Origin of the sequence: Streptomyces sp. NPDC048644, from assembly GCF_043199105.1 — a bacterium.
In the GTDB taxonomy this organism is placed as follows: domain Bacteria; phylum Actinomycetota; class Actinomycetes; order Streptomycetales; family Streptomycetaceae; genus Streptomyces.
In genome coordinates this window covers 473,944-530,438 of sequence record NZ_JBICVO010000006.1, presented here as the reverse complement: position 1 = coordinate 530,438, position 56,495 = coordinate 473,944, and the positions used below count along the sequence as shown (strand labels likewise).

Genomic DNA, 56,495 nt, shown 5'->3' with positions numbered 1-56,495 from the left:
ACTCGGCAGCCCTTCGACGAGCAACACGCCTTCACCTCCTCCTCAGCCGATCTCGCGGTCGCGGCTTGACTTCTTAGGGACGTGAGATGTCTCTCTGTGGGCCCGTCCCGTGCCGGCAGCCACCGTGCCGACTCCGAAGCCGGGATCAAAGGGACGCTGCCCCGCTCCCACCTGACCAAATGCGCAGGATCCGGCTTGCACCCGTACGAGATCAGCCCTGCCGCAAGTTGGCCCCCAGGGCCAGAAGCACGCCCGGACTGCCGATGCGGTTGCCGTCAATCACTGCCGTCAAGAGAAACACCAGAGGCCCCGTCGATTCCTCGACGGGGCCTCTGGCCTGCTGTGCGCTCGGCAGGATTCGAACCTGCAACCTTCTGATCCGTAGGCGGGTGCACCGCCGTGGCCAACGATCGGGGTCCGCAGATCATCGGAGAGTTCACGGCCTGCACGACCACCGAAGATTCCGCCGTGATGCGTCGTTGTACGCCTGTGTTGATGTCAGCGATCGATGTCAGGCCATCGGCGCGAGCAACGCCGAAGCACTGGCGGGCCACCCCTGCAGAACGGTAGGTTAAAGCTCAGAATAGGTCACACGTTCGGTTTACCTGGGGGCGCCACCATCAACGCCTGGTTCATTTTCGCGCAACACTTACTGAGATGAGGTAGAGTCATGTGGCATGAGCGAACAGCAGGATGCGCTTGAGGACCTTGAGTCCAGTGGTGTTCTCGCGGCCCTGGCATGGGCCAACGCGTCGGCCTACCGGCGCACCATGGAGGACTACGACCCCGACACGGGGCATGATCAGGGCTGGGTTGGATCTACCGCCCACAGGCTCTTCGTTGACCGACTACACCGGGCATTCTCCACGGGCAAGCACAGTGTGGATTCACCTGAATCCGCTTCTGCCGGCCTGGACCTCGTGGCTGCCGGACTGGCCCCAGGCGAGCACCGCAAGATGCCGCTCATCACCCCGGGCCTGGTGGTCCGGTCTGACCTCAACCAGTCTCCGGGCTGGCGGTGTGGAGATTGGCGCTTCCTGCTCACGTCGTTTGTCTACGGGGAGAGCAACCGCATCCCGTGGCCACAGAAGAGCCCCACCAAGCAGCGCGTCGCTTCGCAGGGGCAGCCGACCGGGTGGCTGGACCCTCACCCCACCCTGTTCGGCGAGGAGCTCGATTCTCTCGCCGCCGCTATCCAGGCACTGAGGGACGAGGATGCGGAGCTCAACGCGACAACACTCATCGCTGCCCACAGTATTGAACGAGAGCTGAGTATCCGAGAACTTTACTTGGGGCGCTCTCGTTTGAATCGTGGGGGCGGAGATGCCTGGTACTGGAAGCATGATCTACTTGCTGCCAGCCCGGGAACTCGCACTACCGAATCGATTCCCGCTTCGCCCGGCCCTCTTCCCGGATCGCCCGGCGTCCAGGACGCACCCGTTCGTCTTCGTCGCCAGCCGTCGGAAGGGAGCGGAGAGCGCTACCAGGCGTCGGGACAGAACGACAAGTAATGAAACGAGTGGATGGTCATGAATTCCTCACGCCGCACAGATGTGCAGGTTGGTGACGCCTCTCGCCTTTTCGACGGACGACGTTTGACGCTCGCGCGACAGCTGATCGGCTTGCGGAAGAACGCCCTCGCGGCAAAGATCGACAAAAGCCCCACCGCTGTCGCGGCGTACGAAAACAATACGAAACGCCCAGCTCCCGCGACGGTTGCTCAACTATGCCTGACACTTGGAGTGGATCCAGGTTTCTTCCTCCCTGGCCCTCACCAGTCGACAGCTAGTGACTCCGTACCTCACTTTCGGTCATTGCGTTCGACGACACAATTGGCGCGAGACCAAGCTTTTTCTTACGGAGTGATTTCTGGAGATGTAGGCGCAGCTCTCGAACGGCACGTCGAGTTCCCAGAACCCAATCTGCCGCGCCTAAGCGTCGACGTGGAAGATGAGTCGAGCACCCTTCCGGAGGAGGCGGCTCGCCTCCTCCGGAATCACTGGGACATCGGCTCAGGACCAGTTGGCCACCTGGTACGCCTGGCGGAGAACCACGGCGTCGTGGTGGTTTTCAGCCCCGCACAGACCGCCGCCGTGGACGCCTACTCCTTTGACGACGGCTATAGGCCAACGGTGGTGCTGAACCCAGCCAAGGAGGATTACTACCGCCAGCGTTTCGACGTCGCCCATGAAATTGGACACCTCGTAATGCATGTAGATGCCGAACCGGGAAGCAAGGTAATCGAAAACCAGGCTCACCGTTTCGCAGCCGAACTCCTCCTCCCAGAAGACGAGTTGCGCGTTCTCTTGCCCAGCAAGGCGGACTGGAGAATCCTTGCAAAGCTGAAGGAGACTTACGGCGTAAGCCTTCAGGCTCTGCTGTACCGATCCAGGGCCCTGGGCGTCATGAGCGACGTCACGTATCGCAATGCAGTCGCCTATTTGTCCTCGAAGGGATGGCGTCGCCGAGAGCCAGGCGAAATGCCCGCCGTGGAACAGCCGTCACTTTACCCAAAGGCGGTGGAGATTCTTTCGAGCGTAGGGATGGACGAACTCTCATTGGCAAACGAATCCCGGGTAACTCCAGGGATATTCCGAACAGTGACAGCCAGGTCCCCTGTACGCGAGGATCTATTTCTTGAGACCCAAGAAATAGAGAGCACAGACGGAGTGATCCCTCTGTTTCGAAGCAAGAATGATAAGCCCGGGACTTAAGTCCCGGGCTTGATCAGTTCCTGGATCTCTGCGTACAGACCCCAGGCCGGGATGGGCCCGATCTGGGGTCTGTGTCTGGGACCACCTTCGAGACCGGAAGACGCGTGGGCTGAGACCACAAGTGAGACTGAGCCGTCCACTCCGGAACCGCCTGGGGGCTACGGCCGTCCACGCGGCCGCGGAACGACGATGTGTAGCCGCTGGAGACCGTACATAGCAGCCTGGAACGCAGCACCGATCTCGCGGGCCCTCTCCTCGGTCTCGATCGGCCACATGGAGATGTAGTCAGCCCCAATGTTGGCCTGCGCCACGGTGCCATCCAATACCAACGCTTCAGCCGCGGACTGCAGGACGGTCACCGCCTGGTCCGGGACGTAGGGCTTGCGGCTGGCCATGGCATCAAGCTCCACCTTCCAGCGCTGCCCATGGCGAGCGATGCACACAAAGATCGCGTCGTTGGCCTTGGCATTTTTGTAGGCAGCACGGTGGGCTTCCAGTTCGGTGCAGTCGGGGATGAGTGCAGCTTGGAGAGGCATTCCGGGCATCGGCATGCTCACATCGTCGCAGGCACTCACGCCATTAATCAGGCGAACAGAGGGCAATGGCGCCGCCTCACGCCCCAACTGAGACGTGCCGCGAGCCCGTCGGAGTCTCTGACGACTCCGAGTTCAGACGCGTGCCGCAGGCTGTCAGGGGTTGATGTCAGCAGGAACCCGACCCACTGCCAAGAGGTGAGAGCTGGCAGCGAGCAATTCCGGATACGGCTCTGCCATTCGAGCCGCCTCCATTGCAGAGGCAATCAGCTCATCCGTGGGCCCCTAGCCCGGCTGTTGCTCGGCAGCCCTTCACGAGTGACCACGCGGGCCCCTCAATGCCGAAGACCTGAACATCCATGAGTCCGGCTGCGGCCAGCTCCGCAACAAGTTCTTCGGCGCGGTGGAAGTACGCCAGGGTGAAGCGCCTGAAAGGTCGCCCGGTTCGTCGCGTGCTCCCCCGGCACGTGGCGGAGCAAGCAATCCAGAGGGCGTCGACGGGACTCCCGCCGGCCGAGTGCCGCTCCACCATCCGCAACGCACTGGACTGGGTCATCGCCCACGCCACCCCACGGGAGGCAACATGACGGCCCCGTCGCCCCCCGCCCTGGATTGCCTCCCCCCTGCCACCGACCACCCGCAGGCCGCCGCACAGGCTGTGGATGCTGCGGCCGTGGGCGCCCCCAAGGGTGGCGCCGAAGGCGTCCTTTCAGCTCTTCGCCCTGACCTGCGCCCGAGCGATGACCGCTGCCCCATCCCGTGGCTGCACATCATCGCCCCGCGCGACGCCGTCCCCACCGCCACCTCGAAATGCGAGTGCGGCCGCGACCACAGCGCTGTCGGTGAAGCCCGCGTGCTTGCACTCATCGACGACCACACCACCCACCGCGACCTGTGTCCCCTGCGCACCCCCCAGGAGAAGGAGGGCTGCCGCATGAACACCTCCCCCGAAACGGAGGAACTGCCCCCGCCTTCCAACTCGCTCGCCGACTCATCCCGGACCGGCAGACGGAAGCCGGTCAGCTCGTGTGCCGCCGCTGGCACGGTTCGTGGATGCGCTGGACGGAAACCTGCTGGCGCGAGGTGGACGACGCGCCGATGCGGGCGGGTATGTACACCCGCCTGGAACACATCGTGTTCAGCTCTCCGGGCAAGGATGGTGCGCCCGAACAGCGTGACTGGGCACCCACGAAGCAGAAGATCGGCAACTTGCTCGACGCCTTGGGCGCCGTCACTCTCCTGCCCACCGACACCGACGCTCCCGCCTGGATCAACCAAGAGGAGACCGATGCAGCGGACGGTAGCCCCATCGTGGCCTGCTCCAACGGGTTGTTGCGCATCAGGGACCGTGCTCTTCTCCTGCACGGTCCGGGGTTCTTCAACCTGGTCTCTATGCCGTTCGCCTACGACCCGCAGGCCACCGCCCCCATTTGGGACGGGCTCCTGCGGGAGATCTAGTCCAACGACGCCGACGCCATCGCCGCTCTTCAGGAATGGTTCGGCTACGTCCTCTCCGGCCGCACTGGCCAACAAAAGATCACGCTCATGGTCGGCCTCTCTCCGGAAAGGGCACCATCGCGCGAGTGTTGAAAAAGCTGGTCCGCAAGGCGAACCTCGCCGGCCCCGCCCTGGCCGGTCTGGGTACGAACTTCGGCCTGTCCACGCTGGTCGGCAAGCCACTGGCGGTCATCTCCGACGCCCGTCTGTCCGGCAACGACAACAGCCAGGTCGTCGAACGCCTCCTGACCATCTCAGGTGAGGACACCATCGACATCGATGGACCGTGGGCCGCGATGGGTCACCCAGAGACACCGCAAGACCGCAGCTCACAGGCTTGGGCCGCGACAGGCCGAGACCCGCAGCAATGTGACAGCAACTTCCCCCTCCCCTCTCCTTCCCCTCCCGGAGGTCTGGGTGCTCAGCGTCGTACCCACAACTCCTGAGGCCCTGACCGTCCCCGAGGCCATGACGGCCCTGCGCCTCAGCCGCTTCAAGGTCTACGGCCTCATCCGCTCGAACGAACTCCCCAGCAGCAAGATCGGGCGGGCCCGCCGTGTCCCGGGCGACAGCGTCCGCGCGTACGCGACCGATTGGAGGAAGCTGCCTGATGACCAAGCGACGCCAACGGCGGAGGGACCATCACGAAGTGCAAGGACGGACGTTTCCAAGCCGCCGCCTACGTCTACCGGACCGACGGGACGCGGACGCGGAAGTTCGTCTACGGGAAGACGTGCGATGACGTGGCCGACAAGCTCACGGAGTTGCAGGAGAAGACACGCCAAGGCATCCCCACCGCGTCGTCGACGATGGCCTTTGGCAACTATCTGACCTACTGGCTCGCCACCATCGCCCCGGAGCACCTCAAGCCCTCGACCCTGAACTATGAGGGATTGACCCGTCTCTACATTCGGCCGGCACTCGGCAAGAAGCGGTTGAACCGGCTGTCCCTGACAGACATCCGCCGCTTTCTCACGGAGTTCAAGAGCGCCTGTCTGTGCTGCCTGCGCGGTGCCGACCGCAATGCTGCAAGCGTCTCCCCTCTGCTCGGACCGTGCAGTACATCCACGCGGTCCTGCGGTCCGCGCTTCAACAGGCAATGCACGAGGAGCTGATCGCTCAGGACGTCGCGTGCATCGTCGAAACGCCGACCGTCACGCTCAAAGAGATGCATCCCTTGGACACTGCGGAAGTACGGCTACTGCTCAAGACCGCTCGCGCCCACTGTCTGTATGCCATGTGACTCCTGCTTGTCTCCACCGGCCTGCGCTGAGGCGAGGCACTCGCGCTCGCCTGGTCGGACATCGACCTCAAGAACGGCCAGCTCCGGGTGCGGCGGAACGTGCAGCGCATCAGGCGGGAACTGCTCTTCGGTACGCCCAAGAACACGCGGTCCATCCGCACGGTGCCGCTCCCCCGGCACCTCGTGTGGGCGCTCACCCAGCGCCGGGAGCAACAGGAGCGGGAGCACAAGGTCACCGGCCTGAACCGCATGCTGACCATCCTGTGCAGGGACGCGAACGAGCGGCGCGTGCGCGTGCACGACCTGCGCCACACCTGTGCCCCGCTCCTGCTCGCGCAGAGGGCAGATGCCCGCACGATCGTGGGGACACTCGGGCACAGCACGATCCCAATGGTGCTCGACAACTACGCGCACGTGATGAACACGACGCTGCGGGCCACAGCGGAGCACACGGACAACGCGCTCAATCTCGATGACTCCGAAGAAGAACCGGAGGGGGAGGAGAAGGGCGACTCTCCGACCGCGTTGACGTCACCCGCTGACGCCAAAGGCTCCCTGGACGATGTCCAGGGAGCCTTTGCTTTATGTGCGCTCGGCAGGATTCGAACCTGCAACCTTCTGATCCGTAGTCAGATGCTCTATCCGTTAAGCTACGAGCGCTTGGCTTTCCCGGCGGTTTTTCTTGCCGGTCGGCGTTGCGGGAACAACATTACATGAACCGCGCCGTGAGGCGAAATCCATTGCCCACACCACCTCTGACCTGCACAAACGCTCTCTTGGCCGGGTTCTGGGGGTTACTCGCCCCAGGGGGAGTCCTCGATGGTCCGGACGAAATTCGGGCGGGTGTAGCCCTCTTCGAAGCGGTCCAGGACGTCGGCCTTCACATTGCCGAACGTGGTCTGGGGGCGGTGGGCGATGCCGGCGTGGAAGGCGTGCAGGATGCGGCGCTTGAAGTCGGGGCGGGGATGGGCGGCGACGATCGCCTCGCGGGTCTCCGGCGGGAGGGCGTCGTAACCGATGCCCAGGACGTCCAGCTCGACGCCTGCGGTGACGAGGGCGATCTCCGGGGCCATGTGGTGCGGGATCTCCGGCGTGGTGTGCAGGGCGATGCCCTCCCAGACCAGACGGGTGCGGTCCTCGGGGATGCCGCGGGCGGCCAGGAAGGCGCGGGCCTCGTCGGCGCCGTCGATCTCGAAGCGCTGCTGTGAGGTGCGGAACTTCTCCGTCAGGCCGAGGTCGTGGAAGAGCGCGCCCACGTAGACCAGCTCGGCGTCGAATTCCAGGCCGTGCCGGATGCCGTGCCGGGCGCCGAAGAGGTAGACGCGGCGGGAGTGGTGGTAGATCAGCTCGTCGGTGACGTCGCGGACCAGCTCGGTGGCCTCCTGGGCCAGCTTGCTGTCGGGGACGGGGATGCCGGCGATGTGGAGAGGGGCGGCGGGGCCCGGGGTGGCGTTGGTCATGGGTCCAGCGTGGCGCGCGGGGCGGCGGGTGCCCAGTCCGCGGCGGACGGATGGCTCAAAGGTCTCGGGTGGCCGCCGGGCGGGGCGGAAGGGCGGAAGGCGGCCCCTCCTGGGGGCGCAAGATCGCGGAGGAGCCCCGGAAGAGCCGGAAGTCCGGAGGGCCCCGGGCGTCCCGGAACGCGTTCGGGCCCCGCTCTCGGAAGAACGGGGCCCGAACGAAGGGAGCGGAGGCGGAGGGATTTGAACCCTCGATGGGGGGTAAGCCCCAAACCGCATTAGCAGTGCGGCGCCATAGACCGGACTAGGCGACGCCTCCACACACCTCACGCGCGTCTGCGCGCTGTGGCGTGTCCAGATGATGGCACAGCTCTGCGGGCTGTCACCAATCGCCCCCTACGGTACTCGGCTGGCAGGCCCCCCGGCAAAGACGTTCCTGCACCGCAACGTCGGGGTCGGCGCCGCGTTAGGAGTGTCGGGGTTTCCTCCGGCAAACCGCCGTGTGCCCCGGCGCGTACGTGTCGCGTACCCGCCTTCGGTCCGTCCTCTGGAGCCCGTGATGCCGCACCGCCTGATGTTCCTGCTGACCGCTGCCGCCACCGCCGCCGTCTCCGTCGTGTCCACCGTCTCCGCGCTCGCCGTGCTCGCGCCCGCCGCGTCGGCCGCGCCGATCCCGCTCCCGGTCTCCGAGCCGCGCAACGCCACCGGGCCGAACCCCACCGGCCCCACCGGCCCCGTAGACGTCACCGATGTCACCGACGTCACCGACGGCTCCGACTCCGCCGGTGTCATCGACCGCACCGGTCTCCGGCCGCCCACGGGGCACCGCCGCCTCTGGGACGCCCCGGGTCTCCAGGACGCCGCCGATCACCTCACCGTGACCGTCCGCGGCTCCGGTTCGGCACGGACGGACGGCACCTTCGAGCTGTACTGCCACCCTGACGGGGGAAATCATTTCCGCGCCGCGGAGGCGTGCGAGCGGCTCGACCGGATGACGCGGTGGGGCAAGGACGCCTTCGCGCCGGTCCCGCAGAGCGCGAAGTGCACGATGATCTACGGCGGCTCGGCGACCGCGCGGGTCACCGGAACCTGGGCGGGACGCCGGGTGAACGCCGAGTTCCGGCGTACCGACGGGTGTGAGATCGCCCGCTGGGACCGCTTCGAGCCGCTGCTCCCGAAGACCGGTTCGTAACAAGATGCCCGACCCGGTTCGTGCCGGAGTGGGAGGGCAGGTCAGGACGCGGGGCACATGTCGGGCCTGCGGCGAGTCGCACGGGGCCGTGGCACCACCTCCTCGTCATCCGCCTCCGCGTCCCGGGCAACTGCCCGTAGACTCCCTTCCAGCGATCCGCCCCGACGGGTCGGCAAGGTGCGTAACAGGGAGGTCGGCCCCGCGACTGCGGGGTGGTCCCAGGGAGGAAGCGTCGTCGTGAGCAGCAGGCCATCCCGAGGCGCTGCTCGCCTCGCAGCCATACTTGACGCCCTCCCTGACGCCCTGTTGCTCGTCAACTGCAACGGCACCGTCGTCAACGCCAACACCATCGCGCTGGAAACCTTCGAGGCGCCCGGTACCGGCCTGGTCGGACGCGGACTCCTCGATCTCCTCCCCTCGTTCGACTCCAAGCGCATCCCCGGTTCCATGCGGCGCCGGGACGAGGAGTCCGAGGGCGGGCGCACGAAGCCGACGCGGATGGTGGCGCGGCGTACGGACGGGACCGAGCTGCTGGTCGAGGTGACCAGCGCCAACCTTGAGGACGGCAGGACCCCGTACGAATCGGCCTTCGAGGCCGCGTACGCCGATCACCGCACCGGATACACAGGCGACGAGCTGCTGATGCTGGTGGTGCGGGATCTGACGGGGACGCTGGACACCGAGACCGAGCTGGCGCGTCAGCAGCGGCAGACGGAGATGATCCTGCGGGCCGCCGCCGAGGGTGTGGTGGGCGTCGACTCGGAGGGCAGGGTCGTCCTGGTCAACCCGTCGGCCGCGCAGATTCTCGGGTACCGGGCGAGCGAGCTGGGCGGCAAGGAGCTGCACCCGCTGATGCATCACTCGCGGGCGGACGGCTCGCCGTTGCCCTGGGAGGAGACGCCGCTCGCCGACACACTCAGGTCGGGGCGCAAGCACCGGGTGCGCGGGCAGGCGCTGTGGGCGAAGGACGGGCGTTCGGTGTCCGTCGATCTGACGACGGCTCCGGTGCGGGACGGCGATCAGCTCGTCGGCGCGGTGATGACGTTCACCGACCGCCGCCCGTACGACGCGCTGGCCGCCCGGCACGCGCAGTTGCTCGCCGTCCTGGAGCAGGCGCTGCGCGGGCCGTTGGAGGAACTGACCGGCGAGCTGGGCACGCTGGCTTCCGATCCGGCGGGCCAGCTGTGGCCCGAGGCCAACCAGATCCTGCACCATCTCGCGGCCGGGCACTCCCGGATGACGACGCTGGTGGACAACGTCCTGAGCTATCAGCGCCTGGACTCGGGCGCGGAGCGGCTCAAGCGGGCGAAGGTCTCGCTCGACAAGGTCGTGGCGGCCGGTGTGGAGGGCGCCATCGAGCTGATCGGACCTGGGCGCGCCCAGTTCGCCGTGCACGCGCCGCCGATCGAGGCCACCGTCGACGCCGAGCGGATCGCGCAGGCGCTGTCGCACCTGATCGCCGATGTGGCGGGGGTGGACTCGACGGGCCGGATGCCGTCCGCTGGGGACGGTGGCGACGCGGGCACCCCTGCGGGGCAGGTCGCGGGAGCCCGTAGGGGTCCGGCGGGGGATTCCACGATCGTGGTCGCCGCGGCGAAGCGCGGTGCGGTCGTACGGATCGAGGTGCGCGGCCCGTACGGCGGCGGCGACCCGGTCCACGAGCCCATCGTGCGCGGCATCGTGCGGCAGCACGGCGGGCTGATGCAGACGCACAAGGTGCCTGGCGGTCCCGGCGCGGGCGGCAGCGCGTACGTGCTGGAGCTGCCGGTGACGCCGGACGGCTCGGTGCCGTCGGAGGCGGAGCGGGCGCGCGAGGCGACCGGGAACGAGACGACGGTGATGCCGTCTCCCGCGGCGCGGGCGCGCGGCACCCAGCGGGCCGGGAGCCCGGAGAGTGCCCGTGGTGCCGGTCCCGAGGGTCCGGGCGAGCCGGGCGGTGCGGACGGTGCCGCCGGGCCCGGTGGCGGGCGTCCGGGAGGCCGTGGCCCGGCGGACGGTGGAACGAACGGCGGCGCGGCTGACGGTGCCGGTGGTGCGGAAGGGGCGGACGGCGCGTCCCCGACCGGCCGTCGGCGTGCCCGGCACTCGGGCCCCGGGCAGGGGCCCGGCACGGATGGCTCCGGGGCGTCCCAGGGCGGCGAAGGACAGGGCGGCGGAGCGGCCGGTTCCGGAACGGACGGGGCGGGGCTGCCGCCCGGCATGGCGGGCGCCGAGGCCGTACCGGCGAGCGGGCGGCGGCGTGCGCCCCAGGGGGCACCCGAGGGCGGCGGACAGCCCGGTGGCGACGGTTCAGGGCCCGCGCATCTGACCCCCGCCGGGTTCCCGCCGCAGGCACCCCGGCCGTCGCAGACGCCACAGCCGTCACCAGGGGCGCAGACGCCGCCTCAGGGGCGCCCCCAGGCGCCGGGGCAGGGTCACCCCCAGGCATCGGGCCAGGGCGGGCCTCAGGGTCCGTCGCAGCAGGCCGGTGGCCGGCGGGCCCGTCGCGCGCTGGCCGAGGCGCCCGAGCGCGCCGTGCCGGGCGAGCGCGAAGGCAACGGACCGTCGTCACCGCGGCAGCAGGACCAGCAGCGGCAGCAAGGGCAGCACGGGCCAGGCGAGTTGGCGCCCGCCGAGCCGCTGTCCGCCGGTGGCGTCCGCTCACCCTTCGCGCTGCCGCCCGCCGCGGCCGATCAGGCCCCCTCGTCGCTGCCGGCGCTGCCCGCGCTCCCCGGCCGGATGCCCGAGCAGTCCGAGGGCACCGGCCGCCGCCGCGCCCGCCGTCCGGTCGCCGAAGGACCGGCCGGTGCGGACGGAGCGCAGCCCGGCCTCGAACTGGAGCCCGCGGTCAACTCCGGTACGCCGCAGGCCGATTGGCACGACGAGCCGACCGGCAGGCGGCGCGCACGGCGGGCCGCGGCCGAGGAGCGGGCGGCGGCGGCGATGGCCGACGCGGAGGCGTCAGGCACCTTCGTCGCGGGCCCTGAAGGTCTCGTCGCGCAGCCCACCGACGACGCGGATCCGTCCGCTGCCGACCCCGCGGGCGGCCACGAACCCGACGGCGCCGCCCCTGCCCCGACCGGCCGCCGCCGCGGTCGTCCCAGCCCGGCCGACACGCCGCAGCCAGGGCATTCCGGCGGCCACGCGCAGCCGCAGGACCAGGCCGCGCAGCCGCTCCCCGAGGAGGACGGCGGCCCCGCGGCCGGGCAGTCCCACGGGCGGGCGTTCCGCGTCCGCACGCTCGGGCAGGGCGCGCCGTTCGCCCAGCAGATCGCCGACCAGCAGCAGCGTCCGGCGGGCGCCCCGGGATCCACCCCGCCCGGCGGTACGCCGCCCGGCGGCACGTCCGCGGGTTCGGGCCGCCGCCGCAAGCTCGCCGCACCCCCGCAGGACGACGAGCGGGCCGCGGCCGACACCGCTCCCGCCGACACCCGTCCGCACCCCGGGCGCCCTCAGCCGCACACGCCGCCTCCGGGCCAGTCCGCGCAGCCGCACCAGCAGCATCTGCTGGGCGCCGGTGAGGGCCGCGCCTTCGCGATCTCCGCGCCGGACGAGGGCAGCGAGGGCCCCGAGCCGCTGGACGGGCCGAACGGCGCGGTCGAGGTGCTTGACCACCAACCGCCGCCGATGGACGACGAGTTGCCGCCCGAGCCGCTCGACAATCCGCGCCGGCTGCTGGTCTGGCCCGCGCCCGACGTCTCCACCCAGCAGGCGCTGAGCGACCGCGGTTACCGCCCGGTGATCGTCAACTCCCGCGAAGAGGTGGACGCGCAGATCGCCGCGTACCCGGCGGCGCTCTTCGTCGATCCGCTGACCGGGCCGATCACCCGTACCGCGCTCCAGTCGCTGCGTCAGGCGGCGGGCGCGGCGGAGGTCCCGGTGCTGGTGACGGCGGGCCTGGGGCAGGCCACCCGCGAGGCGGCGTACGGCGCCGACCCGGCGGTGCTGCTCAAGGCGCTGGCGCCGCGGGACAGTGAACAGCACCCGCCCCGCGTGCTGTTGATCGAGCAGAACGACGCCATCGCGGGCGCGCTGACCACCTCGCTGGAGCGGCGCGGCATGCACGTCGCGCGGGCCGGGGCGGACGCCGACGCGGTCGCCCTGGCGACGCAGGCGCGGCCGAATCTGGTGGTGATGGACCTGATGCAGGTGCGCCGCAGGCGGGCCGGCATCATCGACTGGCTGCGCGCCAACGGCCTGCTCGACCACACCCCCCTGGTCGTCTACACCGCCCCCGACATGGACCCGGCCCAGCTCACGGGCCTCGCATCGGGCGAGACCGTGCTGTTCCTGTCGGAGCGCTCCACCAGCGCCGAGGTGCAGGCCCGCATCGTCGACCTGCTCGCCAAGATCGGCACGAACTGACGGTGTTACGCGGGGCGTTGAGCGTCCCGGGGAACCGGAGGGCGGCCGTCAGGGCCGGTGTTCCGTGGTGGTGGTCGTCGAGCGGAATGCCCGCCGGTAGGCGGATGGCGTGGTGTCCAGGGTGATCCGCATGTGCTGCCGCAGGTTCGTGCCGCTTCCCAGACCGGTCCTGGCGGCGATGTCGTCGACGGGCAGGTCTGTCGATTCCAGCAGGTGGCGGGCGTGCTTCAAGCGGGCGGAGGTGAACCATTCAGCCGGGGACAGGCCCGTCTCCTGCCGGAACCGCCTGGTGAACGTCCGCACGCTCATGTGGCAGTGCGCGGCGAGGTCTTTGAGGGACAGCCGGCTGTCCAGGCGCTCCGTCATCAGCGTGCGCGCCCCGGCGGTCGACATCCCCGCGTCCTCCGCGACCGGCTGATCGATGTACTGCGCCTGCCCTCCTTCCCTCATGGGCGCGACGACGTTGTACCTGGCCACTTGATTCGCGACCGAGCTGCCGTGGTCTTCCCTGATCACGTGCAGGCACAGATCGATGGCCGCCGCACCGCCGGCGGACGTCAGGACCCCGCGATCGGCGACGTACAGCGGGTTGGTGTCGAGGTCGACCGCCGGGAAGAGGCGTGTGAACCGGTCGGCGTAGCGCCAGTGCGTCGCGGCCCTGCGGCCCTCCAGAAGGCCGGCAGCCGCGAGAACGAATGATCCGGTGCACAGGGACACCATGCGGGCTCGGCGCCGGGCCGCCCGCAACGCCTCCGCGATGCGCGGGTCCAGTACTCCGTCGTCGAGCAGGTCAGGGGAGCGGGTGCCCGCGACGATCACGGTGTCGGCGTGCTCCAGCAGGGACAGGTCCCCTTGGGGCGTGACGCCGTACCCGTTCGCCGTCGGCACCGGAGAGCCGTCCGGCGTGACGGTCCGCACGTGATACGCCGCGCCTCCCGCGCGTGCGGTGACCGTGGCCAGCATCTGGGCCGGGATGCTGAGGTCGAACGCGACCACCGGTGCGATGGCGAGAACCACTACCTGGTGAGGAGCCGCGACAGTCATGGCCCGATAGTTGCACATACTGGCCCTTGGGCCACTTCTGTCGTGGCCGGAGGCCGGAGAAGCTGATGACGTTTCCTTTTCCGCCCTCCCCCCCGAAAGGTGGCGGCCAGTCATGCCCGTCCCCCCTGTCGACTCCGAGATCCAGTCGCTGCTCGAAACGTCCGACGCAGGGGTTTTCCCCTTCTACGACCTGGATTCCGTCCTCGCCGTGCCCGAGCTGTACCGGCCCCTGCGGGAGCGCCCCGATACGCCCGTCGACGACCGCGTGAAGGTTCGGGACCTGTTCATCCCGGGGCCCGGAGGACAACTGCGTCTGCGCGTCTACCGCCCCGCCACGGACGGCGTTCTGCCGGTCGTCCTCTACCTGCACGGCGGCGCCTTCACCTACGGCTCTCCGGAAGCCGAGGAAGAACACGCCCTGCGGTACGCCCTGGACGCCGAAGCCGTCGTCGTCTCCGTCGACTACCGCCTTGCGCCCGAGCACCTCTACCCCGCAGCGGCCGATGACGCCTACGCGGCCCTGACCTGGCTCGCCGGACACGCGGCGCGGGTCGGCGGCGACCCGGAGCGCATCGCCGTCGCGGGAGTGAGCGCCGGCGGGAACATCGCGGCCTCAACTGCCCTGCGCGCCCGCGACCTTGGAGGGCCGAAGGTGATCTTCCAGGTGCTGCTCTACCCCGCGCTGGACAGCGGCATGACGAGTGCCTCGATGCGGGAGAGCACCGCTACGCCGGTCCTCAACCGGGCAGCGACGGAGCTGGCCTGGCGCCACTACACCGGGGGCCACAGCCTCGTGCCCTATGCCTCCCCGGTGCAGGCTGCCGACCTCAGCGGGCTGCCCCCCGCCTTCGTCGTGCTGGCAGAGGCCGACCCGCTGCGCGACGAGGGCCGGCGCTACGCCGAGCGTCTCAGCGCCGCCGGAGTCACCACCGAGCTGATCCAGGTCCCTGGTGCCGTGCACGGATTCGACCTGCTGTTCCCGAAGGCCCGGATCAGCGAGCGCAACCTGGCCGACCAGGGGCGGGCCCTTCGCGAGGCCCTCCACCGGTGAACTCATCGCCGCGTCCGGCCACGCCCTACGCCCCGAAGCGGGTGACGTCCAACTCCCCGTCCGCGTACTGCCTGCGCAGCACCTTCTTGTCGAACTTGCCCACGCTGGTCTTCGGCACCGAAGGGATCAGCGCCCACCGCTCCGGCACCTGCCAGCGCGCGATGCGCTCGCCGAGGAACGCCTTCAGCTCCTCGTACCCGGCCGTCGCGCCATCGGCCAGGACCACGGTGGCCAGCGGGCGTTCGCCCCACTTGTCGTCCGGCACGGCGACCACCGCGGCCTCCGCGACACCCGGGTGGGCCATCAGGTGGTTCTCCAGCTCGACCGACGAGATCCACTCCCCGCCGGACTTGATGACGTCCTTGGCCCGGTCGGTCAGCGTCAGGTAGCCGTTCGGGGTGATGGTGCCGACGTCACCGGTGCGCAGCCAGCCGTCCGGGCTGAACTTGTCTTCGGGGCGCTGCACTTCGCCGTCCGCGCCGCCGAAGTACCCGCCCGCGATCCACGGGCCGCGGACCTCCAGCTCACCGGCGGCTTCGCCGTCCCAGGGCAGCGTCTCGCCGCCGGGCCCGATGAGCCGGGCTTCGACGGACGCGGGGAAGCGGCCCTGGGTGGTGCGGTAGGCCCACTCCTCGTCACCGGTGGCGCCGGCCGGCGGGTGCGCGACGGAGCCGAGCGGGGACGTCTCGGTCATGCCCCAGGCGTGCACGACGCGGATGCCGTGCCGGTCCTCGAAGCCGCGCATCAGGACGGGCGGACAGGCGGAGCCGCCGATGATGACGGTCTTGAGACACGCCACGTCGCGCCGGGTGGCGTCCAGTTCGCCGAGCAGGCCCTGCCAGATGGTGGGCACGGCGGCGCCGATGGTGGGACGTACCGTCTCGATCATCTCGGCGAGCGGGGCGGGCTGGAGGAAGCGGTCCGGCATCAGGAGGGACGCGCCGGCCATGAACGCGGCGTGCGGCAGGCCCCAGGCGTTGACGTGGAACATCGGCACGACCGGCAGCGCGACGTCATGGGAGGCGAGCGCGAACGCCTCGGCGGTGTTGACCTGGAGTGAGTGCAGATAGACCGAACGGTGGCTGTACACCACGCCCTTGGGGTCGCCGGTCGTCCCGGATGTGTAGCAGAGGGCCGCCGCCGCCCGCTCGTCCACCTCGGGCCAGTCGTAGTGCTCGGGGTGTCCGGCGAGCAGTTCCTCGTAGTCGTGCACCCGGGCCCGCGCGCCGTCCAGTACGGAACGGTCGCCAGGTCCCGCGACGACGATGTGCTCCACGGCGGGCAGCCGCGGCAGCAGCGGGGCGAGCAGTGGCAGCAGGGAGCCGTTGACCAGCAGGACGCGGTCCTCGGCGTGGTTGACGATCCACGTCAACTGCTCTGCGGGCAGCCGCAAGTTGAGGGTGTGCAGCACGGCACCCATGGACGGGATGGCGAGATACGCCTCCAGGTGCTCGGCGTTGTTCCACATCAGCGTTCCCGTGGCACTGCCCTCACCCACCCCGAGGCCGCCGAGCGCGTGCGCGAGCTGCGCGGCCCGGCGGCCGACCTCGGCGAACGTGCGCCGGTGCGGGTCCGCTCCGGTCCAGGTGATGACCTCCGACTCGCCATGCACGGTCGAGCCGTGCGTCAGGATTCGCGAGACCGTGAGCGGTACGTCCTGCATCGTGCTGAGCACCGGGTGCCTCCGCTTGTTACGGGCGGGTAGTCGTGTGCTGCGATTCTCAACGCATACCAATTGGTATGTCACGCCCTTGCGATGTGTTCTTCACCGCTTACCGGCGGCAACCGCCCGTCGGCCCGCCCCACGGAGACTACGGGCGCCGCACCTCGAATTGGAAGCACCCGTACTCCAGGGCCCGTACATGCACCACCGCCACCTCCGGCGCGCCGAACGCCGCATCGAGCGCCCGCCCGAAACCGGCCTCGGCGTCGTCCGGGATCTCGAACAGCGCGCCCCCGACGATGCGCCCCGACGCGTCGTAGCGCCGCAGCGTGCGCAGCGCCCCCGGCCGCGCGAAGGGATACCCCCGGCCTTCGGCGGGTCCGGCACAGGGCCCGGCATGAATGAACACCGGCCCCGCCTCGTCATAGGCACCCGGCTCGGCCCCGCTCTCCGCCGCCCAACGGCGCAGCGGCGCGTACGACACGAGCGCGACCCGCTCACCGGCCTCGATACCCCGCAGACAACAGCGCAGCGGACTGCCGACGGAGTCGATCGGCACCCCGTCCTCCCGCGCGGTATACGGCCGCAACGGCCGCCCGGAGTCGTCGAGTTCGCGCAGTTCCTTGAGCGTGGCGGGGGTGATGGGCAGCGGGAGGTAGGCCGTTGTCGTCATGACTCCCAGGGTCGGCGGGCGGGGGGCGGGGTGCTGGCGGGAATCGGACGGGGTGGTGGGTGGGGGGCCGGATGTGCCCGACGGCCAGCGGGAACCGGGAGTCCGCCCGCTCACTCACCCTGAAGGACTCTCCACGCAATAAATGAAAGTACCGGGCGCCCCTATTTGCTATTCCCGTCGCTCATTCGGGAATCATTGCGGAATTATCCATGTCCGGTCTTGCAGATTTGAGTTGGACACGGGCAGTCTGTAGGGGATCTGATTCCCGAGTGTGGGAAATCCGGCCGCCGAAGATGCCCTGCGGCGGACGCATCACGCCGACGTGCCCCCGCACCGGCCGCAGACCGGTACGGGGGCACGTTTCGCGTCGTAACTCCCGGATCAGGCGTCGAACTTGCCACCCTTGACAGCCCCGACGAACGCCGACCACGAACCGGCCGGAACGATCAGAGCCGCCCCCTCCGGACGCTTGGAATCACGCACCGGCAGCACACCCGGGAAGCCCGGCGCCACCTCGACGCAGTTCTGCGTGCCGTTGCTGTAGCTCGACTTCTGCCATCGAGCCGCGCTCAGATCAATCCTGTCCATAGCTCTCCGCTACCTCCCTCATCAGGCGCCGCGACGCCTGCTCGTCGAGTGCCGCTTCCCAGATGCCACGGAACGCACGGTCGTACGCCTGCACCTCGCTCGGCTTGTCCAGGTACAGGCTGCCGGTGAAGCCGTCCGCGTACACGGTCGGTGGTTCCGTCTCCGTCCCGTCGCCCGTCGTCGGGAACCGCAGGACGACGAACGGGCCTGTTGCCAAGCCGTAGTGGGGCCCCGCGCTGAACGGCACGACACGGATCATGACATTCGCCCACCCCGATGCGGCAACCAGGTATTCGCACTGCTTGCGCATGATCTCCGGGCCGCCGGTCGACCGACGCAACGCCGCCTCGCCCAGCACGAGAGAGAGCTGCGGAGGGGCAGTCGGCCGGGTGAGCAGCGTCTGTCGCTCGATGCGAAGCCTTACTCGCCGCTCGACCTCTTCCTCATCCTCGTCGGTCAACACCCGGATGGTGGCCCGCGCATAATCCTCGGTCTGAAGTAGCCCAGGAACGAGATCGCTCTCGTAGGTGGCCAGGCTCGACGCCGCTCCCTCCAGGCCGATGTAGACATCGAAGCCCTCGGGTACGACATCGCCGTACGAGTGCCACCACCCTTTGGCCTTGGTCTCCTTGGCGAGCCCCATCAGGGCCTCGGTGATGTCCGCCGGCGCCCCGTACACCTTGCACATGGTCTCGGCGTCGTGGCTGCGCAGCGAGGTCTGGCCCGTCTCGATGCGCCACATCTTGGCCTCGGACCACTCCAGTTCCCTGGCGGCCGTGCGCACCGTCAGCCTCGCCCGCATCCGTAAGTCACGCAGATAGCGCCCGAGTTGCCGCCTCGGAACCGTGGACCCCGCTGATCGCTCCGGCATCCGCTCCCCTTCCCACACCCATTATGAAGGACTTCCGACACTCCGAATAGAAGCAGTGGCGCGCCCTATTCGCAATGCTCTTAATCAATTTGAGCAATCCATTCGAATTCCCTTTGTGAAGTCTTGCAGGTTTGATCGGGCCAGGTGCAGTCTTGGAAAATCCGAACGATCAGCGCGGCAACACCGAGACGCTTTACCGACTCTGACGTTGCGTCATTTTGGTGTGCGACCTGCGCCCACGAGACAGGAGCCCGGCCCATGACCTCGGAGAATCCACGCAGGGCCGCACGCCGCATTCCGGAATCCGACGGGGTGCTCGACGACCTACGGAAAGCCCTTCACGACGCCGGCGTGACCTTGCCGTCGCTCCGGCTGCATCACTCGACGTGGAGCAGCAGCGATCCTCGGGCACCGGGCCTGATCGAGCTGGGCGGCTGTCCCCTCGACACCGCCCGCCTGCTCACGGCGGCACTCCGGAGGGCCGTCGCATGAGCTACCGCCCCGGCATCTACGTCATCGACCGCCGGTCCGGCAGGCTCGGCCGCGTCATGGGCTGTGAGGGCGCGTACCTCCAACTCCGGCCACCCGGTGGGGGAATCGAATGGGACTGCCCGCCCGACGACACACGGCTGTCCACCGCGCGGGAGCGGCGTGCGGCCGGTATTCGCGCCGACGAGGCGGAGCCGCAGGTGCCGACCTCATGACCCGTCCCGTTCCCGGACCCGCGTTCCTCGCCGGGTGTGCCGTATCGACCTGGCTCGACACCACGCCGCACGCCGAACCCGTTGGGGCCCTGCTGATCGGACACGTACCCGGGCGGCGACGGGGCGAGACCCCGGCGGCCGTCGAGACCGCGCTCCTCGGCATGGCCGACGCCATGGCGCTCCGACCGGCCGCCGAACCGCTGCCCGGCATCGGCGCCCGCCTCCTGATGAACGGCTCTCTGGTGGCCCTCGACTACGGGCACCCGGCCCACGCCCTGCGGCTGCCGCGACCGGAGCCGGGCTGGCTGGACCATGTCGCCCGGGGCGGTCCTGTGCACCTCACGGTCGGGCTCGATCCGCTGCCGCCCGGCGCCGGTCCTGACGCCATCGAGGCGTACCTCCACCGCATCGTCGCCACGGGGCGCGCCCACCGGGGCGTGACCGCGCTCCGGCGGCACCCGGGTGCGGTGCCGTCCCCGCCCACGCCCACATCGTGCGAGGGGTGCGGCACCACCCGCGACGTCGCCGAGACCTACCTGTATTCCGACTCCGGGCCCGGCTGGGAGTTTTCGCTGTGCCAACGGTGCGCCGATGCACCGCCCACGCACCTCTTCCGCGAAGCACAGATCGACCGGTTCCTCACGTGGTCCGAAGGGCTCCGCGAGACGGCCGTCGACGGGTGGGGGGATCCGTGACCCAGTCCGAGTGCCGTCCGCACGGGGGCGGCACTCTTTCGGCCCCGCAGCCTTCACTCGATCAGGACAAGTTCCTTACGGCGCAAGGGATTTGAATGTCCCCCACTGCTACGTTGGAGCAACCGAAGGTGGCAGAGGGGCGGCGTCATGAGCAGGCCATGGGAAGCGGACCCGGTAACGAACTTCAAGAGGCGTCTGGGTAAGTCGGCCCTGGAGCTGGGTGCGACCAACTCCGGCCCTGAATGCCCGGACATCTGGGAGCTGGAGAACGGCGACATCGCCGTGATCGGACGTGACCTCACCACTTCCCTCGGCACCCGTCTGCCGGACGGAGTCTCCATCAGCCTGGACGAACGTCTCGTGGTCATCCCCCGCAGCATGCTCATCGCGGCGAAGACGGACATTCCCAGTGTTTGAGTGCTTCCGTGGCGGCGCGGGTGAGGTCCTCAAGAGGCCGGACTACCTGGAGGACTTCGGCCGGTTCTACGCGAGCGACATCCGTCTTCTCGCCAAGATCGAGCGCGGCCAGACGTTCAAGGAGCAGGGCTCGCCGAGCTGGGACGCATTCGCCACCGGGGACTGGACGGGCGCATTGCGTCTGATCGAGGCCGAACGGGACTCCGTTGCCGCGTACTTCCAGGACGCCGCCCGACGCGGCCTGGCGTTCCGGAGGCTTCGTATCGTCGAATTCCCCGTGACTCCGTACCTCCAGTGGGAGCTGAACTCCTTCCGGCTCCGGTCGGAACTGGGCGAGGAGATCCGGGTACTGGATGCCCGGGAGATCGCGGACCTGGAGCGCGACGGTCCGCTGCCCGAGGTCGTCGTCCTCGGGAATGCGGTGATGTATGCCGTGATCTACGACGAAAAGCTGAAGGGGGCAGGCGCGCGCCGGTTCATCGATCCCGGGCAGATCGCGACGACGGTCGGCGAATTCGAGTCCCTGTACCGCAAGGGCGAGGAGTTCTCGGAGTTCTTCGAGCGGGAGATCGCCCCGCTCGGACCGCCCACAGCCGTCTCGCAGCGCGCCACCGCCTCCGGCGGCTCCCGGATCCACCAGGCCGGAGGCGACCTGCGCAGCACCGAGCGATGAAGGGGCCGACCGAGGGCCGGGCGGAGGACAACGGCCGCGTCTACCAATCCGGCGGTGACCAGCACATCACGGAGCACCACCACCACGGTGATCGGTCCACCGCGTCGGGTACGGCGCCGGACTCCGTACGGCGACCGGCCATAGGGCGCTCTCCGGTGGTCCTGCGCGACCGGGTGGAACTGCTGGAGCGGCTGCGGACCGCCCTCAAGGGCGACGGGGCTCATCAGGTCTACGTCCTGCACGGTCTGGGCGGCTGCGGCAAGACCGCCGTCGCCTCCGAGATCTTCCGCTCCGCGACCGCCGATGGCGGTCGGGCCGGACTGTGGGTCAACGCCTCGGACCTGACCTCACTGCGTGCCGGCATGCTCGCCGTCGCCGCGGACCGCGGGGCGGGCGAAGGTGCGCTCACCGCCGCGCGCAGCGGGCTGCGGGCCGCCGCTGACCTGGTGTGGGACCGACTGGACCGGTCCGACGAGCGATGGCTGCTGGTGATCGACAACGCCGACGATCCGGCCGTCCTGCGCGACGGCAGCTGGCTGCGTACCAGCCCGCGCGGCACCACCCTGGTCACCACCCGGCAGGTTGCCGCGCATTGGTGGCCCGGTGCCGAGCTGCACCATGTGGGTGTGCTGCCGCGGGAGGACGCGGCGCGGGTGCTGTGCGATCTGGCTCCGGAGAGCGGGACCGTGGAGGAGGCTGCCGAGATCGCGGACCGGCTCGGGCGGCTGCCGCTGGCGCTCACCCTCGCGGGCGGCTACCTGGCGCACCAGGTGATCGATCCATGGAGCATGGCGGAGTACGGGCGGGCCCTCGACCGGGGGCCCGAGGTGGACGCCATCGACCTGCTGGACCAAGGGGCCGAGTACGGCAGCGGCCACGACTCACGCCATCTCGCCAGCAGCACCTGGGAACTGTCCCTGGACGCCCTGCGCACCCACGGGCTGCCCGAGGCCACGGCCTTGATCCAGCTGCTCGCCTGCTGGTCCCACGACCCGCTGCCGCTCCACCTGCTGGCCGGTACGGGCATCGGTGCGGTGCTGCCCCGCACCCGGGTGGAGTTGGCGCTCCGTGGACTGCTCGACCACTCGCTGACCCGCCTCGTACCCGGTCCGTCCCGCTGTGTGCGCACCCACGGGGTACTGCTCGACAGCATCGCCCGAGGCACCCCGGCAGATCAGCGTGACGCGCTTGTCGGCGCTGCCGCCGAGCTGCTCGGCACGGTGCTGCCCGACGTGACGCAGCCGTGGACGCGTGAGGACCCGCCGCTCACTCCGTTCGCGCCGCACACCCGGGCGTTGCTGCGCCGGGCGGCCCAGTGGACCGAGGTCGGTCCGGCGACCGTGACGCGCATGCTGGACTGCGCGTTGCGGCTCGTGGTGGCCCTGCACCGGGCGGGCGACTACGCGTCCGCGCTATCGGTGGCGCAGGACGCGGTCGCGCGCGGGACACGGTTGCTGGACGCGAGCCACCCTGCGGTGATCGCGATCCGTCAACGGGTCGGGCGGGCTCTCTACCGGCTCGGACGGTACGAGGAAGCGGAGGCGGCCCATCGCCTCGTCCTCGCGGACTGCACCGCCACGTTCGGCGCGGATGCCATCGAAACGCTGGAGAGCTGCGTGGGGTTGTCCCCGGTGCTTTCCTGGGGGCTCGATCAGAAGGCCGAGGCGGTGTCGCTGTTGCGACGGGCCGTCGAGGGGCGGACCGCCGCGCTGGGCGCGGCCCATCCGTCGACGCTCATCGCGCGGACATACCTGCTGGAGTTCACGGCCGACCCGGATGCGGCCCCGGCCACCGGACCCGAGCTGCTGGCGGACTGCCGCAGCGTGGTCGGCCCCGGGCACCCGATCACCTTGGCCGCCGAGCTCAACCACGGCTTCGCCTTGATCACCACCGGCCATCAGCGCCGGGCCCTGCCCCTCGTCCGTGGCGTGGTTGCCGCCTTCGAGCGCGCCTACGGCCCTGACCACCCCAAGACTCTCGCCGCCCGCTCCTTGCTGAGCCGAGTTCTCGGTGAGCTCAGCCTGCTCGAAGAGGCGGTGGAGCAAGCCGAGTTGGTTGCTGATGCGCGGGCGAGCGTGCTCGGGCCCGAACACCCGTGGACCGTGTGGTCGCTGGAGCGGCTCGCGGAGCGGCGGCGGGCGGGCCGGGCAGGGTCTTGACGGACTGTCAAGGTTTCGGCCGACCCTGCACCCCCCGCGCCGCCTGGAGAACCAGGACCGACAGGTCATCCTCGACGGGGCCGGGGCCGAAGTCGTGGGCGGCGCGGCGTACGTGTTCGGCGAGGGCCTTGGCGCCGAGGCCGGTGCCTTCGGCGAGGATCGCGGCGAGGCCGTCGTTGTCGTCCAACTGCCAGCTGCCGCAGCGGCGTTCGGTGACTCCGTCGGTGACGCACAGCAGGGTTTCGCCGGGGGCGAGGCGGAAGGGGGTGGGGTGGAAGGTGGCGCCCTCGTCGATGCCGAGCAGCATCTGGGGCTCGGAGACCGGTTCGACGGTGCCGTCGTCGCGCAGCTGCAACGGGAGCGGATGGCCGGCGCTGGCGACCGTGCCGTGGGCGCCCGGGGTGCCGGGGGCGAGGGTCAACTCGCCGTAGAGCATGCTCAGGAAGCGCGGCCTGGCCTGCTCGCCGCCGGCCTCCACGGCCTCCGCGCTCTCCTCCGACATGGCCGTGTTGAGCCGGCCGAGCACCGACTCGACACCCTGCCCCTCGCGGGCCAGCAGCCGCACCAGGTGGCGGGCCAGGCCGGTGACGGACATCGCCTCGGGGTCCTTGCCCTGGACGTCGCCGAGGAGGAAGCCCCAACGGCGGGCGCCCATCGGGAAGATGTCGTAGAAGTCGCCGCCCACGGTCTGGCCCTGGCCGTGCGGTTCGTAGACGACGGCGGTGTCGACGCCGGGGATGCTGGCGAGCGTCGTGGGCAGCTGGCGGCGCTGGAGGGCCCTGCTGATCGTGGTCTGCCGGGTGTACTGGCGGGCGGTGTCCACGGCCTGTGCGACCCGCCGGGCGACGTCCTCCACCATCCGCGCGACGTTGTCGGTCATCTGGAGCTGACCTGCCCGGCCGAGCAGCAGGACGCCCTGCGGGGTGTCGCGGGAGAGGAGGGGGAAGGCCAGCGCCGAGCCGCCCGCCCGGCCGCCGCCCGCGCTCTCCGGCCAGGGCCAGGCGGTGCCTGCGGTGCGCACGACGGTGGACGGCGGCTCGCGCTCCAGCTCGGCGCGGAGCGCGTGCAGGCGCTGCTCGTCGGCGTGCCAGACGCGGGACAGGTGCAGGCCCCTGCTCTCGGTGCTCAGCCAGATGCCGCACCAGTCGGCAAGGCGTGGGACCAGCAGCTGCGCGGCGAGCGCGGTGACCATGTCCTGGTCGAGCTGGCCGGCCAGCAGCTCGCTGGTCTCGGCGAGGAACGAGGGGCCGCCGCGGTCGGCCCACTCGGCGGCGTGGCCGCGGAGCGGGGACGGGCGGCGGGTGAGGGAGGGGCTGAGGGGGGCCATGCGGACGGCGGCGGCGCGGGGGCGGTCGGGCGGGGCGGGGTCCGGGCCGGTGGCGGAGGCCAGGCCGGTGGCGGGGTCCGGTTCCTCTACGGGGGCGGGGCCGGCTGCTCCCTCCAGCACAACGGGGCCGTCTTCAGGCGGTGGCGGCTGGTGGATTTCGGGGGCCTGAGGGTGGTCGCCGGGTGGTGCGTCGGGCGGCGCTGGGCGGTCCTCCGGGGCCGGAGGGACGTCGTGGGCCGGAGGGCGGTCGTCGGGCGGCATCGGGCGGTCGTCCGGGGCCATCAGCTGGAACCACACCGTCTTCTCCGTGCGGCGGTAGGTCACGCCCCAGGATTCGGAGAGCGCGCCGACCAGTTGCAGGCCGTAGCCGGGCGGCCCGCGGCGTACGTCCACGCCGCCGTGCACGGCGCGGGCGGGGTGCCGGTCGACGACCTCGACGACCACGCACGCGGCGTCCGGGCCGTCGTCCCCGGCGCCCTGGGCCCTGCGCGGGCCGCGCTCCAGGCGGCAGCTGACGTCGATCTCGGTGCCCGCGTACATGACGGCGTTGGTGACCAGTTCGCTGACGAGGAGCACCGCGTCGTCGATGAGGGGGTCGGTGAGGCCGGCCGCGAACGATGCCGCCGCGGGGGCTTCCGGCGGCGGGCCGCCGACCAGTGCGGCGCGGACGAAGCGGCGGGCGGCAGCCGGCGCGAGCTGGTTCGCCGGGAGGCCCTTCCGGGACACGGAGGCGGATGTGTGAGGGGAAGGAGATCCCACTGCACCCCCTGGTGCGCCTGGGCAGCACGATTTGCAAGCCCTTTATACTATGACATATACGCCCAAACGGATCATTGGGGGGATGGTGCGCCATGGCACACGACCCGGCCAGGCCCGAATCCGCCGCGTCCCCCCAGGAGCCGGTCCCGCCGGGGGACGCCCGGGAGCCGTACGCCCCGGCGGCGGGCGGCCCGTGGGTGCGCGCCCAGGAGCTGCGCCCGTTGCTGGCGGCGCTGCGCGCGCTGTGCGACGGCGACTTCACGGCCCGGGTGCCGGCGGGCTCCGACGACGCCCCGGACGGCGTGCTGGCCGACCTGGCCGGGGCGTTCCACCAGCTCGTCGCCCGCAACGCGCACCTGTCGGGCGAGCTCCAGCGGCTGCGGCACGAGATCGTCCGCGAGGGCCGGCTGGACGAGCGGATCGGCCCGAGCCCGGGGCAGGGCGGCTGGGCGGCGAACGTCGACTGCGCCAATACGGTCCTCGACGCGCTGGTGGATCCGGTCGCCAAGGCCACCCGGGTGCTGGACGCGGTGGCGGACGGCGACCTGACCCAGCACGTCGATCTGCACGACGGCACCCGCAGGCTCCGCGGCGACCTGCGGCACCTCGGCAGCGGCGTGAACCGCATGGTCGACCAGCTCTCGCTGTTCACCGGCGAGGTGACCCGGGTCGCCCGCGAGGTCGGCACCGAAGGGCGGCTCGGCGGCCGGGCGAAGCCGCAGGGTCTGAAGGGCGACTGGCTCCACGTGACCGAGGCGGTCAACACCATGGCGTCGCGGCTGACCGCTCAGGTCCGTGACATCGCGGTGGTGACGACGGCGGTGGCGCGCGGTGACCTGACCCAGCAGGTGACGGTCGAGGCCACCGGCGAGCTGCTGGAGCTGAAGCTCACCGTCAACACCATGGTCGACCAGCTGCGGGCGTTCGCCGACGAGGTCACCCGGGTCGCCCGCGAGGTCGGCACCGAAGGCAGGCTCGGCGGCCGGGCGCAGGTCAGGGACGTGTCCGGGGTCTGGAAGGACCTCACCGACAACGTCAACTTCATGGCGTCCAACCTGACCTCCCAGGTCCGCAACATCGCCCAGGTGACCACCGCCGTCGCCAACGGCGACCTGAGCCAGAAGATCACGGTGGACGCGCAGGGCGAGATCCTGGAGCTGAAGTCGACGATCAACACCATGGTCGGCCAGCTCTCCGCCTTCGCCGACGAGGTCACCCGCGTCGCCCGCGAGGTCGGCACCGAGGGCAGGCTCGGCGGCCGGGCGCAGGTCAGGGGCGTCTCCGGGGTGTGGAAGGACCTGACGGAGAGCGTCAACTTCATGGCGGACAACCTGACCTCGCAGGTCCGCAACATCGCCCAGGTCGCCACCGCCGTCGCCGAGGGCGACCTGTCCAAGAAGATCGCGGTGGAGGCGAAGGGCGAGATCCTGGAGCTGAAGTCGACCATCAACACCATGGTCAGCCAGCTCTCCGCCTTCGCCGACGAGGTCACCCGCGTCGCCCGCGAGGTCGGAACGGAAGGAAATCTGGGCGGGCAGGCGCAGGTCCGCGGGGCGTCCGGGGTCTGGAAGGACCTGACCGACAACGTCAACTCCATGGCGCTGAACCTGACTTCGCAGGTCCGCAACATCGCCCAGGTGACCACCGCCGTCGCCAACGGCGACCTGTCCAAGAAGATCGACGTGGACGCCCGCGGCGAGATCCTGGAGCTGAAGGACACCGTCAACACGATGGTGCAGCAGCTGCGGGCATTCGCCGACGAGGTGACCCGGGTCGCCCGCGAGGTCGGCACCGAGGGCCAACTCGGCGGCCAGGCCCAGGTGCACGGGGTCTCCGGGGTCTGGAAGGCGCTCACCGACAACGTCAACTTCATGGCGTCCAACCTGACCTCGCAGGTCCGCAACATCGCCCAGGTCGCCACCGCCGTCGCCGACGGCGACCTGTCCAAGAAGATCGACGTGGACGCCCGCGGCGAGATCCTGGAGCTGAAGACCACTCTCAACACGATGGTCGACACCCTCTCGTCGTTCTCGTCCGAGGTGACCCGGGTCGCCCGCGAGGTCGGCAGCGAGGGGCAGTTGGGCGGCCAGGCGCGCGTCGAGGGTGTCTACGGCACCTGGAAGAAGCTGACCACCAGCGTCAACGAGCTGGCGCTCAACCTCACCACCCAGGTGCGGGCCATCGCCGAGGTCGCCAGCGCCGTCACCCAGGGCGACATGTCCGGGTCCATCTCGGTGGAGGCACAGGGCGAGGTCGCCGCGCTGAAGAACAACATCAACCTCATGGTCGCCAACCTCCGCGAGACCACCCGCGCCAAGGACTGGCTGGAATCCAACCTCACGCGCATCGCGGGCCTCATGCAGGGCCACCGTGATCTCGTCGAGGTCGCCGACCTGATCCTGCGCGAGCTGACGCCGCTGGTCAACGCCCAGTTCGGCGCCTTCTTCCTGGCCGAGGCGGGCGCCGAGCCCGGCGAGGGCCTGGAGTTCATCGCCGGTTACGGCACCGGCAGGGCCGAGGTGTGGCACGAACTGCCCAGCCGCGGCGCCCCGGGCTGGGGCCTGGTCACCGAGGCGGCGACGGAGAAGCGGCGCGTCCTGGTCGAGGCCGTCCCCGCTGACTACATCACCATCAGCTCAGGGCTCGGCGCCGCGCCGCCCGCCAGCATCGTCATCCTGCCGGTGCTCTTCGAGGACCAGGTGCTCGGCGTCATCGAGCTGGCGTCGCTCAGCCGGTTCAGCGAGGTGCACCTCGCCTTCATCGACCAGTTCGTGAGCACCATCGGCGTCTCCGTCAACACCATCATCGCCAACTCCCGTACCGAAGCGCTGCTTTCGGAGTCCCAGCGGCTGACATCCGAGCTGCGCCGGCGCTCCGACGAACTCCAGCTGACCAACGCGGAGCTGGAGGAGAAGGCGGCGCTGCTCGCCACCTCGTCGCAGTACAAGTCCGAGTTCCTGGCGAACATGTCGCACGAGCTGCGCACCCCGCTCAACTCGCTGCTGGTGATGGCCAGGCTGCTGGCCGACAACCCCGACGGCCGGCTCTCCGCCCAGGAGGTCGAGTTCGCCCACACCATCCACCGCTCGGGCTCCGACCTGCTCCAGCTGATCAACGACATCCTCGACCTGGCGAAGATCGAGGCCGGCCGGATGGACGTGCACCCCAAGGCGCTGCCGATGGTGAAGCTGCTCGACTACGTACGGGCGACGTTCCGGCCGCTCGCCGTCGACCGGGGGCTGAGCTTCGGGACCGAGGTCGACGACGACGTGCCCGACGAGCTGTTCTCCGACGAGCAGCGGCTCCAGCAGATCCTGCGCAACCTCCTGTCCAACGCCCTGAAGTTCACCTCGTCGGGCGGCGTCGCCCTGCACGTCACCCGGGCACCGGCGGGCACGTTCGACGACGGGCCGCTGCACACCGCGGAATCCGTCGTCGCGTTCGCCGTCAAGGACACCGGGGTCGGCATCCCCGCGGAGAAACTCGGGTCGATCTTCGAGGCGTTCCAGCAGGCCGACGGCACCACCAACCGCAAATACGGCGGCACCGGACTCGGCCTGTCCATCAGCCGGGACATGGCGAGCCTGCTCGGCGGCCGGATCACCGCCGAGAGCGAGCCCGGCGTCGGCTCCGTCTTCACCCTCTACGTGCCGGCGCGCTACAGCGGCCCGTCCGCCGCCCCCGACCTCGCGCCACCGGCGCACGCCGCCGCGCCCACACCCACCGGGCTTCCGACGCCGCCCGCCGGCCTCCCCGCCCCTCCCGAACGGCCGCCGGAACCCACGGCCGATGAGGACACCGAAGCTCCCACGGTGGCCGCCCCGCCGCCCGCCGACACCCCGGTCACCGGCGGCGCGGACGTCACCTGGCCCGAGACCACCCGCCTCAAGGACTGGCTCAGCGGCCGTCCTGGCGAGGTGCTGGCCAACCGCCGGATCCTCATCGTCGACGACGACATCCGCAACGTCTTCGCCCTGACACACGTCCTGGGCCGGGTCGGCATCAGCGTGAAGTACGCGGAGAACGGCCGCGAGGGCCTGGAGGTGCTGGACCGGACACCCGACGTGTGCCTGGTGCTGCTGGACATCATGATGCCGGAGATGGACGGCTACGAGATGATCCAGGCGCTGCGCAAGGCCCCGCGCTACGCGGACCTGCCGGTCATCGCGCTCACCGCGAAGGCCATGCCGGGCGACCGCGAACGGGCCATCGAGAGCGGCGCCGACGACTACGTGCCCAAGCCGGTCGACGTGGACCGGCTGCTGTCGGTCGTCTACCGCCTCCTGGACCCGCGGCACGGCGCCCGGCCGGCGACGCCCCGGCCGCCGGACACGGGCGCGGACCCGTCGGCCACCCGGCCCGACCCCCCGGAGCAGCCGTCATGACGCAGACACCGGACACCGCCACGCTCCTCATCGTCGACGACATGGAGGAGAACCTCGTCGCACTCGAAGCCGTGCTCGGCCCGCTCGCGCGGGTCGTCCGCGCGCACTCCGGCGAGGAGGCCCTGAAGGCGATGCTGCGCCAGGAGTTCGCGGTGGTGCTGATCGACGTCCTGATGCCCGGCATGAACGGATTCGAGACCGCCGCCAACATCAAGGGGCTCGACCAGACCAAGGACGTACCGGTCATCCTGCTGACCGGCGCCGAGGTCGACCCGAACTACGCCTACCGCGGCTACACCGTGGGCGCCGCCGACTTCCTGATCAAGCCGTTCGACCCCTGGCTGCTGCGCACCAAGGTCAACGTGTTCCTCGACCTGTACCGAAAGAACCGCCAACTGGCCGCCCAGTCCGAGCAGTTGCGCCGCCTGCTGACCGCGGACGGCCCCGACAGGGAGCTGGATGCCACCCGCCTGGCCGAGATCGTCGCCCAGCTCGCGGAGGTGGAAGTGCTGCTGCGGGACGCCGAGGGCGGCGAGGGCGGCGAACCGGCCGGCCTCGCGGACCGCGTCGCCGAGATCGAACGCGCCGTCGGCAGGCTGCTGGTCAACCGCGGCACCTGACCCCCCGGCGCACGCCGCACGGCACCCCGGGGCGGCCGTTGCGACGGCGGTCGGCGCATCCCCCCGGGTAACCGGCTCACCGGCACAGAGCGCTGTCGATGACCCCTCTGACATCCGCCGGGCCCCGCTCGCTCGGCGCCCCGACAGCGGTGACCGCGACCGTGACGGCGCGGCCCCCGTCGGTGACACCGGTGCGCGTCTGGTAGCCGGGTATGTCGCCGCCGTGCCCCCACATCCGGCCGCCGCAGCTCAGCGGCACGCTGACCAGCCCCAGGCCGTACCTGGCGCCGGGCCACATGGCGTCGGCGGGGACCGTGGTGCGCATCTGGGCGAGCTGCGCGGGCTTGAGGAGCCGGCCGTCGAGCAGGGCGGTGAAGAAGCGGTTCAGGTCGCCCGGGGTGGAGATCAGCTGTCCTGCGGCCCATCCCCAGGAGGGATCCATCTCCGTGATGTTCTCCAGCGGTCCGCCCGGTTTCGCCGCGACGTAGCCATCGGGGTGGGCCTCCCGGATGCGCTCGTCGCCCGCCGCGGGGAAATAGGTGTGGCGCAGACCGGCGGGCTCGATGACCCGGTGGGTGATCTCCTCCGCCAGCGGACGTCCGGTGACCTTCTCGATGAGCAGCCCGGCCAGCAGGTAATTGGTGCTGCTGTACGCCCAGCCGGTGCCGGGGGCGAACCGCGCCTTGTGCGCCAGCGCCAGGTCGAGCGCGGTGCGCGGCGGGACGTAGGTGTGACGGCCCTTGCCGGTGAGGTCGGTGAGGTGATCGGTGTAGTCGGGCAGTCCGCTGGTGTGCTGCAGCAGTTGGCGCACCGTGATGCGGCGGCCGTCGATGCCCTCGCCCCGCACCAGGCCCGGCAGATACCTCTCGACGGGGGCGTCGAGCGCGACCTTGCCCTCGCCCACCAGCTGAAGGACGACGGTGGCGGTGAACGCCTTGGTGTTGCTCCCCGCGCGCACCTGCCCGTCGGCCGGCACCTTCGCTCCGGTCCGCAGGTCCGCGACCCCGGCGGTGTAGTGGCGGGCCCGCCCGTCGGGGCCGAGGGTGGCGGCCAGGGCGGCCGGGTACCGGTCGTCGTGCACCAGACGGTCCAAGCCCTGCCGCAGGACGTCGGCTGAGCCGCCGGGCCGCGCCGCGTACGCGGGCGGCGGACCGGCCACGGTCAGCGCGGCGCCCAGCACGACGACCGCCGTAACACCCTTGCGGAGCCCGGCCGTTGCCGGGACACGGCGCCGAAGCTGACGAGGACGATCGGGCATGGCGAACACTCCTGGTGCGACCTGCTGGGTCCGGCTCACATGATCAGGGCCAGCTCGGCGTCCTCGCGCAGCTTGGCCAGGGCGCGTGAGACGGCGCTCTTGACCGTGCCGACGGAGACCTCCATGACCGCGGCGGTCTGCGCCTCGCTCAGGTCCTCGTAGTACCGCAGCACGACCATCGCCCGCTGGCGGGGCGGCAGCCGCATGATGGCATCCCACATGGCGTCCCGCAGCCCCTGCACCTCGGCGGGGTCGGGGGCCGGAACCGGGTCGGGCTCGGGCAGTTCGTCGCAGGCGAACTCGTCGACCTTGCGCTTGCGCCACTGCGAGGTGCGGGTGTTCAGCAGCGCACGGCGGACGTAGCCGTCGAGCGCGCGGTGGTCCTCGATGCGCTCCCAGGCCACGAACGTCTTGACGAGCGCGGTCTGCAACAGGTCTTCCGCGTCGTTCGGATTGGTGGAGAGCGACCGCGCGGCGCGCAGCAGCACCGGCCCCCGGGCGCGTACGTAGGTCGAGAACGACGGGTACGCGGCTGGTGTCGCGGCGCTTGTGCACACTGGCGTGGTCATGTCTCCACGCTAGAAGCGGGAGGGCCGCGGAGGATCGGCCCCAGGTGCCGAAGCGCTCTCCGTCTGAAGTTGTACGGGTGGGGGCCGCCCTACCTCCTCAGGACGGACAGGGGGCGGCGCTCCCCTAGGGCAGCGGCCGGGAAGACACCGCCCGAGGCCCGTTCCGCCATGCTCGGAGGCCCGTATCGACCGCGCGAAGAAAAGTCACAAAAAGGGCTTTTCACCCGCCGCGAAGAGGCGTAGCGTAAGTAACAGCCTGCGGGGCGAGCGAGGGAGCTCGACCGGAGCGTGTTGGGGAGAAGGACGAGTTCCTTCGAGCACGCAAGGGCCGGGCTGAGAGGCCGGAAGGGTCGAAAGACCGGAAGGCGACCTCCACCACCTGATACGGACAATGCCGTCGAAGGAAGCCCACCTCGCAGGTTTCGTGCTGCCCGGCCCGCGCCCCGGCAGCCGGGCCCGCCGCTCAGCCGTCGGCCCCCAGGATCAGCCCCGACGTGGGCACCCCGGTACCCGCCGTGACCAGCACCCGCGCGGCGCCCGGCGCCTGGTTGACGGAGCTGCCGCGCACCTGGCGCACCCCCTCCGCGATCCCGTTCATCCCGTGCAGATACGCCTCGCCGAGCTGGCCGCCGTGGGTGTTCAGCGGCAGCGCGTCCGCCGCGACGAAACCGGCCGCCTCGCCGGGCCCGCAGAAGCCGAACTCCTCCAGCTGCATCAGCACGAACGGCGTGAAGTGGTCGTAGAGGATCGCCACGTCGATGTCGGCGGGCGAGAGCCCCGCCGTGCGCCACAGCTGGCGGGCGACGACCCCCATCTCGGGCAGCCCGGTCAGATCCCGCGAGAAGCTCGTCATCTGCTCCTGCGCGCGGCCCGCGCCCTGCGCCGCCGCCGCGATCACCGCGGGTTTCCTGCGCAGCGTACGGGCCCGCTCGACGGAGGTGACCACGATCGCCTGGCCGCCGTCCGTCTCCTGGCAGCAGTCCAGCAGCCGCAGCGGTTCGACGATCCAGCGGGAGGCCGCGTGGTCGGCGAGGGTGATCGGCTTGCCGTAGAAGTACGCGGCCGGATTGCGGGCCGCGTGCCTGCGGTCGGTGACCGCGACATGACCGAAGGCTTCCGGCGTCAGCCCGTACGCGTGCAGGTAGCGCTGGGCGGCCATCGCGACCCAGGAAGCGGGGGTGAGCAGGCCGAACGGGAGCATCCAGCCGAGCGCCGCGCCCTCGGCCGACGGTTCGCGCTGTTGGACGCCGGAGCCGAAGCGGCGCCCTGACCGCTCGTTGAAGGCGCGGTAGCAGACGACGACGTCGGCGAGGCCGCAGGCGACGGCGAGCGCCGCCTGCTGGACGGTGGCACAGGCCGCGCCGCCCCCGTAGTGGACGCGCGAGAAGAAGGACAGCTCCCCGATACCGGCCGCCTGCGCGACGGTGATCTCCGGGCTGGTGTCCATGGTGAAGGTGACCAGACCGTCGACGTCGGACGGCCGCAGACCGGCGTCGTCGAGTGCGGCGTGCACCGCGTCGACGGCGAGTTTCAGCTCGCTGCGCCCCGAGTCCTTGGAGAACGCGGTCGCGCCGATGCCGGCGATGGCGGCCCGGCCGCCGAGGGTGTCCGCACGGTCCAGGGTCATGACGCCTCCCCTGCGCGGCCATTGCCGTCCGGGAGGCCGTCGGCGGCGGGCACGGTGACCGTGACGGTGCCGGTGACGTGGTGGCCCAGGCCGTTCGCGCCGACGACACGGACCTGCGCCGTCCCGCCGTCGACCCCGGTCACCGTTCCCTTCAACACCATGGTGTCCCCCGGATAGTTGGGCGCGCCGAGCCGGATGGCGACCTTGCGCAGTACGGCCCGCGGCCCGAAGTGGTCGGTGATGTAGCGGCCGACGAGACCGTTGGTGGTGAGGATGTTCATGAAGAGGTCGGGGGAGCCCTTGGCGCGGGCCGCCTCGGCGTCGTGGTGCACGTCCTGGTAGTCACGCGAGGCGACCGCCCCGGAGACGATCAGCGTGCGGGTCACGGGGATGCGCAGCGGGGGCAGTTCATCGCCCGGCTTCATACCGTTTCCTCATCCGTCGCGTCGTCAGTGAGCAACAGGCCCAGTTCTTCGAGGAGTTGGGCACCGGCACCGAGGTGCGCGCCGAGCTGTCTGCCCCACAGGAAGTGCCGGTGGACGGGGTGGCCGATGTCGGCGCCGACCCCGCCGTGCAGGTGCTGGACGGCGTGCACCACGCGGGTGCCCGCTTCCGACGCCCACCAGGCGGCGGTCAGCGCGGCGGGCCCGGCGTCCAGGCCCGCGTCCCGCCGCCAGGCCGCCTCGTAGGCGGTGACGCGGATCGCCTCGGTGTCCATGTGCGCGTCGGCGGCCCGCAGCAGCACCCCCTGGTTGGTGGACAGCGGACGCCCGAACTGCTCGCGGGTGGCGGTGTGTTCCACCGCGCGGGCGACCGCGCCCGCGCAGACCCCGGCCTGGAGCCCGGCGAAGGCGGTGCGGGCGGCGGCGACGACGTCGTCGTACGGGCCGGTGCCCGCAGCCTCGCCGGCCCCCAGCCGCTCGGCCGGAGCGCCATCCAGGGTGAGCCGGCCGGCCGACCAGGGCGCGGTGGTGGCGACCGGCTCGACGCCGACGCCGGGCGCGTCTCCCCGCACCAGCCACAGCCGCCGCCCGGCGTCAGGCACCAGCAGCAGCCCGGCGCCGCACAGCCAGGGGACGACGGGCACCGTACCGGTCAGACGCGCGGCCCCCGGGGCGGAACGGGGCCCTCCGGTGGTGTCCCGCTCGGCGCGTACGGCCGGTGCGCCGCCGCCGGGGAACGCGCCGGTGGCGGTCAGCGTCCCGTCGCGCAGGGCGGGCAGCAGCCGCTCCCGCTGCTCGGACGTGCCGTGCGCGGCGACGGCCCGCAGCCCGTACACGCAGGTCGCGGCGAACGGCACCTGCGCGGTGACCCGCCCCTGCTCCTCCAGGAGAAGCACCAGACCGAGCAGCCCGGTGTCCTCCACCGCACCGGGCAGCCCGGCCGCGCACAGCGCCTTCCACAGCACGGTGTCGGGGCCGCTGCCGAGCGCGGCCAGCCGTTCCGGCGTGGACAGGTCGGCGAAGATCTCCGCCGCCAGACCGCTCGCCGCGCGCTGCTCGTCCGTGGGTGTGAAGTCCATGTCAGCCCTCGCCTCCGCCCGTGGCCCCCGCGCCCGTCACGGCCCGGAAGACCGGCAGCTCCAACTCCCCGTCCACCCGCAGGAATTCCAGCCGCACCGGCATCCCGATCCGTACCTCGTCGTACGCCACCCCGACCACGTTGCTCACCATCCGCACCCCCTCCTCAAGTTCGACCAGCGCGACCGCGTACGGCGGATCGAAGGCCGGGAACGGCGGATGGTGCATCACGACGTACGAGTGGACGGTGCCCGCCCCGCCCGCCTCGACCGTGTCCCACTCCTGCCCGCCGCAGTCCAGGCAGCCGGGCAGCCAGGGCAGCCACAGCCGCCCGCAGCCGGTGCACCGCTGGATCAGCAGGGTGTGGGCGGCGACCCCGTCCCAGAATCCGGCGTTGTCGCGGTTGATCACAGGCCGGGGGCGGCGGGGCGGCGGCTCGGCCCTCGGGGGGCGCCCGCCCGCCCGCGCCGGCGCGTACTTGAGGATCCGGAAGCGGTGGGTGCCGGCCGGCTCGCCGTCGGCGTGCACGTCCATCCGCGTCGTGACGAAGTGCCCGGTCCCCAGCTTGGTGGTCTTGCGGTCCGACACCGACTCGATCACCGCGTCGAACGTGATCAGGGCACCCGGCCGCAGCGGACGCAGATACTCCTGCTCGCAGTCGGTGGCGACGACGGAGGTGTAGCCGGCGCCGTCGAGCAGCGCGAAGAGCGCGTCGTACTCCGACGAGCGGTCCGTGTGGCCGGACAGACCGCCCATGGTCCACGCCTGGAGCATCGTCGGCGGAGCCACCGCGTCCGGGCCCCGGTACGCGGGGTGGTCGTCCCCCATCGCCTCGCACCAGTGCCTGATCATGGGCAGGTTGACGGGATCCTTGCCCACACCTGCGGTCGCGGCGGGCCGCCCCTCGAAACGCCGCAGCCGCGCGCAGAGGTCGTCCGGGACGCCGTCCTCACGCCCGCCGCCGCCACCCCGTATCCCCTCGTCACCGCCGCTCACCTGCGCCCCCTCCGCATCCCCAGCCGCATCGTCGCGACGATCTCCCGCTGCACCTCGCTCACGCCGCCCCCGAACGTGTTGATCTGCGCCGCACGGTTCATCCGCTCCAGCTCGCCGCCCCCGAAGGCACCCGGGGATCCGGCCCGCACCAGGGCCGCGTCGCCCACCGCCTCCTGGCACATCCGGTACACCTCGACGGTGCTCTCCGTACCGGCGAACTTGACGCCGCTGGCGTCGCCGGGGCCGAGCGTTCCGGCGCCGACGTCGCCGACCAGCCGCCAGTTCAGCAGCCTGGTCGCGGCCAGCCTGGCGTGCGCCTCGGCCAGCCGCGAGCGCACCCACGCCCGGTCGGCGGGCCGCTCCCCGGTCTCCGGATCCGGCGTACGGGCATGCCCGAGCGCCGCGTCGAAGGCGTCCTCGGCCTGCATCCCGATGGCGGCCAGCGCCACCCGCTCGTGGTTGAGCTGGTTGGTGATCAGCCGCCAGCCGGCGTTCTCCTCGCCGACGAGGTTCCCGGCGGGCACCCGGACACCGTCGTAGTACGTCGCGGTGGTCATCAGCCCGCCGACCGTCTCGATCGGCGTCCAGGAGAAGCCCGGCACGGTGGTCGGCACGAGGATGATCGAGATGCCCTTGTGCTTGGGCGCCCCGGCATCGGTGCGGCAGGCCAGCCAGATCCAGTCGGCCTGGTGGGCGTTGCTGGTGAAGCTCTTGGCCCCGTCGATCAGCCAGTCGTCGCCGTCCCGCACCGCGCGGGTACGCAGCGCGGCGAGGTCGGTGCCCGCTTCCGGTTCGGTGTAGCCGATCGCGAAGACGGTCTCGCCGCTCAGAATGCGCGGCAGGAAGTAGTCCTTCTGCTCGTCGGTGCCGTACTTCATCAGCGTCGGACCGACCGTGTTGAGCGTGACCATCGAGACCGGCGCGCCCGCACGGTACGCCTCGTCGAAGAACACGAACTGCTCGTCGGCGCCGCGCCCCTGCCCTCCGTACGCGACCGACCAGCCGAGACCGAGCAGGCCGTCGGCGCCGATCCTGCGGAGCACGGCACGCTGCTCGGCGGGGTCGTCGAGCGGCCCGTCGGGCAGCAACTCCCGGAAGTAGGACCGTAGTTCGGCGCGCAACCGCTGCTGGCGCGCGGTGGGGGCGAGGTGCACGTCGGCGGCCTCCCCTTCTGGTGGCGGCGTGAGGTGCGGGGCTGGATACGGGCGGTGGTGCGGGCGCGGACGCGCGGCGCTTCGGCGGGCGCGCCCGTGCCCGGCGGCCGGACGCGCGCCGTCGACCCGCCGGAGCGCCGTGCCCCTCAACTCCCGGTCATGAACGAGCGCGAGGGTTTCTGACTGTCCGTCAGAAACCCTCGCGCTGTCAAGGTCGAAGCGGACACCTGGCCCGGCGCCCCCCTTCCCCCTCCCCCCGGGCGCCCCAGCCCCCCTCCACCCCCTCCGCAGACATTCCGCGCCCCACCTCCGCACCATCACGGCTCGCTACGGCCCGCTACGGCGGGTGCCTCCCGTCCACCCCGGGGATGCGCCCGGTCGTGGTACCGCCTCCGCCGAGCACATCCCGTCGATCGCCGACGGGCCGGGTGGCGCACAGTCCTGCCATCTCTCCTCCTGGTGCCGGAACCGGCATGCCGCCCCGCACCGGAATCACGGGACCGCACGGGCACACCCCGGGCGGGACACGCGGGCCGAGCGAGCGGACCGGGCCCGCCGGCCACAACTCCGCACCGCCCCCCGGCGGTTGCCCGGCCCCGCCGACCGCCGACGGGTTGCCGCAGGACGAGAACTGCCCACCACACCTCCATCGAATCCCAACGGATCGCCTGATTCCCTCGCAAGGGCGAGAAACCGCATCTAAACCACCAACACCCCCCATTTCACCCCCACATCCCACCCAGGGCACACCCCACTCCCACACCCCCCTTCCCTTACTCGAACATCCGTACGAAAATAAGCCCATGGCCCCACTCCACAGCCATGCCGATCCGGTCACCGCCGACCCTGCCGACGCCGTCCGCCCTGCCGGCGCCGCCCACTCCGTCCGCTCCGCCCACCCGGCCCGCGACGCCCGCCCTCCCTCAGGCCCACAACCCCCCGAGCCCCTGCAACCCCCTGAATCCCCACCGCCCCTGCCGCCTCCATCACCCCAGACGACCCCCGCCACCCCGCACAGCGCCGCGCTCGCCCACGCCCTCACCGCCGCCGGCCTCGGCTACGCCGTCATCCCGCTGACCCGCGGCAAGGTCCCCGGCGTCCGCTCCCCGCACCACGACAGGGACGGCCGGGCCACCGCCCCCTGCCGCGGCGCATGCGGCCGGATCGGACACGGCGTGCACGACGCGAGCAGCGACCCCTTCACCGTGCGCCGCCTCTTCGCCGCCGCCCCCTGGGCCACGGCCTACGGAATCGCCTGCGGCCTGCCACCGCACCACCTCATCGGCGTCGACCTCGACACCGAACACGGCGCCGACGGCCGCACCGCGCTCCAACTCATCGCCGCCCAGCACCACTTCGGACTGCCGCCCACCGTCACGGTCCGCACCCCCAGCGGCGGCCTGCACCTCTGGTTCACCGGCCCGCCCCGCCCTCCGGTGCCCAACTCCGCCGGCCTGCTCGCCCCGGGCATCGACATCCGCGGCACCGGCGGCTACCTGGTGGGCCCCGGCTCCCTCACCGCCCACGGCCGGTACGTCCTCGCGCCCGGCGCACCCCGCACCCCCGCCGCCGCCCCGCGCGCCCTCCTCCGCCTCCTCACGCCCCCGTCCCACCCCGGCGAACCGGCCCCCGCGGCGGCGCCCCACCCGACGTCACTCCACCCCGCCACGGCCCTCGTCCGCTTCGTCCGCACCTCACCCCCGGGGCAGCGCAACGCGCGCCTCTTCTGGGCCGCCTGCCGCGCCCACGAATCCGGCCTCGGCACGGAACTGACCGGCGCCCTCACCGTCGCCGCCCGCCGCGCCGGCCTGCCCGAACGCGAAACCCGGGCGACCCTGGCCTCCGCCGCCCGCCACTACGTCGCGTCACTCACCGCCCCGCGCGAGACCCCCTGACACCGGCCACGAGCGCTCCTGACGCCCACCACGGGCCCTCTCGAATCGCTACGGCACCCGCTCCCCCACGGCGGCCCCGCAATATTCAGCTGCGCCCGCGCGCCACCCCAACTACCCTGGCCGCCATGTCGACACCCCGGATTTCCTAGCTCGGACACCCGCTTTCACGCCACCCGTGTGTCTGTGTGTCCTTGAGCTTTTTCCGGAGCGTTATCCATGATCACCGTGCGCGGTGCCGACGTACGCGTCGGCGCCCGACTCCTGCTGTCCGACCTCACCTTCCACATCGCCCCCGGCGACCGCATCGGCCTCGTGGGCCGCAACGGCGCCGGCAAAACCAGCCTCCTCAACACCCTCATCGGAGCCGCCAGGCCCGCCGCCGGCTCGGTCACCCGCACCGGCTCGCTCGGCCACCTCGCGCAGGACTCCCGCACGGCCGACCCGACCGTCAGCGTCACCGACCGGATCCTGTCCGCCCGCGGCCTGGACCGCGCCGTACGGGCGCTGCGCGCCGCCGAGACCGCCATGGCCGAGGCCGCCGCGCCCGCCGCGCAGCAGCGCGCGATGACCGCGTACGCCCGCGCGGAGGCCGACTTCCAGGCGCGCGGCGGCTACGCGGCGGAGGCCGACGCGGCCCGGGTCGCCGCCGGTGTCGGGCTGCCGCCCGAGGTCATGCACCAGCCGGTGGGCACGCTATCCGGCGGGCAGCGGCGTCGCGTCGAACTGGCCCGCATCCTTGTCGCCGACCACGACACGCTGCTGCTCGATGAGCCGACCAACCACCTGGACGCCGATGCGATCGCCTGGCTGCGGACGTACCTGGCAGGTCACCGCGGCGGCCTGATGATCACCAGCCATGACAGCGAGCTGCTGGCCGGCCTCGTCAACCGGGTCTTCCACCTGGACCCGTCCCCCGGCGCTCGCCCGCATCCGGGCGCCGCGGAAGCCGCCGGCTCCACCCTCGACATCCACAACACCACCTGGCACGCCTACCTCACCCAGCGCGCGGCCGACGAACGCCGCCGCGCCCGCGAGCGCGGCAACGCCGAACGCAAGGCCACCGCACTGCGCCTCCAGGCGGACAAAATGCGCGGCAGGGTCGCGACCGCCACCGCGGCGAAGAACATGGCACGGCGCGCCGACCGGCTGCTCGCCGACCTGGAACCGGCCCGCCGCACGGCCAAGGTCGCCCGGATCCGGCTGCCCGAACCCGCACCGTGCGGCCGGACACCTCTGGGGGCCGTCAGCCTGACCAAGGCGTACGGAGACCACCAGGTGCTGCGCGGCGTGGACCTGGCCGTGGACCGCGGCAGCCGCCTGGTCGTGATCGGCCTCAACGGCGCGGGCAAGACGACCCTGCTGCGGCTGCTCGCCGGACGCGAACTGCCGGACTCCGGGCGGGTGGTGCACGGGCACGGGCTGCGGCTCGGCTACTTCGCCCAGGAACACGACACCCTCGATCCGGCGCGCAGCGTCCGGGAGAACCTCGCGGCCACCGCGCCGCATCTCACCGACGGCGAGGTGCGGCACGTCCTCGGCTCGTTCCTGTTCACGGGCGACGACGCCGACAAACCGGCCGGCGTCCTCTCCGGCGGCGAGAAGACCCGCCTCGCCCTGGCCGGACTCGTCCACTCCGGGGCGAACGTGCTCCTCCTGGACGAGCCCACCAACAACCTCGACCCGGCGTCCCGCGGCGAGGTCCTGAGCGCCGTCGACACCTACCCGGGCGCCCTCGTCATGGTCACCCACGACCCGGGCGCCATCGAGGCCCTACGCCCCGACCGCATCCTGTTCCTCCCCGACGGAACGGAGGACCTCTGGAGCCCGGACCACCTCGAACTCGTCACACTCGACTGAGCCCCACCCCAAGCCCTCTCACCTCGGCCCCTCCTCCCCCACCACGATCGTCATCTCCGGCCGGTCCCACATCACAGCCGGCGGGTTCGCCGCCACGGTGCCGGTACGCCGCGCACCGACGCTGCGATAGAAGCCCTCGGCCGGCGGATGCGAAACGACCCGCACGCTCTCGATGCCCGCACTCCGCGCCACCTCCCGCATGTGCGCGATCAACAGCCGCCCGATCCCCGCCCCTTGCACCTCATCGGCAACAAACATCAGATCCAACTCGGGCGGCTCCAGCACCAACGCATAGAACCCCACCACCCGCTCCCCCACACCCCCATTGGCCCCCGACGCCTCGCCGCCCCCTTCCACCGCGACATACACCTCATGCGCCTCGATGTAATCCGGCCCCACCCGATACCCCGCCACCATCGCGGCATGCGGCCCTTCATACGCCCGCGAACTCCGCACCATCCGCGTAAGCCGCTTCGCATCCCGCCCCGTAGCCCGCCGAATCCGCACCCCCGCACCACGCCGCCCACACACCCCACGCCCCGCCATACCGATCTCGCCCTGCCTTCCGCTCCACGGCAACATCACCCGAAATCACCGCTAAATCCGGTAAGTCACTCACTCACCGTCACGGTACCGGGGAACGAAAGCCGTCCCGAGCGAGGACTGGCCCTCGCCCGCGATCGGCATCCGGGGACGAGACATGGAGCGAGAACACCTGGCCGCACTCCTCACGGACAGCTCCGAAGCGCCCACACAAGCCCGTGAAGCCCTTGGGTCCACATGTGCGCCACCGCGGCTCCGGAGTTGCGTCAGGCGGGGTCGCCGCCGTTGTTGACCAAGGGCCTCACCGCTCCGGTTTCGCGGTTGATCTCCAGGTAGTCGTCGCGTCCGTCTCCATCGAGGTCGGCGAAGTCGAGGCGCTCCTTCGCGCTGTCGAAGCCGCCACCGTTGGCGATCTCCTTCGCCTTCTTCCAGGCGAACTTGCCGTGGCTCGGGCCACCGCCGTTCGGCCACGCCTTCACCGCTCCGGCCTCGGTGCCGACCAGATAGTCCGCACGCCTGTCGCAGTCGATGTTGTGGAAGGAGGGCGAGTCCCCGCCATCCAGACTGACGGAAATGACCTGGTTGAGGTGCTTCCAGTCGGGCTGGCGGTCGTGGTTGCTGTCGCGGTTCAACCACGCCTGTACCGCTCCGGACGCGGTGTCGACCATCAGGTAGTCGTCGCGCCTGTCTCCGTCGATGTCGGCGAACACGATCCGGGCATGGCCCTCCATGCCGCGGGAGATCCGCGTGCCGACCGTCCAGTTGGGCGGGCCGACGTGGTCACCTTCGACGTTCTTCCATGCCTTCAACTCTCCGGTTTCGCCGTTGACCACCAAGTAGTCGTCGCGTCCGTCTCCGTTGATGTCGGCAAAGTCGATGCGCTCCTTTGCCTTGTCGAAGCCGGCGCCAGAGGTGATCTGTCCGCCAGGTCCCCAGTCGAACTTGTCGTCGTGGCCGGTGCCGTGGTTGCTCCATGCCTTCACCGCTCCGGTTTCGCCGTTGACCACTAGGTAGTCGTCGAATCCGTCGCCATCGAGATCGGCGAAGTCGATGCGCTCCTTCGCGCTGTCGAAGCCAACGCCCGGAGGAATTTCCTTTTTGGAGATCCATAGGCCGGGGAAGGTGCTGCACCCGGGCAGAAAGGTTGGCGGTGTGTCCGGCTTGGCATCAGCGGAGCGGTGCCCGGATGAGGCATCGCCGGGAGCCGTCTTCTTCGGCGTTCCATCGTCGTGCTTGTCACCCCCGCCGTCGGCCAACAGAGGAATGACGGCGCTGACGACGCCGAACCCGCCTCCACCGACGGTCGTGATCACAGCGACGATGAGAGCGACCTTGCCGGCTTCGGTCAGACCGTTGAACCACTCCCGCGCCCGGCGCATGCGTAACCGCTGCGGTGGTGAAGGTGCCGGCCCGGATCCCGATCCAGGAGTTGGGGTCGGGTTGCTGCTCGGCGATGGCGGTTCCGAAGACAACGAACCTCCTGGCCTCTCGGTTGGTTGGTCGGGCCCAAGACAGTAGGGGAATCGGGTGGCCGGGACCACGGGCCAAGACGAGGCGGAGAGGCCGGTGAACACGAGCAGCGCGCCATGCCGTGCCGGACAAGGAAGCCGAAAGCGGCCGAGAACGGCCGAGAACGGTCGGCCACGGATCAACGGCAATCGAAATGAACAAGTGGCCCCTGATCGGACGTTCCCTGATCAGGGGCCACTTAACGGCGGAGGCTGTGGGATTTGAACCCACGGTGAGGGGTTACCTCACGACAGTTTTCAAGACTGTTCCCTTAGGCCGCTCGGGCAAGCCTCCCCGCGGCAGCGCCTGGCGGTGCCGCGGGGATCAGACTAGCGCGTCACTTGTCTCCTGTGCGCTGGCCCAGGGTGACGACGGCGGTGCGGTCCTTGCCGGCGCGCTTGTAGGTGAGGGTGATCTTGTCGCCGGGCTTGTGCTGCCAGATCTCGCTGATCAGGGTGGGGCCGCTGTCGATCACCGTGTCGTCGAGCTTGGTGATGGTGTCGCCGGGCTGGAGTCCTGCCTTGTCGGCGGGGCCGTTCGGGGTGACCGCGTCCGAGCCGCCGTTGCCGGTCTGGGGGATGGTCGCGCCGTTGCCGGTGTCCTTCATGGTGACCTGGACGCCGATCTGCGGATAGACCGGCTTGCCCGTCCTGATCAGGTCCTGGGCCACCCGGCGGGCCTGGTCGATGGGGATCGCGAAGCCCAGGCCGATGCTGCCCGACTGCTGGCCCTCACCGCCCAGGCCGCCGTTTCCCGCCGACTGGATGGCCGAGTTGATGCCGATGACGTTGCCGCTCGCGTCCATCAGGGGGCCGCCGGAGTTGCCCGGGTTGATGGAGGCGTCGGTCTGCAGCGCGCTCATGTACGAGGCGCTGCTGCCGCCGCCGTCGCTGGAGGCCACCGGGCGGTCCTTGGCGCTGACGATGCCGGTGGTGACCGTGCCGGACAGGCCGAAGGGGGCGCCGATCGCGATCGTGGCGTCGCCGACCTGCACGTTGGCGGACTTGCCCAGCGGCAGCGGCGTGAGCTTGGCGTCCGATGCCTTCTTCAGCTTGACCACGGCGACGTCGTAGCCCTGGGCCCGGCCCACGACCTCGGCGTTGTACTTCTTGCCGTCCGAGAACGTCGCGGTGAGCGAACCGCCGTCGGCGGCAGCCGCGACGACGTGGTTGTTGGTGAGGATGTGGCCCTGCTTGTCGTAGACGAAGCCGGTGCCGGTGCCGCCCTCGCCGGTCGCGCCCTGCGCCTCGATCGTGACGACGCTGGGCAGCGCCTTCTGCGCTATCCCGGAGACGGATGTGGGCTTGCGGTTGAGCGCACCGGGGTCGCCCGAAGAGGAGACCGTGGTGGAGGAGCTGTCGTCGCGGCCCGCGGCCCAGAAGCCGATGCCGCCGCCGACGCCGCCCGCGACCAGCGCCGCGACCAGCACGGCGGCGACCAGGCCGCCGTTGCGCCGCCTGGGGGGCTGCGGTTCCGGCGCGCCCCAGGGGTCGCCGCCACCGCCGCCGTAGGGCGGCTGCGTGCCCCAGCCGCCACCGGGTGCGCCGTGGCCCGCCGAGGCGTAGGCGGGCGGCTGCCCCGCGGGTCCGCCCGCGGCCCCGGGGTACCCGCCACCGGGGTACGGCGGCTGTCCAGGCCCGCCGTATCCGGGCTGCGCGGCCATCGTCGCCGTTCGGTCCTGATCGGCGGGCGTGCCCGGCCCTGCTGCGGCCGGTGCCCGGCCGTCGCCCGTGGTGGGGGCGAAGTCAGGCGGCGGGGGCGCGGCGGGTGCGGGCGGGGTGTGCGGAGTCTGTGCGGCGGAGGCGGACGCGGGTGTGCTGTCCGACGCCTTGGGCGCGGCCGGCGGCTCGGCCTCCGGCGGGACGGCGGCGCCCTCGTTCTCGGTGCTCACGGCTCTCTCCTCAGCTTCACGACTGTGCCGGCCCACGACCCGGCCCGTCCTCCGGTTCCCCGGGCGGCGGGGGCGTCTGCGGCGCCTCGTCGTCCGGTTCGCCGGTCTCCGGGACCGGGTGTTCCGGTGTTCCGGGATTTCCGGTTCCTCTGTCTCAGGGACGCGGAATCCGGTCTTCAGGATTCCGGATCCGGGCGGAACGGGCGAGTCCCGGCCCGGACGGCACGGGCGGGGCTCGGCCTCCAGCCTTTCCCACAGCGCGTCAGCGCACCGTAAGCCGAGGCTGTGACCGTCCCCTCATCCTTCATGCCGGACGTCCTTCACGCCCGATGAGCAGCGCGTCCCCTGCCGTGCGCACAGGCAGCGCGGGGCGGCCCGACGACGGTGGATGGCACGATAACTCGGTGACCTATGCACGCCCCGCCCAGGACGCCCGTCCGGGTCCTCCCGCCCTGTCCGTCGTGGCCCATCGCGGCGCGTCCGACGACGCTCCGGAACACACGCTGGCCGCCTACCGCAAGGCGATCGAGGACGGTGCCGACGCCCTGGAGTGCGATGTCCGGCTGACCGCCGACGGCCAGCTGGTCTGCGTGCACGACCGCCGGGTGAACCGCACGTCCAACGGGCGCGGTGCCGTCTCGGCGCTGGAGCTGGCCGACCTGGCCACCCTCGACTTCGGGTCCTGGAAGGCGGCGGCCGGCGACCCCGAGGCCCCCGACCGGCAGTACGAGGACCCCGAGCTGACCTCCGTGCTGACGCTGGAGCGCCTGCTGGAGCTGGTCGCGGACGCCGACCGGCGGGTCGAGCTGGCCATCGAGACCAAACACCCGACGCGCTGGGCCGGACAGGTGGAGGACCGGCTCGTCACCCTCCTGGAGCGCTTCGGGCACACCGGGCCCGCGGGCCCAGGGGACCTGCCGCCCGCGGTCCGCGTCATGAGCTTCTCGGCGCGCTCGCTGCACCGCGTGCGGGCCGCGGCCCCGGCGATCCCGGCGGTCTACCTGATGCAGTTCCTCACCCCCCGGCACCGCGACGGCCGGCTACCGCCCGGCGTCGGCATCGCGGGGCCCGGCATACGGATCCTGCGCGCACACCCCGACTACGTCGCCAGGGCGCACCGGGCAGGTCACCGGGTGCACGTGTGGACCGTCAACGAACCCGATGACGTCGAGCTGTGCCGGAGTCTCGGCGTGGATGCGGTCATTACAAATCGCCCCAAGCAGGTACGAACCCAACTCGGCTTTGCCTAAAGCTCGTCACAGGGTGTGCACCGGCGCATGCGACACGTGGGCATGTGTGTCGAATGCGTCACTGTGCAGTGCTTGGCCGGTTTCCGGTCCAGTCCATTGGGGAATTCATCCCGTGGCGTGGGGCAAAGGAGGTCTCGGGGGTGGCGTTGGTGGTGGCACAAGAGGTGCCGACGTCGTCGATCATGGCCGTACCCCATGGTGCTGTGGGTGTCGGCATGGCCAGACGACGCATGAGCGAAGAGCTGTTGGCAAGTGGAGTTCAGGACACAGTCGTCGATGACGCGGTCCTCATCCTCTCGGAACTGTTGAGCAATGCCGCTCGGCATGCGCGTCCCGTATACGAGAAGAGCCTGCCGGACTCCGTGCGCGAATCGGGGTCCGTACGCGAGATCCACGGTGGCCGTGACCAGGAGTACGTCCTCGCTTCCTGGCGCATCGACGGCCGCGGGCAGCTCACGGTTTCGGTCACGGACGGTGGCGGCCCGACCCGGCCCCGTCCGGCCACCCCCTCGGTCACCGCGCGCGGCGGCCGTGGGCTGGCGATCATCCGCTCGCTGTCCAAGGACTGGGGCGTACGCGAGGTGATGGAGGGCGAGGTCACGGTCTGGGCCGTGCTGTCCGCGTACGACGGCTTCGCCGACCGGGTCGCGCTGGCTCCGGTCCTGCCGGCGTCCTTCGCCGCGGGCGGGGCGCAGAGCCTGCCGCCCGAGCTGGCCTTCGCGGACCTCGAAGACCCGGTGTAGGCGGTCCCGGCAGCCGCCGCCGGAGCGAAGAGTGCGGGCCGTGCGGCAGGGCGGGCAGGGCGACACGAATTCGGGCTCATTCCTCTAGGCTCACGCCGAACCGCGTCCCAAAGAGGCGCGCACGCAGCGGCCGTACGCCCCTGGCGTGAACGCCTCTCAGCCCAGGATCGACCAGGAGACACCGCCGCCATGGCCAAGAAGCGCCGCCCCCAGCCCCAGGCCGCAGCACCGAAGACGCAGGACGGGGAGGTGCCGGTCGTCGGCGCCCGTGAGCCCTGCCCGTGCGGTTCGGGCCGCCGCTACAAGGCATGCCACGGCCGGAGTGCGGCGCACGCCGTCACCGAGCTGGTCAGGCGCCCGTTCGACGGCCTGCCCGGCGAGTGCGACTGGGTCGCGCTGCGCGAGCTGGTGCCGGCCGCGACCGCCGAGCTGACCCTCAAGGGCGGGCTGCCCGACGGCGTGCCTTCGGTGACGCTGGCCACGGTGCTGCCGATGGCCTGGCCCGCGCTGCGCCGCGACGACGGCGCCGTCCTGCTCGGCCTCCAGAACGACACCTCGTCCGGCGACCTCAGCCGCGACCTGGCGGACACGCTCCAGCGCGCCCTGACCGCGAAGCCCGGCACCCCGGTGGCGGCCGGCCGGCCCGCCGCCGACGGCCCCCGGCTCCAGGATCTGCTCGACCCGGACGCTCATTTCGAGCCGTCCGTGCACAGCGGCTTCGAGTTCTGGGTGGAGGACGCGGAAAACGCCGCTCCCGAGGTGGCCGCCTCCCTGGAGCGGGCCAACGCCTCCGCCATCCCGACCGCCCGCATCCCCGGCCTGGAGGGCGCCTACTGGTGCGAGGCCCCGGAGAAGAACCACCTGCGCTGGGTCACCTCGTTCCCCGAGGAGCAGCTGCTCGACGCGCTCGCCCGGCTGCACGCCGCCGGCACGTCCTCGCTCGGTGACGGCACCCGGCTCGTCGGGTCCTTCCGCGCGCACGGCCTGGTCGTGCCGGTCTGGGACCTGCCGTCGGAGGTGAGCGCGGAGGACGTGACGGCACCGGCCGCGGCGTTCGCCGAGCGGCTGGCGAAGGCGCTCGCCTCGGACGCCCCGCTGACCTCGGAGGAGCGCCGGGCGCGCGGTGGCCTCACCAACCGTCAGGTGACGCTGAGCTGACAGTGACATCCCAGGGGCCCCTGACGTGACTCCTGTCACAACTGCCCCTACCTATCGGTAAATAGGCGTCCGGAATTCCGCGATCGAATTTGCGAACCGCCGATCTCTTGTTACCGTTCTAGGAGCCCGGTCGCTGGTGCATCCCCCGTCGCCAGCGACCGGGCGCTTCCATGTCCGCAGCCGGACGCCCTTCCCGGCCGGACCCTCTCCGCACGGCCGCCCGCCCGATCATCGGTACGGAATCCGTTGCGAGACACCGGACACGACCTCGCGCGGCATCCGACGCGGCACCGGATGTGGATCTTCTTCGCCCCGCGCACAGCCCCCCGCATCCGCGTGAACACCCGCCACCCGGCGCGTAGTTGCCCGTCGGTGCACCTCAGGACGCCCACCGGGCCCGCCGGCAGGGTCACGGGCAAGGAACCGCGCAGCAGCGCACCGTGCGGGCTTCCAAGGCGCCCGCAGGGGCGTGGCAGGCCGCAGCGGCAGCGCCGCCGGGACGCGGCGCGCAGGGACGCTCCGGCGGGCGGGCCGGAGCTGCCGGGACCGGCGGCAGGCACGGCCGTACGGGGGCGCCGGGAGGTGAAGTCCCGCGCTGCGCCGCCCCGTACGGGTGAAACTCCGGGACGCGGCCCCGGAAGGGCTCAGTACGCGAGCCGGCTGCCGCCGTCCGGGGCGCTGGTGCTCGCGGTGACCAGTGCGGTCACGATCGTGGACACCTGTGGCAGCCACGGTGCGGCCTGGGTGGCGGCCGGCGGCCTCTCCCAGCGGACCGCGCCCGCGCCGATCTGCGAAGGCGGCAGCACCAGATAGCCGCCATCACCGTGGAAGCGCAGCGAACTGGGCACCCATTCCTGGGTGTGCAGCAGCTCGCCCAACTCCGCCAGGTCGTACGGCGATACGAGCAGCGACCAGCGGGTGGGGGTGGCCACGACCGGGCCGACGCGGACGCCGAAGTGGTCGAGGGCGGCCAGCGCCCGCGCGCCGGCGACGGCCGACAGGCTCACCGCGCAGGGCGCGTTGCCGCCGGTGGCCAGCACGACCGGGGCGTCCGGCCGGTTCGTCCACCACCAGCGCACCATCCGCGCGTCGGTCGTGGCGGCCAGCAGCCCGGGGTCGAAGGGGTGCGCGCCGGGCACCACGCAGTCGGCGTCGGGGCAGCTGCACCGGGGTGCCGCGCGTTCGCCGAGGCCGTGCCAGCCGCCGGGCTGCCGGCCGCCGGCCCGCAGTCTCACCCCCGGGACCACCGGCCACTGCCATTCGGTGGCGCAGTGGAGCGCCGCACCGAGCAGGGCCGACCTCCCGGTGCGCCGGAACAGATGCTTGCGTCGCCTTCCGAGGATCTCGCGCATGAGCGCTCGTTCCTTTCCGTTAACGCCGAGGGCTAAGTCCATCGCACTACATGCCGGTTCATGCCGCTGCGCGGCGATTTCATACGACCTGGCCGTACGACCCGGGGCCGGTCACGCCACGTGGATCTTTGGACACTGCGTATTCGAAGGGCAGCGCATCACGTCGTACGCCGAGCGTGGAACGTGACGGGGTAGCGCGCTCTTGGCGCTTGCTGTGCGGTAGTGCAATCCCCGCCACTTGGGAGTCCGTCGCGGTCGTCGTCCGTAAAGACGCCCGTGTCCGCCGGAGGGTTCCGGTGCGGCCCCAACTGGCCCCGCATCTCTCCGAGTACGTACCCGCCATCGTGCATATGACGCGCTGCTGATCGCCGTCAGTCGACCCCAAATGAGTGTCCGTGGGGATGTTTTCCGGCCAACCTTCTTGCCCAGTGGACACCATAAACCCCCTGGGGACAATGCTGGACATCACGTCATTGGTGCGTGTAGATGTGGAGGCATTGATAGCTGAGCAGCATGACATGGGGGTTTGCGATGCTATTGAGTAAATTGAGCGGACAAAACAACCGCACAACATCACTCAACAAAACGACGCACTCCCTACCAAAATGCGTTGCCACCTGGTGTGATTCCGGGCCTGGCGGAAGTCGTCGGCCATGACCGTCCCCCATGTCCCGAAAGTGGCCGGAACCGAGCCCCCACTCTCCGGCTCCGCTCACACTGCCGACCCGCCCGCCGACCCCGACACCCTGCACGACCTCACCGAGCGGCTCGCGCGCACCCGCACACTGCCGGACGCGCTCCGGGAAGTGCTGCGGGCCGGCACCGCCCTCATCGACGCAGGCCGGGGCCTGATCGTCATCGAACCGGCCGACGGACTCGGCCCCGACACCACCATCGGCCTCGGCCTCGGCCCCGCCGACATCGGCCACATCGAGACCGTCCCGCACCGCGCCCTGCCGCACCGCCGCATGCTCGACGGCCTCCCGGAGCCGGACGGCGGCCACGACGCCACCGGATCCCGCCCGGAGGACGGCGCCCGCACCGAGGCCGCCGAGCGCACCGAGAGCGCCGAACCCGACATCCCCGGCGCGAAGGGCATCGACCCCCGGCTGCGCGAGGTCGCCGCCCGCCTCGGGTACGCCGCGAGCTACACCGTCCGGTTGGCCGCCGACCCCTACGGCGGCCTCGGCGCCGCGACCTGGTTCTACGACGAACCGGCCGAGCCGACCGAACGGCAGCGCCACCTCATCGGCCGCTACCGGCGCTACGCGTCCGAACACCTCGCCCGCCTCCTGGAACTCGACCGCCACCGCAAGACCGCCACCGCACTCGGCGAGGAGCTGCTGCCCCACCGGCTGCCCCGGGTGCCAGGCGTACGCCTCGCGGTGCGGCACGGATCGGGACCGCGCGGCGGCGGCGACTGGTACGACGCGCTGCCGCTGCCGGACGGCGCGCTGGGCCTCGCCGTCGGCTCGGTCTCCGGCTCGGGCCCCTGCGCGGTGGCCGCGATGGGCCGGCTGCGGGCCTCGCTGCGCGCGTACGCGGTCATGGAGGGCGAGGATCCGGTGGCGGTCCTGTCCGACCTCGAACTCCTCATGCGGCTGACCGAATCGGCCCGCACCGCCACCGCCCTGTTCGCCTTCACCGAGCCGCCTGGCGGCCCGGCGGGACTGCCCGGCGACGCTCCGCGCACGCTGACCCTGGCCGGTGCAGGACACTGCCCGCCGTTGATCGTCGGCGAGTTGCGCACCGAGTTCGTGGAGACCTCGCTGTCCGCGCCGCTCGGCATGCTGGCCTGCTGGGAAGCGCCGAGCGTGGAGATCGAACCGGCGCCGGGCGAGACCCTGCTGCTCTACAGCGACGGGCTGCTGCACCGGACCGGCGACACCACGGACCGCGCCTTCGCCCGGCTGCACGCCGCGGCGGCCCGCGTCCCCAGGAGGAGCCGCCGCGATCCGGACGCGATCGCCGACCACATCCTGGCCGCCCTGCTGCCCCAGGGTCTCGACGATCCCGCCTCGGACGAGGACGTCATCCTGCTCGCCGCGCACTTCGAGGCGTAGGCCGGGCCCGTCCCGGGACACGCGCGCTCCGGGGCCCGCCGATATATGGCCGAAGTGCCGGAGAGGTCACACCTTCCGCCCTCTGGACCGCATTCGATCCGCACATACGATGGAACGCGGTTCAGTCTTTACAAGGAGGCATCGTGACCGACGAGCTCACCCCGGAGACCCCGGACGAGGACGAGCAGCCGATCAAGCAGCGCAAGAACGGCCTTTACCCGGGCGTTTCCGACGAGCTCGCCGCGAGCATGAAGAGCGGCTGGGCGGACACCGAACTGCGTGACCTGGAGCCGATCGAGCAGGCCCCGAACGCCGCCGCCCGCCGCGCCGCGCTCTCCGCGCGCTTCCCCGGCGAGCGTCTGGTGATCCCCGCGGGCAACCTCAAGACCCGCTCGAACGACACCGAGTACGACTTCCGCGCCTCCACGGAGTACGTCTACCTCACCGGCGACCAGACCGACGACAGCGTCCTGGTCCTGGAGCCGAACGGCGACGCGCACGACGCGACGCTCTACCGCCTGCCCCGCTCGAACCGCGAGAACGGCGAGTTCTGGCTCAACGGCATGGGCGAGCTGTGGGTCGGCCGCCGCAACAGCCTGGCCGAGTCCGAGGCGCTGCTCGGCGTCCCCTGCAAGGACGTCCGCGAGCTGGCCGATGCGCTGGCCGATGCGACCGGACCTGTCCGCGTCGTCCGCGGCCACGACGCCGGGATCGAGACGGCGCTGGCCGACAAGGTCACCGCCGAGCGCGACGAAGAGCTGCGCGTCTACCTGTCCGAGGCCCGCGTGGTGAAGGACGCCTTCGAGATCGGCGAGCTGCAGAAGGCCGTCGACTCGACCGTCCGCGGCTTCGAGGACGTCGTGAAGGTCCTGGACAAGGCCGAGGCGACCAGCGAGCGGTACATCGAGGGCACGTTCTTCCTGCGCGCCCGCGTCGAGGGCAACGACGTCGGCTACGGCTCGATCTGCGCCGCCGGCCCGCACGCCACCACCCTGCACTGGGTCCGCAACAACGGCGCGGTCCGCTCCGGCGACCTGCTGCTGCTGGACGCCGGCGTGGAGACCAACAGCCTCTACACCGCCGACGTCACCCGCACCCTGCCGATCAACGGCCGCTACACCGACCTCCAGCGCAAGATCTACGACGCGGTGTACGAGGCCCAGGAAGCCGGTATCGCGGCGGTCAAGCCCGGCGCGAACTTCCGCGACTTCCACGACGCGTCGCAGCGCGTGCTCGCCGAGAAGCTCGTCGAGTGGGGCCTGGTCGAAGGCCCCGCCGACCGCGTCCTGGAGCTGGCACTCCAGCGCCGCTGGACCCTGCACGGCACCGGCCACATGCTGGGCCTCGACGTCCACGACTGCGCCGCGGCCCGCACCGAGGCGTACGTCAACGGCACCCTGGAGCCCGGCATGGTGCTGACCGTCGAGCCCGGCCTGTACTTCCAGGCCGACGACCTGACGGTGCCCGAGGAGTACCGCGGCATCGGCGTCCGCATCGAGGACGACATCCTCGTCACCGAGGACGGCAACCTGAACCTCTCGGCCGCCCTGCCGCGCCGCTCGGACGAGGTCGAGTCCTGGATGGCCGGTCTGAAGGGCTGACCGCGCCGCACGGCACGCGCAACGGCCGGTGATCCCCTGGGGTCACCGGCCGTTGGCCTGCCCACCTCACAGCGCCAGCGGGTAGGACGTCCTGCCGGACGCCTCGTCGATCTCCTCGTGTGCCTTGGTCAGCATCTTCATGGCCAGTTCGTTGAGTGCCCTGGCCGCGGCGATCTCCTCGCCGATGCGGGGCTGGTACGAGTCGACGGGGTGGCGGCTGGCATACCCGTGGGCGCGTACCTCACGCCCGTCGGGGAGCCGTACCAGCGCCGCCGCGCGGGTGCGGTGGGTGTCCTCCTCGAATTCCATCTCGACATGCCATCCGACAGCGGTGTGCACCATGACGATCACCTCCGGAATCGCTTCTTCCAGCGTGCGCCCGTCGGCCGCCGAGCGCACCGTCGGACCCGTCAAAAGCCGTCGGAAGCCGAAGCGAGTCAGTCGCTTCCCCACGGGCCGCCGCCCGTCCGGTACGCCCCGGCCTCGACCCCCGCCCTGACCGCCAGGGCGGCCGAGTCGGCGAGGGCGCGGTCCACGGGGCGGCGGGCGATGAGCAGGCGGTAGTAGAAGGGCGCGGCGAGGCCGGAGATCACGGCGACCGGGTCGGTGTCGTCCGGGATCTCGCCGCGGTCGATCGCGCGCCCGACCATCGCGCCCGCGAGCTGGAGACGGGCGTCGAAGAAGTCGCGGAGGATGCCGGCGGCCTCCGGCTGGCGGGCCGCCGCGGAGACCACCGCGTCGAGGAGCCCGCGCACCCGGGCGGCCTCGTAGAGGGTCTGGAGGGAATGCGCGAGGGCGCGCAGGTCACCGTCGAGGGTTCCGGTGTCGGCCAGCGGGACGCTCGTGCTGCTGACGTCCGTCAGCAGATCGCAGACCAGGCCCTCGATGTTCCGCCAGCGCCGGTAGATCGTCGCAAGGTGAATTCCGGAACGCTGGGCGATGCCTTCCATCGTGAGCGCGCCGAACCCGGACTCGGCCAACTCATCGAAGACCGCGGTCAGTACGGCCTCTCGGGTACGTGCCGTACGACCTCCCGGACGGGCCTTGCCGGGAGGGTGAGGCGCAGGGTTCACAACCGCTCCGTATTGCCGTGCGGGATCGGGCCACGTATTGTCCAGTACAGACTAACGCGAGCAAGTTCGCGTTAGACAGTGCGTGCCGGTCTCGCAGTGTGGGGAAACCGCGGGGGAAGTCCTCACCTGCGAGACCGCGCGGCACGTCCCGCCGACAGCGGCGCCCCGCTCAGGCCCCGAGCGCCCCGCCCTTGACGGCCGTGACGAACCGGCCCCAGGCCCCGGCACCCATCACGAGCGCGGGCCCGTCCGGAACCTTGGAGTCCCGGACGGGGACGATGCCGGGGAGGTTGTCCAGGACCTCGACGCACTCGCCGCCGCTGGAGTTGCTGTAGCTGCTCTTGCGCCAGGAGGCCGCGCCGGGGAAGTCCTCGGCCACTTCGATGCAGTCCCCGCCGCTGGCATTGCTGTAGCTGCTCTTGCGCCAGCGTGCACCGCCGAAGTCATTCCTGCTGGGCTGCATTTCTGTAGTCCTCTGCCGTCGCCTCGATCATGGCCAGGGACGCCTTCGGTGACAGTGCGGCGGCCCTGAGCAGATCGTACGACCTGCGGTAGTCCTTCACGAGGGGCGGAAAATCAATGAGTTGGCCACTGTGGACACCTTCGGTGTAGATCACCGGCGGAGCGTCCGGGAAGGTCATCACCTTCACCATGCCCATCATCAGCGGGAAGGCCGTAGCCGTTTCGGGCATGACCTGGAGAATTCCCTGCGTGCCCTTGATGACCGTCGCGATGTGCGCGAGCTGGTCAGCCATCGGGCCAGGCTCCAACAGCGGCCTGCGCAGCATTGATTCGTGCACGATCGCCCAGAAGGCCGGACGCTGCTCACGGCCCCAGATCTCAGCACGCTCTATCCGCGCCGCGACCTGCTTCTCCACGGTCTTCGGCGGCAACCACGGCATTCCGCAGCGCACCACCTCCCGTGCGTACGCCTTGGTCTGGAGCAATCCAGGAATGAGCATCGGCGCCCACTCCTCGATCCGCTCCGCGAACTTCTCCATTTCCGCTACGTCCGCGAAATACTCCGCGTGACCCGACTGCTTCGCCTTGCGGACGTCCTCGCAGCGGCGCTCGAAGAAGCCGTCCGTGCCCAGCTTGGCGTCTACGTGCCGGGCCAGATCGATCGGCATACGGCGCTCGCCGCGCTCGATCTGGCTGAGGAACGAGAGCCCTCTGAAGCTCCCGTCGACCAACTGCTCAAGCGTCAGGCCCGCGGCCTCCCGCTTGTAGCGCAGCTCGGCGCCGTAGAAGGCGGGTACGTCCGCGGACGCGTTGGTTGCTTTACGTGGAGGCACAACTCACCACCATTTTTCGTGTGTTGCCCTGCGTAACTCACTGTGCTTCCACGCTAGCCGTCGTCACGTCACGCTGTGAGGGATTCGTCACAGACCGCACAGGAAGGTGGACACCATGCACGACCACGCCCCCTACGCCGACCGCACCCCCGACCCCGAGGACGTCGGCGAGCGTCTGGAAGCGCTCCAGGGTGCGCTGCACGCCAACGGCATCACGCTGCCGTCGCTCGGCCTCGATCTGCCGAGCCTCGTGGGGCATTACCGGCTGCCGCTGATCGCGCTCGGCAACTGCAACGTGGAGACGGCGGGGCGGCTGACCGAGGTGCTGCTCAAGGCGGCGGTGCGGTAAGGGAGTTGGGGCCGGTGCTGCGGCGGCCCGTACGGACCGCCGCGCGTCACTCGGCCCCCGCCTCCCCCGTCGGCCGGATGTCCGCCTCCCACTTCTCCTCGATGCGGGCGAACTTCCATACGGCCAGCGCGACGAGCCAGGTGACGAAGAAGATGCCGACGATCACGAAGCCGATGATGTTGA

General features: G+C 71.0%; 49 protein-coding genes, 3 tRNA genes and 3 pseudogenes (1 of these 55 running past the window's edge). 27 read left to right on the top strand and 28 right to left on the bottom strand.

Annotated elements, in window-relative coordinates:
- Positions 1-677: 677 nt before the first annotated feature.
- From ACGFNI_RS17470 to ACGFNI_RS17460, 3 genes and pseudogenes are all read left to right on the top strand, one after another.
- Entirely contained in the window at positions 678-1,511 is an 834-nt protein-coding gene (locus ACGFNI_RS17470) for a hypothetical protein (protein WP_393684622.1), read from the top strand.
- A gap of 12 nt (positions 1,512-1,523) precedes the next feature.
- Positions 1,524-1,745: pseudogene (locus tag ACGFNI_RS17465) on the top strand (helix-turn-helix domain-containing protein); the annotation flags it as partial.
- A gap of 117 nt (positions 1,746-1,862) precedes the next feature.
- On the top strand, positions 1,863-2,714 hold the full coding sequence (locus tag ACGFNI_RS17460; protein ID WP_393684668.1) for an ImmA/IrrE family metallo-endopeptidase: 852 nt from the start codon (positions 1,863-1,865) through the stop codon (positions 2,712-2,714).
- Between the two features lie 158 nt (positions 2,715-2,872).
- Here the strand turns inward: ACGFNI_RS17460 and ACGFNI_RS17455 are convergent, their stop codons facing one another.
- Entirely contained in the window at positions 2,873-3,265 is a 393-nt protein-coding gene (locus tag ACGFNI_RS17455) for a hypothetical protein (protein ID WP_393684620.1), read from the bottom strand.
- 138 nt (positions 3,266-3,403) lie between these two features.
- Positions 3,404-3,677, bottom strand: a pseudogene (locus ACGFNI_RS17450) (methyltransferase); the annotation flags it as partial.
- 623 nt (positions 3,678-4,300) lie between these two features.
- Here ACGFNI_RS17450 and ACGFNI_RS17445 point away from each other — a divergent pair.
- The 5 genes and pseudogenes from ACGFNI_RS17445 to ACGFNI_RS17425 form a co-directional block, all read left to right on the top strand.
- The gene (locus tag ACGFNI_RS17445; protein ID WP_393684618.1) at positions 4,301-4,705 is read left to right on the top strand and encodes a hypothetical protein; all 405 of its coding nucleotides are present in this window, start codon (positions 4,301-4,303) and stop codon (positions 4,703-4,705) included.
- Positions 4,706-4,830: 125 nt separating this feature from the next.
- The gene (locus ACGFNI_RS17440; protein ID WP_393684616.1) at positions 4,831-5,190 is read left to right on the top strand and encodes a hypothetical protein; all 360 of its coding nucleotides are present in this window, start codon (positions 4,831-4,833) and stop codon (positions 5,188-5,190) included.
- 22 nt (positions 5,191-5,212) lie between these two features.
- Positions 5,213-5,575, top strand: coding sequence for a helix-turn-helix domain-containing protein (locus ACGFNI_RS17435; RefSeq protein ID WP_393684614.1), 363 nt, complete (start codon positions 5,213-5,215; stop codon positions 5,573-5,575).
- A complete protein-coding gene (locus ACGFNI_RS17430; protein WP_393684613.1) occupies positions 5,488-5,859 on the top strand; it encodes a hypothetical protein in 372 nt (123 codons plus the stop codon). Before ACGFNI_RS17435 ends, ACGFNI_RS17430 begins: the two co-directional genes overlap by 88 nt.
- A 215-nt stretch (positions 5,860-6,074) precedes the next feature.
- Positions 6,075-6,347: pseudogene (locus ACGFNI_RS17425) on the top strand (site-specific integrase); the annotation flags it as partial.
- Positions 6,348-6,574: 227 nt separating this feature from the next.
- Here the strand turns inward: ACGFNI_RS17425 and ACGFNI_RS17420 are convergent.
- The 3 genes from ACGFNI_RS17420 to ACGFNI_RS17410 form a co-directional block, all read right to left on the bottom strand.
- A tRNA-Arg gene (locus ACGFNI_RS17420) sits at positions 6,575-6,647 on the bottom strand.
- Positions 6,648-6,781: 134 nt separating this feature from the next.
- On the bottom strand, positions 6,782-7,447 hold the full coding sequence (locus ACGFNI_RS17415) for an HD domain-containing protein (protein WP_393684611.1): 666 nt from the start codon (positions 7,445-7,447) through the stop codon (positions 6,782-6,784).
- 225 nt (positions 7,448-7,672) lie between these two features.
- Positions 7,673-7,763: transfer RNA gene (locus ACGFNI_RS17410), tRNA-Ser, on the bottom strand.
- Between the two features lie 240 nt (positions 7,764-8,003).
- On the opposite strand from ACGFNI_RS17410, the gene ACGFNI_RS17405 reads away from it, so the two are divergent.
- Entirely contained in the window at positions 8,004-8,636 is a 633-nt protein-coding gene (locus ACGFNI_RS17405; protein ID WP_393684609.1) for an SSI family serine proteinase inhibitor, read from the top strand.
- Between the two features lie 237 nt (positions 8,637-8,873).
- Entirely contained in the window at positions 8,874-12,980 is a 4,107-nt protein-coding gene (locus ACGFNI_RS17400) for a PAS domain-containing protein (protein ID WP_393684607.1), read from the top strand.
- A gap of 48 nt (positions 12,981-13,028) precedes the next feature.
- Here the strand turns inward: ACGFNI_RS17400 and ACGFNI_RS17395 are convergent, their stop codons facing one another.
- On the bottom strand, positions 13,029-14,024 hold the full coding sequence (locus ACGFNI_RS17395) for a GlxA family transcriptional regulator (RefSeq protein ID WP_393684605.1): 996 nt from the start codon (positions 14,022-14,024) through the stop codon (positions 13,029-13,031).
- A gap of 112 nt (positions 14,025-14,136) precedes the next feature.
- Here ACGFNI_RS17395 and ACGFNI_RS17390 point away from each other — a divergent pair, with 112 nt between their 5' ends.
- A complete protein-coding gene (locus ACGFNI_RS17390) occupies positions 14,137-15,075 on the top strand; it encodes an alpha/beta hydrolase (protein ID WP_393684603.1) in 939 nt (312 codons plus the stop codon).
- A gap of 25 nt (positions 15,076-15,100) precedes the next feature.
- Here the strand turns inward: ACGFNI_RS17390 and ACGFNI_RS17385 are convergent, their stop codons facing one another.
- From ACGFNI_RS17385 to ACGFNI_RS17370, 4 genes are all read right to left on the bottom strand, one after another.
- Positions 15,101-16,750: a long-chain fatty acid--CoA ligase gene (locus ACGFNI_RS17385; RefSeq protein ID WP_393684602.1), complete on the bottom strand. Its 1,650-nt coding sequence runs from the start codon at positions 16,748-16,750 to the stop codon at positions 15,101-15,103.
- A 136-nt stretch (positions 16,751-16,886) separates the two neighbouring features.
- Positions 16,887-17,411 carry a DUF1203 domain-containing protein gene (locus tag ACGFNI_RS17380; protein WP_393684600.1) on the bottom strand — a complete coding sequence of 175 codons (525 nt, stop codon included), beginning with the start codon at positions 17,409-17,411 and terminating at the stop codon, positions 16,887-16,889.
- Between the two features lie 381 nt (positions 17,412-17,792).
- Positions 17,793-17,999 (bottom strand): DUF397 domain-containing protein, encoded by a 207-nt coding sequence (locus tag ACGFNI_RS17375; protein WP_393684598.1) that lies wholly within the window; start codon positions 17,997-17,999, stop codon positions 17,793-17,795.
- Positions 17,986-18,870, bottom strand: coding sequence for a helix-turn-helix domain-containing protein (locus ACGFNI_RS17370; protein ID WP_393684597.1), 885 nt, complete (start codon positions 18,868-18,870; stop codon positions 17,986-17,988). The genes ACGFNI_RS17375 and ACGFNI_RS17370 overlap by 14 nt, the downstream gene beginning before the upstream one ends.
- A gap of 258 nt (positions 18,871-19,128) precedes the next feature.
- Here ACGFNI_RS17370 and ACGFNI_RS17365 point away from each other — a divergent pair, with 258 nt between their 5' ends.
- From ACGFNI_RS17365 to ACGFNI_RS17340, 6 genes are all read left to right on the top strand, one after another.
- Positions 19,129-19,362 carry a hypothetical protein gene (locus tag ACGFNI_RS17365; protein WP_393684595.1) on the top strand — a complete coding sequence of 78 codons (234 nt, stop codon included), beginning with the start codon at positions 19,129-19,131 and terminating at the stop codon, positions 19,360-19,362.
- Entirely contained in the window at positions 19,359-19,574 is a 216-nt protein-coding gene (locus ACGFNI_RS17360) for a hypothetical protein (protein ID WP_393684593.1), read from the top strand. The genes ACGFNI_RS17365 and ACGFNI_RS17360 overlap by 4 nt, the downstream gene beginning before the upstream one ends.
- Positions 19,571-20,269, top strand: a complete 699-nt coding sequence (locus tag ACGFNI_RS17355; RefSeq protein WP_393684592.1) for a hypothetical protein — start codon at positions 19,571-19,573, stop codon at positions 20,267-20,269. Before ACGFNI_RS17360 ends, ACGFNI_RS17355 begins: the two co-directional genes overlap by 4 nt.
- Positions 20,270-20,416: 147 nt before the next feature.
- On the top strand, positions 20,417-20,686 hold the full coding sequence (locus ACGFNI_RS17350) for a hypothetical protein (protein ID WP_393684590.1): 270 nt from the start codon (positions 20,417-20,419) through the stop codon (positions 20,684-20,686).
- On the top strand, positions 20,679-21,359 hold the full coding sequence (locus ACGFNI_RS17345; RefSeq protein ID WP_393684588.1) for a DUF6879 family protein: 681 nt from the start codon (positions 20,679-20,681) through the stop codon (positions 21,357-21,359). Before ACGFNI_RS17350 ends, ACGFNI_RS17345 begins: the two co-directional genes overlap by 8 nt.
- Positions 21,356-23,518, top strand: a complete 2,163-nt coding sequence (locus ACGFNI_RS17340) for a tetratricopeptide repeat protein (protein ID WP_393684587.1) — start codon at positions 21,356-21,358, stop codon at positions 23,516-23,518. Before ACGFNI_RS17345 ends, ACGFNI_RS17340 begins: the two co-directional genes overlap by 4 nt.
- A gap of 7 nt (positions 23,519-23,525) precedes the next feature.
- Here the strand turns inward: ACGFNI_RS17340 and ACGFNI_RS17335 are convergent, their stop codons facing one another.
- Positions 23,526-25,571 (bottom strand): SpoIIE family protein phosphatase, encoded by a 2,046-nt coding sequence (locus ACGFNI_RS17335; RefSeq protein WP_393684585.1) that lies wholly within the window; start codon positions 25,569-25,571, stop codon positions 23,526-23,528.
- 125 nt (positions 25,572-25,696) lie between these two features.
- On the opposite strand from ACGFNI_RS17335, the gene ACGFNI_RS17330 reads away from it, so the two are divergent.
- Positions 25,697-29,989, top strand: coding sequence for a HAMP domain-containing protein (locus tag ACGFNI_RS17330; RefSeq protein ID WP_393684584.1), 4,293 nt, complete (start codon positions 25,697-25,699; stop codon positions 29,987-29,989).
- Positions 29,986-30,609, top strand: a complete 624-nt coding sequence (locus ACGFNI_RS17325) for a two-component system response regulator (RefSeq protein ID WP_393684582.1) — start codon at positions 29,986-29,988, stop codon at positions 30,607-30,609. The genes ACGFNI_RS17330 and ACGFNI_RS17325 overlap by 4 nt, the downstream gene beginning before the upstream one ends.
- Positions 30,610-30,685: 76 nt before the next feature.
- On the opposite strand, the gene ACGFNI_RS17320 is transcribed toward ACGFNI_RS17325, so the two are convergent.
- The 7 genes from ACGFNI_RS17320 to ACGFNI_RS17290 all read right to left on the bottom strand — a co-directional run bounded on the left by ACGFNI_RS17320 (position 30,686) and on the right by ACGFNI_RS17290 (position 37,733).
- The gene (locus ACGFNI_RS17320) at positions 30,686-31,867 is read right to left on the bottom strand and encodes a serine hydrolase domain-containing protein (RefSeq protein ID WP_393684580.1); all 1,182 of its coding nucleotides are present in this window, start codon (positions 31,865-31,867) and stop codon (positions 30,686-30,688) included.
- A 35-nt stretch (positions 31,868-31,902) separates the two neighbouring features.
- Complete coding sequence (locus ACGFNI_RS17315) at positions 31,903-32,436, bottom strand: SigE family RNA polymerase sigma factor (protein ID WP_393684578.1); 534 nt, start codon at positions 32,434-32,436, stop codon at positions 31,903-31,905.
- A gap of 463 nt (positions 32,437-32,899) precedes the next feature.
- The gene (locus ACGFNI_RS17310; protein WP_393684576.1) at positions 32,900-34,063 is read right to left on the bottom strand and encodes a lipid-transfer protein; all 1,164 of its coding nucleotides are present in this window, start codon (positions 34,061-34,063) and stop codon (positions 32,900-32,902) included.
- Positions 34,060-34,488, bottom strand: coding sequence for a MaoC family dehydratase (locus ACGFNI_RS17305; protein WP_393684575.1), 429 nt, complete (start codon positions 34,486-34,488; stop codon positions 34,060-34,062). The genes ACGFNI_RS17310 and ACGFNI_RS17305 overlap by 4 nt, the downstream gene beginning before the upstream one ends.
- Positions 34,485-35,585: an acyl-CoA dehydrogenase family protein gene (locus tag ACGFNI_RS17300; RefSeq protein ID WP_393684574.1), complete on the bottom strand. Its 1,101-nt coding sequence runs from the start codon at positions 35,583-35,585 to the stop codon at positions 34,485-34,487. The genes ACGFNI_RS17305 and ACGFNI_RS17300 overlap by 4 nt, the downstream gene beginning before the upstream one ends.
- A 1-nt stretch (position 35,586) precedes the next feature.
- Complete coding sequence (locus tag ACGFNI_RS17295; protein ID WP_393684666.1) at positions 35,587-36,558, bottom strand: bifunctional MaoC family dehydratase N-terminal/OB-fold nucleic acid binding domain-containing protein; 972 nt, start codon at positions 36,556-36,558, stop codon at positions 35,587-35,589.
- A gap of 17 nt (positions 36,559-36,575) precedes the next feature.
- Entirely contained in the window at positions 36,576-37,733 is a 1,158-nt protein-coding gene (locus ACGFNI_RS17290; RefSeq protein WP_393684572.1) for an acyl-CoA dehydrogenase family protein, read from the bottom strand.
- A gap of 803 nt (positions 37,734-38,536) precedes the next feature.
- On the opposite strand from ACGFNI_RS17290, the gene ACGFNI_RS17285 reads away from it, so the two are divergent.
- Both ACGFNI_RS17285 and ACGFNI_RS17280 read left to right on the top strand, forming a co-directional pair.
- Positions 38,537-39,628: a bifunctional DNA primase/polymerase gene (locus ACGFNI_RS17285; RefSeq protein WP_393684570.1), complete on the top strand. Its 1,092-nt coding sequence runs from the start codon at positions 38,537-38,539 to the stop codon at positions 39,626-39,628.
- Positions 39,629-39,844: 216 nt separating this feature from the next.
- Complete coding sequence (locus ACGFNI_RS17280; RefSeq protein ID WP_393684568.1) at positions 39,845-41,485, top strand: ABC-F family ATP-binding cassette domain-containing protein; 1,641 nt, start codon at positions 39,845-39,847, stop codon at positions 41,483-41,485.
- Between the two features lie 18 nt (positions 41,486-41,503).
- Here the strand turns inward: ACGFNI_RS17280 and ACGFNI_RS17275 are convergent, their stop codons facing one another.
- The 4 genes from ACGFNI_RS17275 to ACGFNI_RS17260 form a co-directional block, all read right to left on the bottom strand.
- A complete protein-coding gene (locus tag ACGFNI_RS17275) occupies positions 41,504-42,031 on the bottom strand; it encodes a GNAT family N-acetyltransferase (protein ID WP_393684665.1) in 528 nt (175 codons plus the stop codon).
- A 263-nt stretch (positions 42,032-42,294) separates the two neighbouring features.
- The gene (locus tag ACGFNI_RS17270) at positions 42,295-43,407 is read right to left on the bottom strand and encodes an FG-GAP repeat domain-containing protein (RefSeq protein WP_393684566.1); all 1,113 of its coding nucleotides are present in this window, start codon (positions 43,405-43,407) and stop codon (positions 42,295-42,297) included.
- A 336-nt stretch (positions 43,408-43,743) separates the two neighbouring features.
- Positions 43,744-43,831: transfer RNA gene (locus tag ACGFNI_RS17265), tRNA-Ser, on the bottom strand.
- Positions 43,832-43,874: 43 nt separating this feature from the next.
- Positions 43,875-45,428: a S1C family serine protease gene (locus ACGFNI_RS17260; protein WP_393684564.1), complete on the bottom strand. Its 1,554-nt coding sequence runs from the start codon at positions 45,426-45,428 to the stop codon at positions 43,875-43,877.
- Positions 45,429-45,832: 404 nt separating this feature from the next.
- On the opposite strand from ACGFNI_RS17260, the gene ACGFNI_RS17255 reads away from it, so the two are divergent.
- The 3 genes from ACGFNI_RS17255 to ACGFNI_RS17245 all read left to right on the top strand — a co-directional run bounded on the left by ACGFNI_RS17255 (position 45,833) and on the right by ACGFNI_RS17245 (position 48,579).
- Positions 45,833-46,678: a glycerophosphodiester phosphodiesterase gene (locus ACGFNI_RS17255; RefSeq protein WP_393684562.1), complete on the top strand. Its 846-nt coding sequence runs from the start codon at positions 45,833-45,835 to the stop codon at positions 46,676-46,678.
- Between the two features lie 53 nt (positions 46,679-46,731).
- Positions 46,732-47,421: an ATP-binding protein gene (locus ACGFNI_RS17250; RefSeq protein WP_393684560.1), complete on the top strand. Its 690-nt coding sequence runs from the start codon at positions 46,732-46,734 to the stop codon at positions 47,419-47,421.
- A gap of 189 nt (positions 47,422-47,610) precedes the next feature.
- Positions 47,611-48,579 carry a DUF5926 family protein gene (locus tag ACGFNI_RS17245; protein WP_393684558.1) on the top strand — a complete coding sequence of 323 codons (969 nt, stop codon included), beginning with the start codon at positions 47,611-47,613 and terminating at the stop codon, positions 48,577-48,579.
- Between the two features lie 644 nt (positions 48,580-49,223).
- On the opposite strand, the gene ACGFNI_RS17240 is transcribed toward ACGFNI_RS17245, so the two are convergent.
- The gene (locus ACGFNI_RS17240; RefSeq protein ID WP_393684557.1) at positions 49,224-49,931 is read right to left on the bottom strand and encodes a bifunctional DNA primase/polymerase; all 708 of its coding nucleotides are present in this window, start codon (positions 49,929-49,931) and stop codon (positions 49,224-49,226) included.
- 653 nt (positions 49,932-50,584) lie between these two features.
- Between ACGFNI_RS17240 and ACGFNI_RS17235 the strand changes: the two genes are divergently transcribed.
- Positions 50,585-51,994 (top strand): PP2C family protein-serine/threonine phosphatase, encoded by a 1,410-nt coding sequence (locus ACGFNI_RS17235; RefSeq protein WP_393684555.1) that lies wholly within the window; start codon positions 50,585-50,587, stop codon positions 51,992-51,994.
- A 143-nt stretch (positions 51,995-52,137) separates the two neighbouring features.
- Positions 52,138-53,595, top strand: coding sequence for an aminopeptidase P family protein (locus ACGFNI_RS17230; RefSeq protein ID WP_393684553.1), 1,458 nt, complete (start codon positions 52,138-52,140; stop codon positions 53,593-53,595).
- A 66-nt stretch (positions 53,596-53,661) separates the two neighbouring features.
- Here ACGFNI_RS17230 and ACGFNI_RS17225 read toward each other — a convergent pair whose 3' ends face one another.
- The 4 genes from ACGFNI_RS17225 to ACGFNI_RS17210 all read right to left on the bottom strand — a co-directional run bounded on the left by ACGFNI_RS17225 (position 53,662) and on the right by ACGFNI_RS17210 (position 55,963).
- On the bottom strand, positions 53,662-53,937 hold the full coding sequence (locus ACGFNI_RS17225) for a DUF1876 domain-containing protein (protein ID WP_393684551.1): 276 nt from the start codon (positions 53,935-53,937) through the stop codon (positions 53,662-53,664).
- A gap of 95 nt (positions 53,938-54,032) precedes the next feature.
- Positions 54,033-54,668, bottom strand: a complete 636-nt coding sequence (locus ACGFNI_RS17220) for a TetR/AcrR family transcriptional regulator (protein ID WP_393684549.1) — start codon at positions 54,666-54,668, stop codon at positions 54,033-54,035.
- Positions 54,669-54,837: 169 nt separating this feature from the next.
- Positions 54,838-55,131 (bottom strand): DUF397 domain-containing protein, encoded by a 294-nt coding sequence (locus tag ACGFNI_RS17215; RefSeq protein ID WP_393684548.1) that lies wholly within the window; start codon positions 55,129-55,131, stop codon positions 54,838-54,840.
- Positions 55,112-55,963 (bottom strand): helix-turn-helix domain-containing protein, encoded by an 852-nt coding sequence (locus tag ACGFNI_RS17210; RefSeq protein ID WP_393684546.1) that lies wholly within the window; start codon positions 55,961-55,963, stop codon positions 55,112-55,114. Before ACGFNI_RS17210 ends, ACGFNI_RS17215 begins: the two co-directional genes overlap by 20 nt.
- Before the next feature lie 115 nt (positions 55,964-56,078).
- Between ACGFNI_RS17210 and ACGFNI_RS17205 the strand changes: the two genes are divergently transcribed.
- On the top strand, positions 56,079-56,312 hold the full coding sequence (locus ACGFNI_RS17205; protein WP_393684544.1) for a hypothetical protein: 234 nt from the start codon (positions 56,079-56,081) through the stop codon (positions 56,310-56,312).
- 46 nt (positions 56,313-56,358) lie between these two features.
- Here the strand turns inward: ACGFNI_RS17205 and ACGFNI_RS17200 are convergent, their stop codons facing one another.
- Positions 56,359-56,495 carry the 3' portion of a HoxN/HupN/NixA family nickel/cobalt transporter gene (locus tag ACGFNI_RS17200; RefSeq protein WP_393684663.1) on the bottom strand. It continues 940 nt past the right edge of the window, so 137 of the gene's 1,077 nt are visible here — the last part of the coding sequence; the start codon falls outside the window, past its right edge; its stop codon occupies positions 56,359-56,361.

Excerpts from the sequence above, each read along its gene's own strand:
- ACGFNI_RS17470 (WP_393684622.1), top strand. The coding sequence starts at position 678 with ATGAGCGAACAGCAGGATGCGCTTGAGGACCTTGAGTCCAGTGGTGTT.
- ACGFNI_RS17455 (WP_393684620.1), bottom strand. The coding sequence starts at position 3,265 with ATGCCGATGCCCGGAATGCCTCTCCAAGCTGCACTCATCCCCGACTGC.
- ACGFNI_RS17445 (WP_393684618.1), top strand. The coding sequence starts at position 4,301 with ATGCGCTGGACGGAAACCTGCTGGCGCGAGGTGGACGACGCGCCGATG.
- ACGFNI_RS17435 (WP_393684614.1), top strand. The coding sequence starts at position 5,213 with ATGACGGCCCTGCGCCTCAGCCGCTTCAAGGTCTACGGCCTCATCCGC.
- ACGFNI_RS17415 (WP_393684611.1), bottom strand. The coding sequence starts at position 7,447 with ATGACCAACGCCACCCCGGGCCCCGCCGCCCCTCTCCACATCGCCGGC.
- ACGFNI_RS17405 (WP_393684609.1), top strand. The coding sequence starts at position 8,004 with ATGCCGCACCGCCTGATGTTCCTGCTGACCGCTGCCGCCACCGCCGCC.
- ACGFNI_RS17395 (WP_393684605.1), bottom strand. The coding sequence starts at position 14,024 with ATGACTGTCGCGGCTCCTCACCAGGTAGTGGTTCTCGCCATCGCACCG.
- ACGFNI_RS17390 (WP_393684603.1), top strand. The coding sequence starts at position 14,137 with ATGCCCGTCCCCCCTGTCGACTCCGAGATCCAGTCGCTGCTCGAAACG.
- ACGFNI_RS17380 (WP_393684600.1), bottom strand. The coding sequence starts at position 17,411 with ATGACGACAACGGCCTACCTCCCGCTGCCCATCACCCCCGCCACGCTC.
- ACGFNI_RS17375 (WP_393684598.1), bottom strand. The coding sequence starts at position 17,999 with ATGGACAGGATTGATCTGAGCGCGGCTCGATGGCAGAAGTCGAGCTAC.
- ACGFNI_RS17370 (WP_393684597.1), bottom strand. The coding sequence starts at position 18,870 with ATGCCGGAGCGATCAGCGGGGTCCACGGTTCCGAGGCGGCAACTCGGG.
- ACGFNI_RS17365 (WP_393684595.1), top strand. The coding sequence starts at position 19,129 with ATGACCTCGGAGAATCCACGCAGGGCCGCACGCCGCATTCCGGAATCC.
- ACGFNI_RS17360 (WP_393684593.1), top strand. The coding sequence starts at position 19,359 with ATGAGCTACCGCCCCGGCATCTACGTCATCGACCGCCGGTCCGGCAGG.
- ACGFNI_RS17355 (WP_393684592.1), top strand. The coding sequence starts at position 19,571 with ATGACCCGTCCCGTTCCCGGACCCGCGTTCCTCGCCGGGTGTGCCGTA.
- ACGFNI_RS17350 (WP_393684590.1), top strand. The coding sequence starts at position 20,417 with ATGAGCAGGCCATGGGAAGCGGACCCGGTAACGAACTTCAAGAGGCGT.
- ACGFNI_RS17340 (WP_393684587.1), top strand. The coding sequence starts at position 21,356 with ATGAAGGGGCCGACCGAGGGCCGGGCGGAGGACAACGGCCGCGTCTAC.
- ACGFNI_RS17330 (WP_393684584.1), top strand. The coding sequence starts at position 25,697 with ATGGCACACGACCCGGCCAGGCCCGAATCCGCCGCGTCCCCCCAGGAG.
- ACGFNI_RS17325 (WP_393684582.1), top strand. The coding sequence starts at position 29,986 with ATGACGCAGACACCGGACACCGCCACGCTCCTCATCGTCGACGACATG.
- ACGFNI_RS17320 (WP_393684580.1), bottom strand. The coding sequence starts at position 31,867 with ATGCCCGATCGTCCTCGTCAGCTTCGGCGCCGTGTCCCGGCAACGGCC.
- ACGFNI_RS17315 (WP_393684578.1), bottom strand. The coding sequence starts at position 32,436 with ATGACCACGCCAGTGTGCACAAGCGCCGCGACACCAGCCGCGTACCCG.
- ACGFNI_RS17310 (WP_393684576.1), bottom strand. The coding sequence starts at position 34,063 with ATGACCCTGGACCGTGCGGACACCCTCGGCGGCCGGGCCGCCATCGCC.
- ACGFNI_RS17305 (WP_393684575.1), bottom strand. The coding sequence starts at position 34,488 with ATGAAGCCGGGCGATGAACTGCCCCCGCTGCGCATCCCCGTGACCCGC.
- ACGFNI_RS17300 (WP_393684574.1), bottom strand. The coding sequence starts at position 35,585 with ATGGACTTCACACCCACGGACGAGCAGCGCGCGGCGAGCGGTCTGGCG.
- ACGFNI_RS17285 (WP_393684570.1), top strand. The coding sequence starts at position 38,537 with ATGGCCCCACTCCACAGCCATGCCGATCCGGTCACCGCCGACCCTGCC.
- ACGFNI_RS17280 (WP_393684568.1), top strand. The coding sequence starts at position 39,845 with ATGATCACCGTGCGCGGTGCCGACGTACGCGTCGGCGCCCGACTCCTG.
- ACGFNI_RS17275 (WP_393684665.1), bottom strand. The coding sequence starts at position 42,031 with ATGGCGGGGCGTGGGGTGTGTGGGCGGCGTGGTGCGGGGGTGCGGATT.
- ACGFNI_RS17270 (WP_393684566.1), bottom strand. The coding sequence starts at position 43,407 with ATGCGCCGGGCGCGGGAGTGGTTCAACGGTCTGACCGAAGCCGGCAAG.
- ACGFNI_RS17250 (WP_393684560.1), top strand. The coding sequence starts at position 46,732 with ATGCGTCACTGTGCAGTGCTTGGCCGGTTTCCGGTCCAGTCCATTGGG.
- ACGFNI_RS17245 (WP_393684558.1), top strand. The coding sequence starts at position 47,611 with ATGGCCAAGAAGCGCCGCCCCCAGCCCCAGGCCGCAGCACCGAAGACG.
- ACGFNI_RS17240 (WP_393684557.1), bottom strand. The coding sequence starts at position 49,931 with ATGCGCGAGATCCTCGGAAGGCGACGCAAGCATCTGTTCCGGCGCACC.
- ACGFNI_RS17235 (WP_393684555.1), top strand. The coding sequence starts at position 50,585 with ATGACCGTCCCCCATGTCCCGAAAGTGGCCGGAACCGAGCCCCCACTC.
- ACGFNI_RS17225 (WP_393684551.1), bottom strand. The coding sequence starts at position 53,937 with ATGGTGCACACCGCTGTCGGATGGCATGTCGAGATGGAATTCGAGGAG.
- ACGFNI_RS17215 (WP_393684548.1), bottom strand. The coding sequence starts at position 55,131 with ATGCAGCCCAGCAGGAATGACTTCGGCGGTGCACGCTGGCGCAAGAGC.
- ACGFNI_RS17205 (WP_393684544.1), top strand. The coding sequence starts at position 56,079 with ATGCACGACCACGCCCCCTACGCCGACCGCACCCCCGACCCCGAGGAC.